Raw genomic sequence first — 57,671 nt, 5'->3', positions numbered from 1 at the left:
GCGGCGACTGCAAGCGGCTGGCACCGATAAAAGCTTGCAACCCATATTTGCTTTTAACTGCTTGTTGTTCGAGTTTAATGTAAAAGGCTTTTAAATATTCGCTTTGCTCAAAATAGAGAGTTCTCAACTCTTCTAAAATCCTTAGATAAAGCTGCACGTCATCTTGAGGCTGTGTAATTTGTTTAGCTACTTCTAAGCTGTTAACTGCCTGCGACTGTTGAGTGAGATTTCGCTGCGCTTTTGCCAAAAGTAACCGATACAAACCATTCTTTTGTTGGGCTACTCCTGGTTGTGCCAAAATAGCCAATGCTGATTGAGCCGATTGGCAAGCTTTTCCCCACTCCAAACTTTGCAGCGCCACCTCAGCCAAAAAGCCGTAATCTTCAGCTACTTGACTCGGAGTGCCGTAATTTTTGTGAATTTCTAAGGCTTTTTTAGCTAAACTTTGCAACTCTTCCCAAGCTTGTAAAAGTCGCAGTACTTCGCAGAGTTCGCTAATAGATTTCGCAGCTAAATCATATCGCTGCACTTGCTCAAAACTCTCCAGAGATCGCTGTAAATACTTTCTAGCTTCTTGCCAATAATTTTGATTTCCTGCCCGGTGCAATTCAGCTTTGCGGTTGTAAGCTTGAGCAATTTTCTGGCAGACAATTCCTTGTCTTTCTAAGTGGCGATTTTGCTGCCAAAATGTCAAACTTTGCTGATAATGTTCGAGTGCTAAATCTATTTGATTTTTCTTAACTTCAACTAAACCCCGAATAAATTGCCAACTAGCTTGCAATTCCTGGTCTAATGCTGCATTTAGCAAATCATTCTCCAGCAACTCCATTTCACAGTCATCTAATTTGAAATTCTCAACATCAGCAAAAGCTTGACTTGCTTGTTGTTGTAACAAATTCATCAAATCATCGGGCGGCATGGTAAACTGAATTGGAGGAGGAGCCCAAGACTTCAAATCATTCGCCGATCGACTGAATTTAGACAGTACGGAATCCGTCACCCATAATATCAAAGGAAAAGCAAAATCTTGCTTGAATTGATCTCGCGCTCTATTAGCCCCAGCTAGCAGGTCATCAATAGCAACCACCGATTCTAGACCCACAATCATTAAAGTTTTCGGTGGTTGCTCTTGGACGGCATTGAGAATGGTTTGATAAAGTGTTTTTGTCGCAGGTTCAAGGGTTAATTCTTGATATTCCACAGTCGATCGCGCGCGCAGTTTTTGCAGCATCAGGTAACGCAAGCTAGCATAATTGCAGCGCACTATAGTTAAAGAAAACTTTCCTTGAAAGCGGGCGATAGTCCGTACCAAAGTAGAGAGCGATCGCTCATTTTCGGCCGCAATATCTTCGGCTAGATTTGAGTTTACCATAATCTCACGAATTTTGCTGCTGCCACAGCTTAAATTTGTCAGTTTCCATCAACAGCGGATTCAAAGCAAACCAATTTCCTTGAGGGTCTGCATATTCAAAAACCCACAGGTTTCGCAGCAAATCTTGGTATTCTTTATCTCCATTAATGCTTTGTTCTTTCACCACCTTAAACAGTAATTCCCACTCATCATTATCAATGCCGCGAATCAGAGTGTCGCGGGAACTGCGAATCACTGATTTCAACACATTTTGCGAAATTGGAGGGTCATCTTGCTGCAAGCAACCAAACAGCATCCCCATCAAGTTTCGCAGATGACCTCCGCTGACTCGGCACAATTCATCTAAAGTTTCAGGACTGTCAAAAACTTCGGTAATTAATGTGATGTGTTCCTCGGTTGACACATCAGGGAAAGCCCGCGACATCACCATCCGCCGCAGCAAATTCATCCCCTCAACACATTCGCTACCGTCTCTATTCTTTACAGGTACCATTGGCAAAACTTTCGGGTCAACTCCCCCCCCCAATCGATTTTTCAAAATTTCACTTTCATTGCCAAAAATCAATCCCAACGGCAGGGTATAAACTAAATGGCAATTTAGTTTCCGTAACTGATCGCCCCGGTCAATAAAGATATATTCTGGCAACAGTCGCCCCGAGGCATTGGATTGAGAAACTATCCGGTCTAAGTTGTCAACAATCACCACCAATCCTTTTTTACCCCGCTGCTTTAGCTGATTAATTGCTACATCAATAATTTCTTGATTAATCAGTTCTAACATTTTATTCGCTTGCGGTTCCATGTACTGTCTCAGTTTAGATCGCAAGTCGGGATTACTTTTGGTTTTGGCAGTAATTTTGGCAATACCTAAAGGCAGAGAAACTTCCAGATTTCCGTCTGTATTGCCCTTATATTTGCTGCCAAAAAGTTCTCCTTCAGCTTCTAAAGTCACAGGGGTTTGTAAAAAAATCCAACTATTTTTTAAGAATTCTTTAAAACCCTGGGGCTGCAAGGAAATTTTGCCCTCTTCCAAGCTTTGGGTGACTCGCCGTGCGATCGCTAACATGATATCTGTCAAATCGAGATCCATTTCATCGAGGTCTTGTGTTGACTCGAAGTAAACTACATGAAACCCCTCATCTGTCAACTCTTTTTCCAATCGCGACAATTCAGTAGACTTGCCACAACCAATATGTCCGGTAAACAATTGGCAAGTCGGTTTATCTCGTGCCAGACGGGTAATTGTCCGTTTGAGTATGTTAATAACTTTTCCGCCGCGCACCTCAGCAAAATCAATGTAGTAGCGCTGATCTTCGGCATTGCCCAATATCAGGGAGTGACTGGGGTTGCAGGCGTCGCAGAATCGATCGAAATCTAGGTTCATAAAATTTTCTAAATTAGTTTTTGTAGTTATTGTAGGGTGGGTCAGGGCTGAATGTTATTACCAGCGACTAAACAATTTTCGGGCTACGCACCCTACGGTTAGTTAGCTGACCACCCATACGTCCAAGACTATTAGTGTGAACCTGGATGCTGTTTCCAATATTGGTAGGCGGCATAGGCTAAGGTGACAGCGCCAGTGACGATGGCTGCTTCATCGACCTCAAACTGCGGGTGATGGAGGGGATAGTTCGGTTTGTCAGTCAGTCCCACTCCTAAGCGAAACATGGTTCCCGGTGCGTGTTCTAGATACATCGAAAAATCTTCCGCGCCGAGGGATGGTTCTGGTAAAATTTGGACGCGCGATCGACCTAAAGCTTCTAAAGCCGCAGTTTCGACTAATTGCGTGAGTTTTGGGTCGTTTTGGACTCCGGGGACTCCGCGCTTGTAGGTGAGTTCGTACTTAGCGCCGTAAGTCGCGCAGACGCTAGAAACAATTTGTTCGATCCAAGCCGGCAGTTTTTCGTGGGTTTCTGGATGCAGCGATCGCACGGTTCCCAGCAATTTTACTCGATCGGCAATCACGTTCGGCGCTCGTCCGCCGTTAATTTGCCCGATCGTCAAAACCAGCGGCCTCAAAGGATTTTGCGTGCGGCTAATGGCTTGCTGCAAAGTGGTAATTATCTGAGAAGCAATCCAAATTGCGTCGATCGCCTCGTGGGGACGCGCACCGTGGCCGGATTCGCCCATCACAATCAATTCTATGTCATCTGCCGCCGCCGTCAGTGCCCCGTGGCGGATACCGACGCAACCGCCGGGAATCGTCGGGAAAACGTGCACTCCGAGGATGCCGTCAACATCTTGCATCGCCCCATCTTTAATCATCCATTGAGCACCTTGGGCAATCTCTTCTGCCGGCTGAAACAAGAAGCGGACGTGACCGGGCAATTTTTCTTCTAGCTGAGACAATATCATGGCTGCGCCCAAACCGACTGTGGTGTGGATGTCGTGGCCGCAGGCGTGCATGACTCCCTCGTTGCGGGAGGCAAATTCTAAGTTTGTGCGTTCTTGAATCGGCAAAGCGTCCATATCGGTGCGAATTGCCAGCCACCGGGACTCGCTGCTGTGGCCTTTGAGTTCGCCGAGGACTCCTGTTTTGCCGATTCCTTCGATGGCGCGGACTCCGCTGGAAGCGAGAACTCCGGCTACGTAGGCGGCGGTTTGATATTCTTGGCCGCTGAGTTCGGGGTGGGAGTGGATGTGGCGGCGAATTTCGATTAAGCGGGGTGCTAGGGTGGCGGCTAATTCTTTGATGCGGGGAAGCATGAATTTAGTTGGGGAGTGCGGTACAAGCTGTAGTCAACTAGGTTAACGCATATGTTTGGGGGTGAACAGGGTTATAAGGGACAAAAGTGCGATCGGGCTTTTGGATAGCAATCCTATTTTGTTTGTGAATAAGATTTCTTTTTTTTACCGCAGAGGGCGCTGAGGGCGCTGAGAAAAGAGATAAAAGAGAGTGAGGCAAAAACCCGGAACAAAAGTCTATATTCTAGGTTCAAATCATGATTTTTTGTTGATAATCTCTGGTTGTGATACCATCAAACAGTAAATTTACAGCAGATTCCACATTTATGAAGGACATCCTAGATCGATCCATACCGTAGGGACACGGCATTGCCGTGTCCCTACTTCATAAACCTGGAATACGCTGTATTAAAATTATTTTCTATGATTAGTTTAGGATTGTGGAATGCGATTATTATAATTACTGTTGCTTGGTTTCTCAAAGCTAATTGGCGATTAGATAGCGACAAAACAGCATGGCAAGATTCTTTATTTTTGAAACATCCTTATATTCAAAAGTTGAGTGGTTTTTTTTCTCAGCCTATCGTTAACATTATTTTGCAAGTAGTTATTGTATTAGTGGTGACGAGATTTCTCAGTTATACCGGTTGGTTGGTTTACAATCTGACTAATCGACCAGATCCGCCTTACTGGGATTTTAAGTGGTTTTATGTAGCGAGTAGATTAGCCCATCAGCATTTGAGTCCCTTTAATGTCGAGGTGTTTAACATCGGTTTCTGTAGCATCACAAAAGTGTGTGGGTTTATTCCATCTTTTGTTTATCCACCTAATATCATTCCTCCGCTGTGGTTTGTGGGCTATTTCCCGATGAAGACTGCATTCACAATCTGGACTTGGCTGCATCTTATTGCCACAGGTTTTGTTTTATGGGGAGCGAATATCTTGTTGGTGTCGCACTCACGAGCTTTTCGGACTATTTGTAGTATATCAGTTGCATTCCTCTACGGTTTTGTCTTCGATCTTCAAGTTGGCAATGTGGCAACTTTTATTGCCGTTCTGCTGTTATGGATGTTTATTTATGCTATAAAAAATCAGGATTTAATTGCAGGAGTTTTCTTAGGAATTGCACTTTTTAAACCAACTTTAGTTATATTGTTTATTCCTTATTTTTTAATCAAAAGACGGTTTCAGCTAGTTTTTATATCTCTAGTCACGGTAACTTTTTTGGCAGTTATAGGTCTAGCTGTAACGGGCAATTCTTTAACAGGATTTATACAGGATGCGACTCGTGGATTTCCACTCTGGCTCAACGACCCATCGAATAATGCTTATATTTCTATGAGTCGCCTTGATTTAAGGGTTATGGGGCCGAGATTTTTCCCCGATAGTCCCTTCGTGGCGAAGCTATTTTCTGACTTGATTGTTCTGGTGCTAGTTGGTTTAGTGAGTTGGTATTTTTACAAAAAACAATCTCGCAATGCTTGGTCAAAAAAGGTTGACTTATCTGAAATGGTGCTAATTTCTACTTTGAGTATTGCTATCAACTATTCTCAGCCCACCAGTTCTGTGATGTTAGCACCGGCGGTGGTTTTTTTGCTGAATGATTTATGTTTTCAGATTAAAAATTGTGCCTTCTCTAGGCAAAGAATGTCGGTTTGGTTATTGGGCGTTGGCTGTGTCATGGTGCAAACCGCTGTGATTCATGGCGGGCTGTTGGTGTTTCTAGGAAAGCGGTGGAACTGGAAGGGGGGGGAATTGCCTTATTTGTTTAAAGTAACTATTTTTTCACTACCGAGTTATGCGATTTTAGGCCTTACGTTAAGTGTTTTAGTCTTAGCAATTACCTCTCTTGGTCAAAAACAGGTTGCTGAATTTGACCCTTTGGATCAGGTTTCTGGTTAGAGGAAAAACAAAACCCCACTCCAACACCCAATAAACGGCCCGACAGGTTGGCAGTTGAGAATGACCCATCAGCGTAGAGATCAAAGGTTAATTGCTGCTGGGTTCATCTTCTGTAGTCTTTTTAGCCAAGTAAGCATCTACAGCTTCAGAGACAATCCGACTTACGAGATTGCTGACTGTCCGGTCTTCTTCCTTGGCCCAATCTTCCAAGACGTTGTAGGCGTTTGGAGGAACGTAGCTGGTGACTCGTTTTAGGTTTTTTGCTGGCAAGTTAGGCAACTGGGAATTTACTTCATACATCGATCGTACTTTCTTTGTACGCCTCTTGCATAGTGACACACGGTGTGATAGCGATCGCGCGCAGTGGTAGTTGCTAGTTTAATCGTCTTTGGATTCATTAAACTTGCCTTCCTTCTGCGCTCTTTCGAGTCCTTCTTCGACCAAAAGTAATGCCATTTGGGAAATCGAACGACGCTCAATGCTCGCCAGTTTTTCTAACTTCTCCTTAATTTCGGGCGGCGGGTAAAAGGCAACTCTGGGAGATTTTGCAGGACTCACATTGTTTGGGGGTAGCGTGTTCACCATGTCATTTTAGCTGACTGCAAATTTTTTAGAGATTTTTTAAGCCAAGGTAGCACACCACAATCTAGTTTATGCTATAGTAATCTAAACACCCAAAAACCAAACCCCCACCGCTCAGACTCGCAATCGTTCGGTGGGGGCTGGAACTCCCATATTTAGGAGAAACTGTATGATATCACAGCCAAAATCAGTTCCCGAACTGCTCCGGGAAGAAATTCCTGACGTACCTCAAGGTAAGCAACCGATTCGTTTGCTGTTGTGTGGCGTTCCCAAAGCGGTAGACAGCATCGTTAATCTGTTGCACGTTTTAGGTTTTGCAGAAGTTGGGGAATGGAGCCCGCCTCTACCATCGCCGATAGCGGGTGAGGTGATTCGGATTTTAACGCGTTACTGGAAAGAGTAATTGTTGAGGGCGATCGCACTTTTTTTGTGAAGTGCGATCGTCCTTTCTGTCTCATTTAGGGCTTACCCATAAATACCAAAGAAACCGGGTTTTTCACGACAGTTAAAGGCCCGGATGCAGTATTTCCGTAAAAAACCCGGTTTCTGCCTCCAGGAGTACGATCGTCAGAATGTTTTAATTGGCGATCGCCAGCGCATCCAAAAACAATATAACAGAGTCAATCCCAACCAGGCCGACACACAGCAAAACCCAGGAAGCGCAACATCAATATTGGGTGAAGACTGCGCGTTAACTTCAATCAATTGATTAACATAGGGTTGAACAAAATTGTCATGAGCATCTTCTAATGCTTCGCGTTGTTTGATTCTGTCTTCTTGGTCGTTCATCCTTAACCAGCCTTCATTTCAAGTGTCTGAAGGTATGGTCGGTTTGGGGTAGGACAGCAAAGCAATCCCCCCGGTCTGAGCGGCCAGAAACTTGATATAATCAGCGTTAGAGCGGTTTGGGGTACGTGGTGAAGATTGCAGCCCCCCCAAAGTTCTTTTGCAATTCCCCTCCCTTGAACCCATGCCGAGCAAAAAGAAAGTCACCTATGGGCCTGCTGTTAAAGAACGTGCCAAGCGCTTATTAGAGGCACTGTTGGCTTATGTCAATTGGGAATTAGAAGACGTTGCTGGAATCTCCCTAAGCCATACATGGCAGGAGGATAAAACTACAAAACAACCGAAATTGGTGATTGAAACCCAACTGAGAACGCTGGAATTTCTCACGGCAAAAGACAAGCATGAAGGGAAATTAACTACAACCGAGATTAGACAAGCACTAAATGAGCATTTAAAGGACTTTTTGGAAATCCTCGAAGATAATCGTTCTAAGACGCAGGGAAAAGAAGACTGGCACTTTACTCTAAAACTGTGGAGTAAGGACAAGGAAAAGAATTTAGAACAATTTGAAATTGAATGGGAACGCCTACGCCCGGAAAAATCTAAGCAACAGGAGGAAACTCTGCGGGAAACGGTTTCTGGAAAAATCCCTAAACCTGAAGACGAACCCATAAATTGGCAAGAAATCTGCCACCAAAACCTCGCCCAACAAAAGCAACTCACCACCAACACCTTTACCAACGCCAACGGGATGACACCGCAACTGGATGAGGTTTATGTTCCCTTAGCCATTGTCGAACGTCAAAAACCCAAATCTCTGCCGGGGAATCAGCCAGAACAAAAGGAAACAGAAAAACTCATTCCCATTGCTGAACAACGCTTTTTTGAGGATGTGTTGCGACAAGGGCAAAGCGAAATTAGTCAAGGGCGAAAAATAGCGATTATTGGCGAACCGGGTTCGGGGAAAACCACGCGGTTGCAGAAGATTGCTGATTGGATTTTAGAGCAAGATTTGGGGTTGCCGATTTGGGTATCTTTGGCAGATTTAACCCAACCGACAATTACTCAATATATCGAGGATATCTGGCTGAAACAAACAGGTCAAAGTCTTACTATTGATGCACTCACCCAACAAAAACACCTGATTTGGCTATTGTTGGATGGGTTGGATGAAATGACATCTAAGGTGGAAATGCGCCATGTTTCCGCACTTTTGGGGGGATGGGTGCAGGCGGCGCGGGTGGTGGTGACTTGTCGGGTGAATGTCTGGGAGGCGGATAAAAATGCTTTTTCGGGGTTTGATGTGTTTCGGAATTTGGAGTTTAACCCCGAACAGGTGACGGACTATATTCGCCGTTGGTTTGCGGGGATGGGGGATGCAGTGACGGGGAAGAGTTTAGAGGCGGCGTTAGCAGAGTCGGAAAATTCCCGTCTCAAGGAGTTGATTCAGAATCCGTTGCGGTTGTGGATGTTGTGTCTAATTTGGCAGACGGGGGGCGGTTTGCCGGAAACGCAGGCGGGGTTATACGCGCAGTTTGTGGATTGGGTGTATCGCTGGAAGGTGGATGAGGAGATTTTAGACCAACGGGAGGCAATTGATAAAGCCTTGGCGCGGTTGGCGTTGGCGGCGATGGAACAGCAGGATGAGGTTTCGCGGTTACGGTTGCCGGAAAGTTGGGTGTTGAAGGTTTTGGGAAGTCGCTCGATTTTTCAGGCGGTGATGAAGTTGGGGTGGTTGAATCGGGTGGAACGGTTGCCAGAGGCGATTTGCGTGTTTTATCATGCGACGTTTCAGGAGTATTTTGCAGCGTTGGCGGTGGATGATTGGGATTATTTTTTACCTCGAAATCATGTTAATTTTCCGGTGGTGGGGAAGGAATATCAGATTTTTGAACCGCAGTGGAAGCAGGTGATTTTGTTGTGGTTGGGGCGTGGGGATGTTGCGAATGAGGAGAAGGAGAGGTTTATTGAGGCATTAGTGAATTTTGATGATGGGTGTGGAGAGTGGAATTTTAAGGAACTAGATAGAGGATTTTATGGATATCGCGCCTATTCTCTCGCCGCCCCAGGAATTGGTGAGTTGAAAACCTGTTCCCTTGCTAATCTGATCGTGCAGCCAAGAGTGAAATCGGGTTTTCCTAGTTTAGATTTTATTTCAGATATCACCTTTCTAGAAGCTTGTAAAACATCATTAACTGCTGAACCGGAATCGGAAAAGATTTTCTATAAATCTGCTGCATGGACTGCTAATAGTTTAAAGGAAAATTTAAAAAATATTATGTTTTTTGAATTTCCTGAAACTGTTAAGTCTGAACATCCCTATCCAGTAATTTTAAATTTTATCATGGACAGATGCGAGGCAGGAACTCCATCTAACTCTATCTTCTACATATCCACTCATGGTCCAAATGAGAGTATGAGTGTTTCCATCTTAGGGAAAATTGCCATGACTAACGAACAAAGAGAAAAGCTATTTTCTGCCCTCCAACCTCACCTCAATGCTGAAACCTACGAAAACAACTTTAACCTCTATCAGAACTGCTACAAAGTCCTCTCGATCGTTGCCCAAAACCTCCCCTATCCCGACTTCTACCGCGCATGGCACGGTTTAACCCAAACCTCCCCCCTCGTCCAAACCCTCAACCTCGCCCAACTCCCCCAACTTCTGCAAACCCAACTCAGCGAAACCAACCTCTACCAAACCCTGCAACTTTTCTGCATCGACGGTAGCAAATTCGATGACCGCGATAACCCCGCCGCCGACATCTACCTGCAACTAATCAAAAAACACCACTGCCCCAAATCCACAGAAGGCACACCCCGCACCCTCACCGAACTCAAAATCTACTGGCAACTCCTAGACGGGGACAAACACCCCATCCTCATCTTCTACGAAGACCCCACGTCCCCCGCCGCCCAAGGTTTGAGCCCTACTTTCCTCAATGCCCTTACCCGCTTCGACGGTACAATCTGTCTCATCGCAGACACGCCTCACCCACCCCTGCAAACCTTCTCGCCCCATGACCCCGATTTACTTCAAACTGTCATAAACTGGCTCAAACGACTTCATCTAGAGTCCTAAGTTTTGACTGTCGGGAGTTACGCATCAAAACCAAAGAAACCGGGTTTTTCACTTTAGTTAAAGGTCGGGATGCAGTATTCTCGCAAAAAACCCGGTTTCTGACTACCCGCAAACCAAAGAAACCGCGTTTTTGGCCGCTTCTACGAGGTGTAACGAAGTATTATCGAAAAAACCCGGTTTCTGACTACCCGCAAACCAACGTTGGCTAGAATAAATTTAATTAATTTACATCAACATGAAAATAAATCGGCTTTATTTCGTGATATAATGAAAACCTTAAATAAATCCCCGAAAAAAAGCAATGTCTGAAATTACTATAGACGAAACCAAACTTAAAGAATTGCTCAAAGCAGCGATTTTTGAGTTGTTAAAAGAACAAAAAGAAGTATTTTCTGAAATTTTAACAGAAGCCCTAGAAGATATAGGGATGGAAAATGCTATCAAAGAAGGCGAAAATACTGAAACAGTCAGCCGCGACCAAATTTTCAAAATCCTGAAGAGACAACCATGAATGTGGAGTTTAAAAAGAGCTTTGAAAAGGATTTACTCAAGATTCTTGATGCAGACTTGTTGCAAAGAATTCAGGAAGCGATAGAAGAAGTTGAGAACGCCGAAAAATTAAATGAAGTCAGCAATGTTAAAAAACTAAAAGGTGATGCAGACTACTATCGCCTGAGAGTGGGCGATTACCGAATCGGTATTAAAGTTAATGATGCCGTAGTCTATTTCGTCAGGATACTCCACCGCAAAGAGATTTACAGATACTTTCCGTAATCATTTCAGCCTTCACCCCATCCTCACCAACTCAAACTCAAATTAATCTTTAATTATTGTCAGGCTGGAAGCGCAAGCAATTGAGCGATCGCACTCTCTGAATAGTTTCAAAATCGCGATCGTTATGAACTAAAATAAGTTGGTGTTCGATCGCAAGTTGGGCAATGCAACAGTCGATACTACTTCTAACCGTTAACCCCTGTCGTTGCAAATCGTAATAAATCCGAGCAGCCGCTACCCAAGTATTAGGCGTAGACTCGATGTAGTCTTGTTCTTGGAGATAAGTTTCTAATAGTGTCCACTCGCGATCGTCTCGGCAACCTTGCAAAAGCTCCATCTGAGTAAATCGGTTCAAAAAAATACTTTCATCATTAATTATTGCTTCCAGGGATTGGCGTACTACACCTGTCCTGTCGCGGAAAACGCTGATCCAGACTGATGTATCAATCAGAAACATTTCGGTTTTCCCGCAAAGCTTTGTAGTCGTAGTCAGTCGAAAATTGAATTTGTCCGCTTAAATCGAGTAAATTCCGCTTTTTCCGGGTGCGAATTAATTCTTGCAAAGCAAAGTCAATCAGTTCTTTTTCTGTCTTGAAATTGGTTAAGCGAAAGGCTTCTTTAACCAATTCTTCGTTAAGTTCAACGGTGGTTGTCATGGTTAATGGTTGATTTCATTCTCTCATTCATTATGGCATAGCCACACCCAACCCTTAACCTAACCCAACTTCCCCAAATCCTGGTTTCCCCAACTCACCGTAACCAACCTCAACCAAACTCTCCAACTCCTCTGCATCACCGACACCAAACTCAAACTACCCAGATTCCCGACTTCTCAAAGAAGTCAGGAATTTACAAATGGTTAAATTGTCAAGGTGTTTTATACAATTATGACTTGGGCGTATAAGTCGATCGCACTTGCAACTCCTTCAACTGCTTCTCATCCACACCAGACGGCGCATTCGTCAGCAAACAAGCAGCCTGCTGCGTCTTCGGAAACGCCATCACATCGCGAATCGATTCCTCACCAGCCAACAGCATCACCAACCGATCCAAACCGTAAGCAATGCCTCCGTGGGGCGGAGTTCCATACTCAAACGCATCCAACAAAAAGCCAAACTTATTGTAAGCTTCCTCAGTCGATAAGCCGATCGCCTCAAACACCTTTTCCTGAACATCCCGCTGATAAATCCGCAGAGAACCGCCGCCGACTTCTGTACCGTTTAACACCAAATCGTAAGCTTGAGCTCTCGCAGTTTTCAAATCATTAATATCGTCGGGATGCGGCGCAGTAAACGGGTGGTGCAATGCTTCCAAACGCTTCTCATCAGCGTTCCATTCAAACATCGGGAAATCTGTCACCCACAGCAGATTCATCTTGTCTTTGTCAATCAATCCCAATTCGTTACCCACGAACAAACGCAATCTATCCAAAGTCTTATTGACAGTTATCGCGTCAGCCGCTGCGAATAACAACAAATGACCTGGTTGCGCGCCCGTGCGATCGAGCAATTGCTGTTTTTGTGCTTCCGTCAAATTATCCTTAATAGCGCCGATCGTATCAATTTCGCCATTATCCCGCACCCGAATGTAAGCCAATCCCTTCGCACCCGCTTCGCTGGCTTCCTTAAACAAATCGCCTTTCGGACCCGGTTTAATCCGCACGTTAGAAATCGCATCATTCCCGCCCGGAATCGGCAAAACTTTCACAATTCCGCCCGCAGCAACCGCCCCGGAAAATACCTTAAATCCCGAATCTTTCATCAAATCGGAAACATCGACTAATTCCATACCGAAGCGAGTATCCGGTTTATCGCTACCGTAGCGATCCATTGCTTCAGCGTAAGTCAAACGCGGGAAAGGACAAGGCAATTTAACGCCTTTGACAGTTTGGAAAATATGGCAGACTAAACCTTCATTTAAGGCAATTACTTCTTCCACAGACATGAAACTCATTTCCATGTCTAATTGCGTAAATTCCGGCTGTCTGTCGGCGCGCAAATCTTCATCGCGGAAACATCGGGCAATTTGATAATATCTGTCAAAACCAGACACCATCAACAATTGTTTGAACAACTGCGGCGACTGCGGCAAAGCATACCATGCACCGGGAGTGACGCGGCTGGGAACTAAGTAATCTCTCGCACCTTCGGGAGTCGCCCGAGTTAAAATCGGCGTTTCAATTTCCATGAAACCTTCGACATCTTCCAGGTGGCGGCGCATAGCTTTCACAACTTGGTGGCGAAGCTGCAAATTGCGACTCATACGATCGCGCCGCAAGTCCAAATAGCGATATTTCAGCCGCAAATCTTCCCGCACGCTTTCATTTTCCGCCGTCGCCACCTGAAACGGTAACTGTTTGCGAACCGCATTCAACAACTCAATTTCGTCAGCATAAATTTCCACCTCACCCGTAGGCAATTTCGGGTTGAGGGACTCTTCGGGGCGGCCGGTGACTCTACCCGTAATTTTAACCACGTATTCGCTGCGTAAAGCCTCAGCCCCGTGATAGGAATCGGGAGTCCGTTCAGGATCGCTGACAATTTGCACAATACCCGATCGATCGCGCACATCCAGAAAAATCACCCCGCCATGATCGCGGCGGCGATCCACCCAGCCGTAAAGGGTGACAGTCTCTCCGATGTGTTCGCTTCGCAGTTCGCCGCAGTAGTAAGTTCTCATGGTTGGGGGTTATGGACTAAAAATAAGGCTTTTTGATTATAGCGCTTAGTGTCAAAACCTTTTATGAACAGGCAAGATGCCTGTGCCACAAGAAAATTCAATCTTTGTGGAACAGGCATCTTGCCTGTTCTTTAAATATCAACAGGCAAGATGCCTGTGCCACAAGAAAATTCAATCTTTGTGGAACAGGCATCTTGCCTGTTCTTTAAAATGGTGTCATATCTGAGTTTAATCCTTCTTGTCAAAAAACGCCGTCAGCGCCGTCCATGCAGACTTAGCCGCATCCGTCAAGCGAGTGCCGATCGACTCAATTTGCTTCACAATAAGGTGCCAATTCTTTTCAGCTTCCGTCTGAATGTGGTCAACAGCTTGTTCGATGCGATCGCGTTCGATCAATTTATTTTGTTCCACCGCTTCTCGCGCTTGTCGCACTGCTTTCAAATAAGCTTCGCGACTGACTTCGCCGGCATCTTGCACCTGCGCTTGCGCCCGCGTTTTAATCGCATCTACCACCAGCCAATTTTTCTCAGTTTCTTTCTTAATCAGGCTGACTGCTTCTGTGAATCTCTCGTGGGCGAGATCCTTATTTTCTTCGATCGCCCCGGAGGCCTTATTCACAGCTTTTAAATAAGCTTCGCGGGTGAGTTCGCCCGCTGCTTGCACTTCGGCGGCCGCGCGTTTTTTAATTGCTTCAAACAGCGCCGCAGTTTCTGCGATCGCCTCATCAGTCGCGTCGGGCATCTCTTTTTTGACGAGCTCCGTCGTTTCGAGAGTTGCCTCTAAAACTGGTTCCTCGGTTACTTTTGGATCTGTCATCTCAATCTTCTCCTGTGGTAGTAAACATTTTCCAAAAATCTCACAGTCCCTGGATGCAGACTTTGTAGGTGTAGCGCCAGAAGGAATTGTGGTCTTTTATACAGACTTTGTACGTGTAGCGCCAGAAGCAATTCTGGCATTTAATAAGAACTAGGCAATTCTTGTTCCAGCTTTATCAACTTTTGTATCCGCGCTTACCTAGTTGGAATGACCTCAGTTCTCTTACATTATATCTACCAAAGTTGCTCTCGTGTGTAGGATACCGCCAAATTGCAGGTACGGTTTAGCGCACTTAAATTTGCGATCGGTCTCTCTACCTAAAAAAACACACCAATAAACTGGGTTTCTCAACACAATAAAACGGGCAAATTTAATACTTTCAATTTTCCAACTGCAAATCTTCGCTTTCGTTCGTATATAACAAGTGGTGACATCTTTGAGCGTGCAGTAAAGATTGAGGAAATTCGTACTGAGATAAAAGGATATCTTCGAGCGCAACTTTCATTTGATTGGCGCAGATATCTGGCGGCACTTTGCCCATTCCCGTACCCATGCCGGGAATAGCGATAGTTCCAATGATATGTTTGACTGGCGTTCCATCTGGGACTGAGCCAAATTTTACGAGAGTCAAAATAGCGCGGGTTGCTAGATAAACATTTACTGTTTCTCTTAAAACTGTGGGAACGCGCATAATTGGTGCAGCTATTAAATAGGGAATTTCAGGATGATCGGTGTCTACAATTTCTGCCATTCCTACTAAGAGTTCGCCGTGATGTCGAGCCTGAATTAGTTTTTGCAAGCGTTCAAGAACCTGCCCTCCAAAATATTCCGAAATTTCTAACTCTAAGCCGTCGTCCATGAAACCAAAACTATTCCCCGGACTAACAATAGCATCGCATTTCACATCAAATATTGAACCGTGATGTATCTTTACATTTTCCATACTGCCGCAAGTGCTTTCCCACGCTCTAACTAAACCATCGTCTAAGGTAGCCAGCACAATTTGCATAAATACTCTCTCTTAATTTTAATTGCGAACAGCTAGAGCGATCGCCAATTTAATCCTACAATACTTTACATAAGTCGGCTGAATCTAAAATTCATCTCAATTTCAACTAGCAAATGTCCAAGAGCTGTATGCTACAAGACCCGAATCTGCGCCACCCGATCGCAATTAGTTTAGGTGCCGTTGCCGGCGCTTTGAGCCGGTATTATATCACCTTGTGGTTTGCCAATCGTTTCGGGACGGCTTTTCCCTACGGAACTTTTTTTATTAACATCACGGGTTGCTTGGCTATGGGATTTTTTATTACCCTCGCTTTTGAACGGGTGGCGACTATTCCGTCGGAAGTGCGGTTAATGGTAGCAACGGGCTTTTTGGGAGCTTATACTACTTTTTCAACTTACGGTTTAGAGACGAATGTCTTGTGGCGCGATCGATCTTACAGCATCGCCGCTTCTTACTGGGCTGGCAGTGCCATACTCGGAGTAATCGCTGTTCAGCTAGGCATCATTTTAGCACGAATTGGCAAATAGATAAAATCGGTTTGTGCAAATAATACCACTTAAAAAAAATAATGCAACTCTAGGCAAACTCCCAACCCATACAGCATCAGTCAGTCGATTTTTGATCGGGGTTGCGGATGGTAACGATGACATCTTTTGAACACAAGTTCCCTTAACCTAATACAGGGAGAACTTTTAACGGGGTTGCTACCCTGTCAGGTTTAAGTGTAATGATGTTTACTGCATGGTGTTTTCCGGCGGAGCGGCTAAAGTCTTCAAGCTGTTTCCCTATCTTGTTTTCAGTTTACTCTTTATCGGTTAATCTCACGTTTAATAAATAATGCTTCTTGCGATCGGATATCGCTGTTCTCAAAAGAACAGTTAACGATTTAAACAGCGTTTGGTGCGTTTATTCTCGTACATAAGTCGATCGGCCTTTGCCACCAATTGTTCTAATGAAAAGTCATTATTGAAATTCCCAGCCTGCACCCCTAGACTTATTGATAGTAGATAGGCTCGATCGTGCTGTCGATTAAAGCTATCAATATTAGCTTGCAGCCGATTATAAAAATTATATGAATTTTCAGAAAAAGTAGGAACAAATAAAGCAAATTCATCTCCTCCCAGTCGAGCCACAATATCTGAATCCCGAAAACTTTGCTTCAATATTTGAGCTGTGTCAACGATTACTCTGTCTCCCATTTCGTGTCCTAAAGTGTCGTTAATATTTTTCAAACCATCTAAGTCAGCAAATAAAATATAGTAGCAGGTTTGCGTGCGTCGAGCAATTTTTAGTTGTTGATCTGCTAGTAAAAAGAAGCCCCGTCGGTTATATAATCCAGTTAATTCATCCGTCAGGGATAGCTGCCTTACTTCTGCCTCTGCCCTCAGGCGTTCCTGGATTTCCTGTTCTAAACGTTGATTTTGTTCGATCAGTTGTTGGTGTTGCTGTTGAATGAGTAATTGATTCTTTACCCTGAGCAGCACTTCCTGCTCTTGAAAAGGTTTAGTTATGTAATCTACACCACCCAATTCAAACGCCCGTACCTTGTCTTCGAGTCGTTCGAGCGCACTGATAAAAACAATCGGAATCTGAGCAGTTGCTTCAGATGCTTTCAACTGTTGGCAAACTTCGTACCCATTCATTTCAGGCATATTAATGTCAAGTAAAATCAGATCCGGAGAGTTGCGACGAACACCTTCGAGAGCCATTCTACCGTTGAGTGATTTGCGAACAATATAGCCCTGCGACTCTAGGATTGTGGCTAACAACCGCAAATTGTCTGGGGTATCGTCCACGATCAGAATATTCGTTTGGGCAGCAAGTTTAAGTAAAGTCGCCATAATCTTCTTTCTAAAATTGGGTGAGAGTTGCAATCGCTTCCAACTGGAAGTTATCGACCAGCGATATCATTGCCTCAATGATATCTTGTTTCTCCTTGGGAATTTGAGCTATGAGTTGATAGAGCTTGCGATCGCTGAGATCGAGTGCTGCTTCATGGACTTGTCCAATCCATTCGAGAGGCATAGTTTTCAAATCTTCTGGAGTCAACGTCTTTGGTAGTAAAACAGATGACTCTCGGAGAACTTTTTTAGCGTAGCAGTAGCGGACACCCAAGTGAAAAGCTATTTTGTCGAAAAGTGTGGCTTCACTAAACGGCTTGGTAATGTAGTCATCGCAACCGGCTTGCAGACAGGCGTTGCGATCGTCTTCAAAAGCTAATGCAGTGAGAGCAATGATGCTGGTCATTTTTGCTTTGTCATTTATCTTATGCTCAGAGTTGTCTGCTGATGACGGCTGACTAATGACTAATGACTGTTGCGCTCGAATCTGTCTCGTCGCTTCATAACCATCCATGACAGGCATTTGAATGTCCATCAAAATCAAATCTGGATGCCATGCTTGCCAGCGGGCGATCGCCTGTGTCCCATTCTCAACCGCACACACCTCAAACCCAACTGACTCCAGCAGTGTCACCAGCAATTGCCGATTTTCTGGAACGTCTTCTGCGACTAGAATTCGGTACATCGGTTGCCCTAATTCCAGCCCGATAACGAGATCGGCTTCAGCTTCTTCTAAATCAAGGGACTCCGGTAGATCCAAAATAACTTCGCAGGTAAAAGTCGATCCTTGATTCAGGTTGCTTCGGACAGTGATATCCCCTCCCGTCAGACGAGCAAACTGACGACTGATAGACAGTCCTAAACCCGTTCCCTTTGCGTGACGACCGCAATCTGTTTGCATGAAAGCTTCAAAAATAGATTCTAAATCTGAGGGCGCAATACCAGATCCGGTATCCTCAACCTCAAAATGCAGGGTAATTGTTTTTTTAAAATCGCATAGATTATAGGGAACAGAAATAGGCAGCGTCAAACTGGTTTGGTTGATGGTGTCTTCGCCTTCGCTTAGCGTTCCAGATGGCCTATCATCTGATGAAAAAGCTCGTCCCCGCAGCGCAATCTTTCCTGTGGTTGTAAATTTGATCGCATTCCCTAGCAGATTAATCAAAATTTGGCGAACTTTGGCTTCATCACCGCAGACATAGCGCGGCACAGTAGCATCCCACTCACTACTCAGATTCAAACCTTTTTCAGAAGCTTTGAGGACGAACATATCGTTAATAGAAAAAAGCAGCCGATGCAAATCAAAACAACTTCGATTCAGTACCAATTGGCCGGCTTCAATTCTGGACATTTCCAAAACGTCATTGATTAATGCTAGCAGGTGTTCTCCACTGCGATTAATGATACCTAAATGCTCTTGAAATTCGGATGGAATATTAGGACTGCGGTTCATAAGCTGGGTAAATCCCAGAATGGCATTCAGCGGCGTTCTGAGTTCGTGGCTCATCTTGGCAAGGAACTGGCTTTTGGCGCGGTTAGCGATCGCAGCCCGCTCTGCGGCTTGTTCTAGGGCAGCTTGTGAAAACTCCAGCACTGCCAGCATGAGGATGTTTCTCATTTCGGCGGCTGCTTCTAACTCCACCACCTGCCAAGGATAAGACATTTCCCGCACTGTCTGCCTCCACAGTTCAAACGACTTCCGGGGACACAAGTGCATTGCTCCAATTTCATCGACTGTGACGGCATCCTGTGGATTACCTGCCCAGTTTACGGTTTGAATTTGTTCGGGTCGGAACCAAAGAATGTGGTATGACTTTTGTTTGACATAGCTCAGCAAGATTGAGATTGCTAAAACACCGCTGGCTTGGTCTTTGAATTGCTTCGCTTGGGGATACAACTGATAGAGAGAAGCTGTTGCAAATACTCGTTCCTGGTTGTGTTGCGCCAACCACTTTACAAACTCCTCTATCTCTGATTCAGATGGTGTTTGACCCACCAGTGTCAGACGACCATCAAGCAGAATTGCAGCCCCCTGAGCATGAACTAAATCTAGCAGTTGAGAGGCATTTCGAGTCAATACCTGTTCGATAAAATTGGACTCTCGCTGGAATGCTTGCTGAAGTTGATCCTGAATAGTTTTTACTTGCTTTCGGTAAACATTCAATTCTCGTTCTTGCTGATGCACCAGTTCAATCGAGGCAAATTGTCCTAAAAATTCACAACTTTTGCGCGTTTCGTAATTCACCAATCGCGGGCTGTAATGGTGACAAGCAATTAATCCCCAGAGACGCCGATCGTCAATTAACGAAATTGTCAGCGACCCGGCGACTCGCATATTCTGCAAATATTCGATGTGGTAGGGAGAGACTCCCCGTAACACACAATCACTCAGATCCAGGGGTGTATTGGTGAGGGGATTGTTAGTAGGAATTAGGCGGACAGGTGTGTAATTGATATCGGGAATTTGGCGCACCCAATTGCGGTAAAACAATTTGCGGGCGGGTACGGGAATATCGATCGCCGGATAATGCAATCCCAGATAACTTTCTAAATGGCTTTCTTTTTCTTCTCCAATCACTACCCCATGATCGTCGGCTTCAAAGCGGTAGATCATGACGCGATCGAATCCGGTCATCGCTTTCACTTCTTTGGCAAGGGTTTGAGCTAAATCGGAAAGGTTGGTTGCGCTGCGAAGTTTGAGAATGGCAGCTTGGAGGCGATGATAGAAGTGTACTGAATGAGTTTTGTTGGTGGTAAGTTGGGGTTCGAGTTCCAGAATTAACCCATCTGCTGTCCGATGCAGCGTGCTTCTAAAGGTCTGAGTTTTCCGACCCCGATCTACCTGGGCAATTCTCCGGTGTGTTTTTAGCTCAAACGGATTATGAATTTCTAGGTTATTTTCGCTCAGATATTCGGCAATTTGTTGCACTTGAGCGCGGGAAAATAACCGTTGTAAGCGCTGACCCAGCAATGCTTCTGCAGCTATGCCAAAAAACAGTTGTACATTTTCACTCACTTGTAAAATCTTGAGGTCAGCTTCTTGCAACTTCAAAACTATTCCATAAGGTTGAATATAACCGGGAGCATACACTGATTCATCGCTGCACTGCTCTAAAGTTGTCAATTCTAAAGGAGTGAGTGAGGGTGGCTTGGTAGCAATTGGTGTTTGCATTTTAAACTAAGTAATTCTAAAATTTAAAAACTTGTCAATTGTAGATTTTAGATTTGGGATTTTGGATTGAAGAATTTTCCTATCCCCCACTCAGGTTGGGGAATTGCCCTGAATTAGCTGAAGAATTTGCTCAAATTGATACTGGTTGGCAAGTTCAGTCAGACGGGTAGCAAGTTGAGCGAGTTCTGGAGACAGTTGAGATACAAGTTCAACGATCGCCCCATCGTCTCCACATACAGCATCCTCCTCCAATTGAGCCAGCCATGCTTCTGGTAATGTTGCCATAAGTGTTGGAGCGAGGGAATCTGAAACGGGAGAGATCGTAGAGGAGAGGTATGTTTCCTGTTTCTCATGCACTGTTCCCTCTTTCTGGTAGACATACTCTAAGCCCAGGTATTCCGCCATCTTGAGAAATAGCGTATTTTCTCGGAAGGGTTTGCTGATGTAGTCGTTGCAGCCAGCAGCGAGGGCGAGGGTGCGATCGCTCTGAGAAGCCTGTGCTGTTAGTGCAATAATGATGCTGGTTTGTCCCTGTTCCATTGCCCGAATTTTTTTAGTGGCTTCGTATCCATCTAGCAAGGGCATTCTGATGTCCATCCAGGTGAGGTCGGGTTGCCATTCAAGCCATAGCTGGATTGCCTCCTGTCCGTTGGTAGCTTCTCGTACCTCCAATCCTAATTGTGTCAGCAATCTGACTATCAACAGGCGATTTTCGGCGCGATCGTCAACTACCAAAATGCGATGGTGGGGTTGACCGGGAGCCAGCCCTATCACGAGGCGATCGTGCTGTTCGGATGTGAGGTTAACTCCACTGGTGGGAGTGATGGGGAGAGTAAAGGTAAATGTAGTTCCCTGTCTTAAGATGCTACTAACAGCAATTTCTCCGCCCATGAGCTCTAAGAGTTTGCGGCTAATGGTCAATCCTAGCCCTGTGCCACTTACCGATTGCTTTCCAGCTTGGGCTTGCACGAACGCATCGAAGATAGTGTCAATTTCTTCGGGTGCAATCCCTACACCCGTGTCACTCACTGCAAACTGGAGAATAGTCCGAGTTGTGAATGCTACTTCTGTAGTGGGAGCCTTGATGCTGACGCGCAAAGTAATGCTTCCCCGCTCGGTAAATTTAATCGAATTACTCAAAAGATTGAGCAAAACTTGGCGCAGTTTTTGAGCGTCGGCAAGAATAAATTGGGGAACTTCGGGAGCAATCTCGAAACAAAGGTCAAGTCTTTTAGAACTGGCTCGTTCTGCTAACATATTTCGCAGGTTATGTAGCAAGGCAATTAAGTCAAATCCACTTTCTTCTATTGTGCAGTGTCCTGATTCAATTTTCGAGAGGTCTAAAATATCATTAATCAAACTCAAGAGATGGTCGCCACTGCGACGAATGGTTTGTAGGTCTTCTTGCTGGTTGGGAGTGAGGGAGGGGTCATGGGTCATTACCTGGGTAAATCCCAGAATTACGTTGAGGGGTGTGCGGAGTTCATGGCTCATATTGGCGAGGAAGATACTTTTCGCCATGTTTGCTGATTCTGCAGCTTCCATTGCTTGTCGCAGTGCTAGTTCTTTTTGTTTGCGATCGCTGATGTCTTTGTGTGTTCCAATCATCCGTAAAGGCTTACCCTGTTCATCACAGGCAACGACTTTCCCGTAGTCAGCGATCCACTTCCATTCCCCTGACTTGCAACGCACGCGATAATCAAAGGCATACTTAATTGAGCTATCTTGCAAGTGACTATTGAGATACTCAAGAACCCAGAATTTATCATCAGGATGAATCATCTGCTCCCAGAGGTTCAAATCCATCACCAACTCACCCGGCTTGTAGCCCCGCATTTCCTGGTAGTGGGAACTCAGGTAAAATTTTCCAGTTTTAATGTTCCAATCCCACAGTCCATCTCCAGAGGCTTCTAGTGCTAGCATTAAGCGTTCCTCACTCATTTGTAAAGCGGTTTCAGCTTGATTTTGTTGCGTCAGATCGATCGCCACACCACCGACTAGCATTTGCCCAGATAAGTCGGGGATGAGAAATTTGTAAACGAGAAAATCACCCAGCGTTCCATCTCGACGGGGCGCAACCTCAACCGTTTCAATTACCTCCTGAGTTTGAATAACCCTTTGGATATTGTCGAGAAATTGTTGGGCGATAGGGGCGGGGTAAAGTTCAAAAATCGATTTTCCAATCAGCTCGTCAGTGGGTAACTCGAAGGTATTAAAATAAGTCTGGCTGGCATAGAGCATTACCCCATTTTCGTCGGTAATCCAGGCAGGAGCAGGACTGTGATTCATGAAGGATTGGAAGCGAGTTTCACTCTCTCGGAGTGCCTGTTCTGCTTGTTGACGTTCCGCTTCGTTGCGTTTGCGATCGCTAATATCCCGGCAGATACAGAAGTTCATCATCTCATCTTGTAATTCCACCCGGTTCCAGCTAATTTCCACGTCATATACAGAACCATCCTTGCGGCGATGTCGCGTCTCAAACAGCGGAATAACCTCCTCTCTCTGGAGCATAACTTGTAGTTCTTCGCTCGTCCATTCAGCATCCCAATCAAACACACTCAGATTCAGGGTTTCTTCTAGGGTGTAGTCCAGCATTTGAGCAAAACTGGGACTAGCTTCGACAACTTTTCCGACCCAATCCATGACAACAACACCGTCCATTGAAGTGTTGAAGAAGGCTTTACTCCGCAGGAGTTCCTGTTCTAGTGCAAATTCGGCTTTTTTGCGATCGCTAATATCTTTCATGAAGCAGTAATGCCCCAAAAATAGATGCTGTTCGTCGTAAGTTGAAATCATCACCACTTGTTTGTAAAAAACCGAACCATCTTTACGAACCCCTTTCGTTTCAACTTCAACTCTGCCCTCTTGCACCATCAGCCAATAAGCTGCAACCAATTTTTCCAACTCATCGGGAGCGACGGTCTTTTCCCAGAACATCCCCATCATTTCTTCTGGCTGATAGCCTGTCATGTCAGCATAAGCTTTATTGACATATAGGTAACGCCCTTGTACATCCAGTTTGGAAATGCCGGACACCGCATTTTTCATCACCTCACTCATTTCTCTAAGCTCTGCTTCTGCGTGTTTGCGATCGGTGATATCTTGTGAAAAACAAAGTAGGTACTGGGACTGATGCTGCTGGTCGTAAATGGGAATCTTCACCGTATGCAGCCAACGTTTTCCCAGACTCTGACTGTCAATGACTTCTTCGAGAATATCCTCAGTCTTACCTTTGTCAAAGGCTTCTCTATCCTTTTGGTCAAAAAAGATAGCCTGTTCTGTTGGAAAAAAATCATAGCCACTTTTGCCGATCGCTTGTTCGGCTGAAATGCCAAATAACCGTTCGCTGGTTTTATTCCAAAACTGAAATACGCCAAATCGTTTAGGCTCTGCGTCCTTAACAAAAATTGCAATCGGTAGATAATCCAGCAGTGCTTGTAAGAAATTACGAGTTTTTTGGATTTCCAGCTCTACTTTTTTGCGCTTGCTAATATCAATAAACGTAACTACAACTTGTGTGATTTGACCATTTTGAGCGAACTCCGGGAAGGCATTAACTAATACCCAAACACAACTATCAATTTCTTTTTTAATTCCTAAAACATAATTTTTGAGGGAACTTCCACTGGATAAAACCTGATTGACCGGATATTCCTCTAGGGGCATAACGCTGCAATCTTCCCGCACAAAATGCCAGGCCGGAGATATCGCAGTTTTTCCCAGCATTTGATCCATTGAAAGCCCTAGTAATTCACAGGCCGTTTCATTACATAATTGGATGCTGGTATCTGTCGCATGAATCACAAAACCCGCATTTAAGTTATCGATCAATTGCCGGTATCTGGCTTCGCTGACCTGTAAAGCAACTTCAGCTTGCTTGCGCTCCGTAATGTCGGTGTGAGAGCCAGCCATCCGAATTACGTTACCTGCATCATCCCAAAGTGCCTGACCGCGATCCAAAATCCATTTGTAGGAACCATCTTTGCAGCGAACGCGATGTTCTGTGATATAAAAAGGAGTTTTCTTGGCAAAATGGTCTTGAACGGCTTGCATCACCCATCCCAAATCATCGGGATGTACCAGATTAGCCCATTTGTCTAGAATGTTTTGGATTTCACCATCTTCATAGCCCAGCATTTCCTTCCAGCGACTAGAAAAGAAGACATCATTGGTTTGAACATTCCAATCCCAAATGCCGTCATTATTCCCGCGTACAGAAAGTTCCCAGCGTTCTTCACTTTGACGTAGTGCTGCTTCTGCTTGTTTGCGATCGGCAATATTCCGGGCAATCTTTGAAGCTCCAATTATATTCCCTGCTTGGTCTTTAATGGGGGAGACACTCATCGAGACATCGATTAATGTTCCATCTTTCCTCAGCCTCTTTGTATCGTAGTGTTCGATGCGTTCTCCTCGCTGGATTTTGGTGAAAATTTCGTTGGCCTCATCTCGATAGTCTGCGGGAATCAGTTTACTCCCTGATTGCCCTACTATTTCGACGGCTGTATAGCCAAAAATTGTTTCGGCTCCTACATTCCAACTTGTAACTACACCCTCTAAATCTTTACTGAGAATGGCATCTTCCGAAGATTCAACGATCGCAGCTAGTCGAGCGATCGCAATTTCTGCCTGTTGTCGCTGGTAAATTTCCCATTGCAACTGGCGATTGGCTTTTTTGAATTTATCGACTTTGCAATAACTAACTTGTGCGAGATACATGACCCACATAAGAAGCACAACTAAAACTAAGCCACCAATTAATACAACTCTAGGCCAATAAAACTTGACATTCTCTACTAAATCTAAAGTTGGATAAACATCTATTCTCCAGTCTACACCATAGGCTTTCACTACAACTGTTTTCTGAGCTGAATATGGAGACAAAGACTCTTGACCGTAGAGCAAACTTGTGCCACCATAGATAGCCACATTGTACCCGGGCGACACTTTTAAAATACTTTCAAATAGAGTTTGAAGCTGAAAAACTCCGACAATCAACCCATCAAAACGTTCACCTACAAACAAAGGAAAACTTGCTATAAATCCTTGACACCCTTGAACAAGTGAAATATTGCGACTTAAGATAGGTTGACGCAAATCACGAGCTACTTGCAAAGTAATTTTGCGACGCAGTTCCCCATTAAAATCTAGGTTTTGCGCTGCCTCATTCCGTGCCTGTGGCGCAACCCATCGCACTTTAAATGATGGATCGACTAATTCGATCGCCTGATAACCGTAGAAATCCTTTACATAAGCCTCAGCATCGGCTTCCCAAAGAGCCTTTGGTGTACCGCCATTGGCTTGCCAGCGATTCGCCATTTGCCGAAGCGTCAACACCCGAATGGATAATCCTTCGGTCAGTTGTGACTGAATCGCATTGGCTTCCTGCTGAATTAACTGCTCGATGTGAATTTGTCCGTTGATGGTTAGCTGTTGCCACGTAAATAAAACAGCAAGAGAGGCCACCACACCAAGCAAAAGAGGTAGCAATCGTTTAAGTGGTGTTTGGCGTAAACTTATAATTACGTTGAGTCGAGGGATCACCATAAATTAAGCGATAGATGAATAGGGCTGTCTTCCATTTCTTGGGCGAGAGTTGGGTAATTTAATGATGCTATAAAAAAAGTTGAGAGCGTGAAAACCAGTTAGCCATAAGACAATATCTAAACTTTATTCCCCCTAAATTGAGCTATGAGATTCCACCGGCCAAGAATGTTGTTCCTTAAGCCCTAGCTGTCTAACTAGATTTAGAGAGGGCGATGAGCCACATCTGTTCAGATTGTAAATAGGTATTGTTTGCCAACATTGGCGACAAAACCAGTAGATTTGATGCTTGCGAACGTGACGGAGCATTTGATTCGAGCAGCAGGGGGAGTGTGTCCAAAAGACATATTTTTTAACTAAGGGGTATTTGATTCTTGTTGCAAAGTGCTGTAAGCTCGGTTGAAGCAACCATAACAATACCCTAGAGAAAAAATAAATATTGGGTAAAGAATATAAGAGGGTTAAGGAAAAGATACAAGTTTAAACATTCCGTAATAAAATTAAGAGCGCAGAGAATTTTTATCCCACAATACGCACCTTGTAATGTCCCATCTGGTTTTTTATAATTCTATACTATTCAGATGCAGCTTTTGATCCCCATTCCTACATAAAATGGTTTTCCTGTTCCCCGATCCCTCTGCCCTGTTCCCCGTTCCTTGATGCGATCTGAGACTCTAAATCCCAGCCCAACACATTGGCAGTTTGAACAGGAACCATAGCTGCAGGGAGGGGATTCACTATCACTGCTGCCAGGTGATATGGACAGTTTTAATTAATTGTTGACTATAGCAAGGTAATAAGTTGTCACACCAATTCTTTCCCAAAACTTCTTTTTGTGTATAACCCGTGACGATGAAGAAGAAAGGATTTACGTAGTTAACATTTCGCGGTCGCTCGAGTAGGACGCCGATCAACTGCACGTTATCCAATAGCGATCGCCAGCTTCGTTATTGATGATAGCCGATCGCACGGGCAAAGCAATTGGGTTATGGGCTCGGCTTTGCGATTTTGGCTGTGCCAGCTTTTTTGGGGCTGATATAGCAATCCTTGCAGGAGTCGTAAATTTTTTACTCCACCCCAACCCTCCCCGAACCCGCTCTGAGTCCGTAAGAAATTCACAAATGATGCGAGGATTGCTATATTTACTGGGATGGCTTGGAATATGACTTTTAGTTTCTATCAGTCGCTTTCCGCGATTCCGCGAGAACTTAAGGAAGCTGCTCAAGTTTATCGGCTCAATCCTTGGCAGCCGTTCTGGACGTTAGAATTGCCTGCTGTTGCGCTCGGGCTGGTGTGGAACAGCGTCATGTCAGTGGGGGGCGGCTGGTTCTTTTTGATTGCGATCGATTTTTTTACTCTGGATGACAAAAAATTTAATTTGCCTGGACTCGGTTCCTATGTAGGCAAGGCAGCCAATGAATGCAATTTTGGGGCGCTCGGCTGGTTTTAGCAGTATTAATTGGTGTGATTACAGCCATATGTTTTTTCATTTAACAGCCTTTGATTGCTCGGCTAATAAAGGCTGTTAAATATCAATCCGTGGAAGCTACGAATGTACCGCAATCAAATGTGTTATATATTTTAAGGCGACCGGCAAAGCTGCGATTTTAGAAGTCGCGTATTTCGCCAATCAGGGGCAGTTTCGATCGCGGTTGGGCAAGAGCTTTTGCACGTGCTAATTTACCAACAAATTCCCGAAAAAAAGCCGTATCGGAAAGTGGATAAAGTGGATATTTGTCAGTGGGTTTGCCCTCATTGTACTGTGGGGAACTTGGGAAAGGGTGCTGCTGCTGCGGTTGTTGAGTTTGTCTGACTGGCAAAAAGTCATAGGAGGTGCATTTTTCACAGCTTTGCGCGTCATTTGCGCCCTATTTTTATCGCTGTTGTCGATAGTGGCGATTGGAGTGGCGATCGGTCGAAATCCGCGTTTAGCTCAGATTTTGCAGCCATTAGTACAAATAGCCACTTCTGTACCTGCAACGGCTTTATTTCCAGTATTGCTACAAGCTTTAATTCAAACGGGAGATGGCTTATAAATTGGTTCTGTAGCGCTGATGATGTTGGCTACAATGTGGTATAGCAATCCTAAATCATTTGTGAATTTCTTACTCCCTCCCCGCGGGTTCGGGGAGGGTTGGGGTGGGGTAAAAATTTTACGACTCCTGCAAGGATTGCTATATTTACTGTTTAATGTTATTGTCGGCGCTAAATCAATACATTCCGAGTTATTTGAAGCCGCGTAAGTTTACAATTTTTCCCTGTTTCAGCGATGAAAAAATTTAAAATAACCCGGAATTTTTCCTTATTTAATCACATAAATTATTGCGGTGGGCGGAGCTTAAAATGCCAGTATTCTCAGCAAATACGTGCAGTCTAAAGGTAAAATAATTACAACAAGCGGTTTGGGTGAGACGATTTTTAAAGCAACGGCATCAGGCAATTTTCCTTGGCTTTTAGCGGCTACTTCTGTGATGTCGCTGTTGGTTGTATTGACTAACCGTTTAGTCGACAGCTTTCCCTTGTGGCAGAATAAAAATATCAATTGTTGGTTTGATTCGGGAAAAATAGGACTGCAATATAGAAGTCGAAGCTGAGCGAAAGCGGCGGTCAATTCTCTGCTCTTGCGACTTAATTAAAGCAGGCGACACTTTTATGCTGCCAAACCCCCGAAACTTAATTTTAGACGGTGCTGGTTGAAGTTAGCCGATCGCACCACCCAAAACACCCCAATCGCCCAAAATACAAGCACCCAAATATATTGACAAGATTGTTTTTTTGCGTATCATATTAAAAACCAGTACAATATCTATTCGGATGCCGAACGAATGAACTCAACGCTAACCAATAAAAACCTAAAACTCGCAGCATTTACAGCCATATTTGCGATATTATTCCCCGCAGCTTTACCTACAGTTGCCTCAGCCCAAACAGCACTGGAAGAAATTCGGCAAACCGGGATTCTAAAAGTCGGTATCAGAAAAGACGCCCCTCCCTTCGGCTACTTAGAAGGTGAAAAATGGCAAGGAGTTTGCATGGAAGGCTTAGAAATTTTCCGAGCTGACTTAGAAAAAAAAATAAATCGCTCCATCCGCTTAGAAAAACTAGAAACAGACCTCAACGAATCAGCCGAAAAAGGGCGCTTCCGCAGCGTAACCAGCAAGCGCGCTCACCTAGAATGCGGGCCTAATACAATCCTAAAAAATCCCCCCAGCGGGATTGCATATTCACTGCCTTTTTTATACAGCGGCACATATCTGTTAGTCAAGCCAGAAAACAGACTGAAAGTCAATCCTTCGGGATTCCTGCAAGACGTGACCATTGGCGTGCTAAGCGGTTCTGTTACCCAACAATTCATTGCAGGCCGATATCAACTAGCCAACCAGCAAATTTATGAATGTATCGCGGGCAGAGAGTCGGGTGTAAAAGATGCGGTATCAGGAACAATCGATGCCTTCGCTAGCGACGGAATGCTGTTAGTAGGAGAAGCGCTGAGACAGGGTTTAACTCAAAGCCAATATTCTGTTATACCGGAGCAGCCTTTAACCTGCATTTCTTACGGCATGATCCTGCCAGCAAGCGACACTGAATGGAAAGAAACAGTCAATAATTTTATTCGCAATCAAAGTTCGACGAACCTGTTGGAAAAAGTGCTGGGGCGCAATTCTCCTTTCCTACCGATGAGTGTCGCCGATCGAGATAAATGTATTTGAACCCAAATCGGGCAACGTGTTCGGCGCGCACCACAAGAATAGGGATAATATGCGTATATTGTCAGGGCAAGTCCGATCGCTGCAACCAGTGGCGTCAATAGGCTCTAAACTGGATTCAGGAAGGCGCGCAGCACAGGTTTAGGAGGGTCATCAGTGACAGAAAAAAATTATCAATCGTCTTCTCTACCCACCTACGCGCGAAAAGAACTGCGGGAATTAGTTCGATCGCAGTTAAAAGCCCTGTTGGAAGAAGGAGACTTTAAAGGAGCAAAAGCGATTTTGCACCCGGTGCAGGAAGCAGACATAGCTGAAGCTATCGAAGGTCTGCCAGAAACCATGCAAGTAATAGCTTTCCGCTTGCTTTCCAAAGACGAAGCAATCGCAGTTTACGAATATCTCGACTCCAGCGTTCAGCAGTCCCTCTGCGAAAAATTTAAACGCCAAGAAGTCATTGACATTGTAGACAAAATGTCCCCGGACGATCGAGCTAAACTGTTTGACGAACTGCCGGCAATATTAGTCCGCCGCCTGTTGGGTGAATTGAGCCCGACGGAACGAGAAGCAACGGCGCAACTCTTGGGTTACGAAGCCAGTACCGCCGGCCGGATCATGACCCCGGAATACATTTCTCTGAAAGAAAGCTTTACCGTCGCTCAAGCTTTAGACAGAATTCGCTCTTTGGCTAAAACTACCGAAACAATTTATTCTCTTTACGTCACTGACGCCGGACGCAGCTTGACCGGTATTTTATCTCTGCGGGATTTAGTCACTTCCCCCCTCGACAAAACTGTCGGGGAAATTATGACCCGCGAAGTAGTTTCTGTTCAAACAGGAACGGATCAAGAAGAAGTCGCTAGGCTGATCCAGCGTTACGATTTTTTAGCCGTGCCCGTTGTAGACCGCGAACAGCGTCTGGTGGGGATCATTACAGTTGACGACGCGATCGACATTTTAGAACAAGAAGCCGCCAAAGATATTTATACCTTGGGCGGCGTCCAGTCCGGCGGGGACAATTATTTTCAGACAGATTTAATCACTGTTGCCCGGAAAAGGGTCGTGTGGCTGTTTGTTCTGCTTTTAACTAATACTGTCACCGGCGCAATTATTAGAGCTCAAGAAGATATTTTGCACCAAGTAGTCGCCCTAGCAGCCTTTATTCCCCTGCTGACGGGCACTGGAGGCAATGTCGGAGCTCAGTCCTCAACTGTTGTAATTCGCGGTTTGAACACTGACGAAATTACAGCAATGGGCCCGTTTCAAGTAATTGTTCGCGAGGGGATGGCGGGAGCGCTGCTAGGAGCTATATTGGGGACTGTAGCGACGGGCTGGGCTTACACTCTGCAAGGGAATTTAGCAGTGGCAACCGCGGTGGGGGTGAGTTTGTTGGCGATCGCAATTTTAGCTTCTATTGCCGGTTCAGCTCTGCCGTTTCTATTTCGTTCTTTGGGCTTAGACCCTGCTTTAATGTCTGCTCCTTTTATTACCACCGCAGTTGATGTCCTCGGGGTCTTGATTTATTTCACTTTAGCTCGACTAATTTTGCAGCTTTAATATATTTAATTACATGGCTGTCAATAAAAAACTTAATTTGTCGATCGCCAATGCTCAATTCTGGGCCTGCGTGCGATCGCACTTTATTTTTACCCGCATCCTTGCACCAGTAAAAAAAAATAATGCAACTATAGGCCCGTGTTCCAAACTCCGAGCTTCATCAGTCATTCCACATCTAAAATCTAAAATCTAAAATCTAAAATGGTATTAGCCTATGTCATCATCCAATTCACCAACCAAAAGCCAAAATCCCAAGTCGAGCAATTTGTTAGAAACTGCTGAATTGGTTTTTCTTGCTGCCTCTGCTGTGGGATTGGCTGCTAGTTTGGTTTGGGGGCAGAGCGTTTATGCCCAAGTGCCTGTAGTGATTTCGCTGGTGTTGAATTTTGTCAACCGGCAGAAGTTGCACGGGCAAGTTAAAGCAAGTACGGCGGCAACGTTCGATCGCGTAAATCAACAAGCAGTTACTACCGATCGCGCGATCGAGCAATTGCAACTTGCTGTAAATGCTTTAGACGAAGCTGTTTCCCAAACATCTCGCGAAAATCTCAATGTTGGGCCTGGAGAAAACGTACACTCTCTAATTTCAGCAATTGAGAACCTGCGCCAGCGACTAATAATTTTAGAAAAAACTATTAAAATGATTCAAAGCGAGATCGAACTCACCAGCCGCCAATTCAAACAGCGACCGGAGTTGCAACAAGTCGAAACTTTGACAACAATAATTTTGGACTTGCAGCAGTTTATCAACGAACTACCGCAGTGGGGCAGTTTGCAGCAGCGGCAGCTAACAGAACTTCAGCAAAAAGTAGACAGTGCTTTGGCTGAGCTCTCAGAAGAAATTGCTGTGATTCCCAACCGGGTGCAGGAGGCTGTAGCTAGTAGCGGCGGGGAAATTAACCAACGGTTTAGTTCGGGTTTTAATGCCGATCAAAAGAATGCTTATCGACCTAAAACCCAGAATGAGAAAATTCGCCATAAATATCCCAGAGCTTATGTCAAGTGGAGTCAGGATGAAGACGAAAATTTGAAGAAAGAATATGCTAGCGGTCAACAAATTGGCGAATTAGTTCAGAGATTTCAGAGACAGCCAGGTGCCATTCGTTCGCGATTACAAAAATTAGGATTAATCGAATAATGGTAAGTGGTAATTGGTAATTTGTAACCACAGAAAACAGACAACAGTCAACAGTCAACTGACAACTGACAAATAATATCAAATCATTTAGCATCCGAATGATTCAGATCTCTATTCTCGACCTCTGCGTGAATCTGCGTCAATCCATTGTCATCTGCGGTTAATAAATTCTCTTTTTTTCACCGCAGATACAGGCAGATTAACGCAGATTAACGCAGATGAATTAGATCGATTCCGCTTCCACCATCCATCCGTGATTGTTGACCTTTCGGCTTCGCTCAGGTCATCGCTGTTGACTGGATTTGACTATTTCGATGCAACCGGAATTGATATAACAAAGCGATCGCCCTTTTTTTTCAAAAGAGCGATCGCTTTGTTTCTGTATTCAGTACCGGCTGCCAACAGCGGGCCACTAACATTACATCTCAAGGCTTTTTAGCCTTGGTCTACCTCATTCTAGAAATCTTGCGGTAACAAAGAACTTAAACGCTCCAACAAAGGATCGGAATCCCGACGAGGAGTAACCTCAGCATCAGAAACTACACGATCGTCAGCCACAGACTCAGACTCCATCGGGTTAGGCTCTACTACTTTTGAAACTTGGGCAAAAGAAACTTGAGCAAAGTTACTGTTAACACTCCCCTGCAACTGATCCAACTTGGCGCTGAGTTGACTCAGGTGATGTTCCAGTCCCTCCAAACGGTTTAATTCCTCAGCAGAAACATTGCGCTCGAACTCAGCAAATTTGACCGCAAGTTCAGCAATACGCTGTTCCAACCCCTGAAAGCTATCTGTAGAGCTAGCAGACTCAGATACAGACAAAAACTGCCACAAAGCTTGCTTGCAGAGATTGCTGAAAGTCTGATACTTCGTGAAAGCCAACTCTTTTTCAATAGCGGCCAGCAAAGTTTGATCCGCAGCATCTTCCGTAAACGCCACCGAGAAATTAGCCTTATTTTTTGCCCACAGTGCCATAGGGTTCAAGCCTTAATGCGTTACTTAATCGTGGCTAGCTGAGCCTCAGCATAAATAAACTGTCCCAAAGCATTAGCTTTCCGAGAAGGCTGAGCCAAGTGAGCCTTAAGATTGGCGTCTTTAAGCAAGGGTTGCAGCACCTCCCAGAAAAACTCGCCGCCGCCGCCAGTCAGAACCACATCCGTCACCCGTTCCGGCAGCCACTGCACCAAACGTTCGGACAGTTCGTTAGCGAAAGCCTCGCGCAAATCCTTAATAATCGGATCTAAATTAGTCGGCTTAGTCGCTCCTCTCGGACGGTAGAAACGCTGGCCTTCCGGTTTGTTCACCGCTTCCAGTAAAGACAGAGATTGAGGGTCTGCTCCCGGAATCTTTGAGGCAACTTGTTCGTAGAACTTGTTCATTGCGAAGGAATCGCTCTTAGAAGCCGCCCGGGCGAACCGGAAACGATCGACCATTAACAAATCAGTAGTTTGGTGTCCGATATCGACAACAGCCACCGACAGTTCCGGCAACTCCGGGGTAAACTCCTTATTGTCTTGAGCCTCGCACCAAATTAAGCTGCCGAATCCTTCCGGCATCACCCAAACGTGGCGGATGTCAATTTCCAAACGCTCGCCGCGGTACACCATAACGTGGGGAGAGCGCAGTTGGCTGATAATCTCTTCCTTTTCCTTCTCAAACTGATCCTGCGAATAAAATGGCAAACCCAGCACTACTGCCAATTCGCCCTTCATCTGGAAATATCCAGCACAGGAAAAAACCTTAACCAAAGCATCCACTACTTTCGACTGGTCTGCGCCGCCGAGATTAGCGCCAAAGTCCGCAGCCAGTTGGCCTATAGCGTACCCTTTGCCCTGGTATTCCAGCCACATATCCAACAGAGGGTCTGTTGCTTTGGACTCAAAGCTGCCGCCCCGCACCTTTTCCACGGGCATAGCAGCCACGTTGGCAGGGATGAAAACCACACTGCTCGGGTTGCGACTCACGCAAGCTTTAGTTGCCGTCCGACCCAAATCAGCACTAATAATCGATTTGTGAGAAGCGACTTTAGTCTGCTGCGTCAGCATAGCCGAATTAGGAACAAGCTGTCTAGTTGTCATTGAAATGTGTTACCTCACTGAGCCTCACCATTATCATGCCTTATCCCTTGACACTGCCGCCTTTAAAGACAGTTGGTTTTGCGGCGATTCTTCTAACTTTACCTAGATCGGTATAGAAATCAGCACCAAATATTATATTCGGGACGATCGCCCTTAATGGATTTTAGATTTTAGATTTTAGATTTTAGATTTTAGAGGCGACAACAGGGGCCGCGGTCCGGGGGCTTGTACCCTGGATGGTTTCGGTTGAGGAGTATTCTCGATCGATCGCGGCAATACGCCCTGTTGCCTGAGAGTGCATTGTTAAGTTAAATTTAGTTAAGATTCTGAGTGTAAACTTTTGTCGCACTCCTCCGACACCGCGATCTTACCCGATCTGTCCCCAATTCAAGGCACCCGCATTTATGAAAATTTCTTGGCGAACTATACTACTTTGGACTTTACCCGCCTTAGTCATCGGCTTTTTCTTGTGGCAGGGGGCCTTTGCCCCATCCCCGGGAGAAATGACAAAGAACACCGCCAGCACTCGCCTGAGCTACGGTCGATTTTTAGATTACTTAAACGCCGATCGAGTCACCAGCGTTGACCTTTACGACGGAGGTCGGACGGCTATTGTCGAAGCAGTCGATCCCGAACTGGACAATCACGTGCAGCGGTGGCGGGTGGACTTGCCCTCAAATGCCCCAGAACTGGTTTCTAGACTCAGAGACTCCAAAATCAGCTTCGACACTCACCCGCTGCGCAACGACGGCGCAGTCTGGGGACTTTTAGGCAATCTAGTATTTCCCCTCTTGTTAGTAGCAGGACTGTTTTTCCTCTTCCGCCGCGGTGGCAACGTTCCCGGCGGCCCGGGCCAAGCCATGAATTTTGGCAAGTCCAAAGCTCGCTTTCAAATGGAAGCTAAAACAGGCGTACTGTTCGACGACGTAGCAGGCGTTGAGGAAGCCAAAGAAGAACTGCAAGAAGTAGTAACATTCCTCAAAAAACCCGAACGCTTTACCGCAGTCGGGGCGAAGATTCCCAAAGGCGTGCTGCTAGTGGGCCCTCCCGGAACCGGCAAAACCCTATTGGCAAAAGCGATCGCAGGCGAAGCCGGCGTGCCTTTCTTCAGCATCTCCGGTTCGGAATTTGTCGAAATGTTCGTCGGTGTTGGCGCTTCCCGCGTCCGCGACTTGTTCAAGAAAGCTAAAGAAAATGCTCCTTGCATCATCTTCATCGATGAAATCGATGCAGTGGGCCGCCAGCGCGGTGCCGGTATCGGCGGCGGTAACGACGAACGGGAACAAACCCTGAACCAGTTGCTGACCGAAATGGACGGTTTTGAGGGCAATACTGGCATTATCATCATTGCTGCCACGAACCGCCCCGACGTGCTCGACTCAGCGCTGCTGCGTCCGGGTCGCTTCGATCGCCAAGTTACCGTAGATACGCCGGATATCAAAGGCCGGTTGGAAATTTTGGAAGTTCACGCGCGCAACAAGAAGCTGTCTGCAGAGATTTCTTTGGACGCCATCGCCCGCCGCACTCCAGGCTTTACGGGCGCAGATTTGGCTAACTTGCTCAACGAAGCTGCTATTTTAACCGCCCGCCGCCGCAAAGAAGCGATTACGATGCTCGAAGTTGACGATGCAGTCGATCGCGTGGTAGCAGGTATGGAAGGCACTCCCTTGGTGGACAGCAAGAGCAAGCGCTTGATTGCTTACCACGAAATCGGCCACGCGATCGTCGGTACAATCATTCAAGCCCACGATCCCGTGCAAAAAGTTACCTTAGTTCCTCGCGGACAGGCCCGCGGCTTGACTTGGTTCATGCCCAGCGAAGACCAAGGTTTGATTTCAAGATCGCAAATTTTAGCCCGGATTAGCGGTGCTTTGGGCGGCCGCGCAGCCGAAGAAGTAGTTTTCGGCGACGCCGAAGTTACCACCGGTGCCGGCAACGACTTGCAGCAAGTAAGCGGTATGGCGCGCCAAATGGTGACTCGCTATGGGATGTCTACCTTGGGCCCGATCGCCTTGGAAGCTCAGCAAAGCGAAATTTTCCTCGGCCGCGACTACACAGCGCGATCGGAATATTCCGAAGAAATAGCCTCTCGGATTGACGGACAAGTTCGAGCAATTGTCGATCATTGCTACGACGACGCCCGCCGAATTATTCGCGAAAATCGCACCGTGATCGATCGCTTGGTCGATTTGTTGATCGAAAAAGAAACCATCGACGGCGAAGAGTTGCGCCTAATCGTCTCTGAATACACTTTTGTTCCTGAAAAAGAACAGTACGTTCCTCAACTTTAAGACTTGTTTAAAAATTAGGGACACGGCCTTGCTGTGTCTTTAAAAAGTAGGGACGCAGCACTATTGCCACCTCCCTACTTTTTATTATTAAACTGTCAATAATATTAAAGCGCCCCTAAACGCCAATTAACGCAGATGAATACTACATTTGCCATACATACTAAGAATTGGTCATTTTTTTTTATAGCAACTTGGATATTTTTTTCACTCAATACTTTGAGCGCCCGCGCCGAAAAATTAAGATGTTTTGTAGATATTTGCATCGACCCCAGCAGCGTTGAATCAAGCAAATCCGATATTCCCGGTGCTCCTTCTTATCCCGTCCGAATTATTCTAGGAACTCAGCAGTTTAGTAACGAGAAATTGTTGGCGCAAATGGAAGTTAACTGCCAGCAGCGAGAGTTGAGAACCGTCCGAGTTAGCGAAGATGGCGAAAATTGGTCGAATTTCGCTCCGAGATGGACTTTAGTCGATCGCAACTCATCTTTGTCTCGGCTGGTTGACTATACTTGTAAATTGGCGATCGCAGAACAAGAGAATAAATAAGTAGACCAATAAAAAAAACAGATCACCTATATCTTCAACCCCTGTCCCTTGCGGGTGCAAGTCTGACAAGCAGCGCTTGAAACCTCCGAGTGTTAATATTACACTCAATCTAAAATCTAAAATCTAAAATCTAAAATCGGATGACAAACCCCACCGAATACCGACAAAGACGCGAACAACTAATGGCAAAAATCGGCAGCGGAACGGCGATATTTCGCAGCGCGCCCGCAGCCGTCATGCACAACGATGTAGAATACGCATACCGACAAGATAGCGATTTTTTCTACTTAACCGGTTTCAACGAAGCTGCGGCGGTAGCAGTGCTCGCGCCGCACCACGAAGAACACAAATTTGTGTTGTTTGTGCAGCCAAAAGATTTGGAAAAAGAAACTTGGCACGGTTATCGTGCCGGAGTAGAAGGCGCTAAGGAATTGTACGGCGCGGATGAAGCTTTCCCCATCGCCGAACTTGCAGAAAAATTGCCGAAATATTTAGAAAAAGCCGATCGAATATACTATCACTTCGGGCGCGATCGTACTTTCGACCAAACAGTCCTCAATCACTGGCAGCGCTTGATGGCAACCTACCCCAAACGCGGCACGGGCCCCACAGCAGTCGAAGATTCTAACATCATTTTACACCCGATGCGGCTGGTGAAAAGCGAAACAGAATTAGCATTAATGCGAAAAGCCGCTAAGATCTCAGTTGCAGCGCACAACCGCGCCCAAGAATTCGCCAAACCGGGCAGGTACGAATATGAAATTCAAGCTGAAATAGAACATACTTTTGGCTTAAATGGCTGCACTCCCGCTTACCCTTCAATTGTTGCATCTGGTTACAATTCCTGCGTTCTCCACTACATCGAAAACAACCGGCAAATGCAGGAAAACGATTTGTTGCTAATAGATGCCGGTTGTGCTTGCGGCTACTACAACGCCGATATTACTCGCACCTTTCCTGTCAGCGGCAAATTTACAGCCGAACAACAGATAATTTATGACTTAGTTTTGCAAGCACAATTGCAGGCAGTTAGTCAAGTATATCCGGGAAATCCTTACAGCAAAATTCACGAAACAGCAGTGCGCGTTTTGGTGGAAGGTTTGATGGATTTAAAACTTTTGGTGGGGGACATTGAAGAGATAATTAAAGAAGAGAAATACAAGCCATTTTATATGCACCGCACCGGTCATTGGCTGGGACTGGACGTGCACGATGTCGGCGTTTATCAGTACGGCGAAAATCCGCAAGTTTTGCAGGCAGGACAAGTGCTGACGGTGGAACCGGGGATTTATATTTCTCCTTATATTAAACCAGTTGAAGGACAGCCGGAGGTTCCTGAAAAATGGCGCGGTATTGGCGTGAGAATTGAAGATGATGTTTTGGTGACAGTTGATTGTCATGAAGTCTTGACAGCGGGAGTTCCTAAATGAAGGTAGAAGGCTTTCGGCCCAAGTCTAGAAAGATTGACTAATTAAGTTGGCTGTGTAGGCTTGAGCTTTGTTAGTATTGGCTTGAAACAGCTCAAGTCCGCAACAGCCAAACCTAGAGCCATTATGTGTATTGATCCTACCAAGATCGATCGACCTCTCGAAACCTGCGAAGCATTAGTAGCAGAGCAAAAAGCAAAAATTCGCCAACTAGAACAGCATTTGCAGCAGCAGAGAGAATTGTGTCAGAAATTAGAAGCACAACTCAAAGCAGTCGAAAATGCTGGCTTTTCTGCTTCTGAAACTGAATTTGAAATCGCTGAGGACGATCGCATTCGGTTAATCGCATCTCTAGAAAAAAGCCAGGAAATGTACCGAACTCTCATCAAACATTATCCGAATGGCTCGGTGTTTTTGTTCGATCGCGATTTGCGCTATACTCTGGTTGACGGTCAAGGTTTAGCACTAGCTGGTTTGTCCAAAGAACAGTTGGAAGGCAAAACATTGTGGGAAATATCGCCACCTGAAGATTTGCCACTTTTTGAGACTACATATCGCGCGGCTTTGGCAGGAAAAGAGAATACTTTTGAATATAAATACGGCGGTCGCGTTTATTCAACAACAGTTGCCCCCGTCAAAAACGACCGGGAAGAAATTTTTGCAGGCATGGTCGTTACTCAAGATATTACCGAAAAAAAACAGGCAGAAATAGCGCTGGAAGAAATCACAAATCAGCTAGAAATTAAATATCAAAAGCGCACTGAAGACTTGAAAAAAGCCAACAATCAATTGCGGGAAGAAATTCTCTATCGCTGGCGCGCCGAAGAAGCTCTGCGGGAAAGCCAGGAACAGCTAGAATTGTTTTTCTCTCAATCTTTACATGGCTTTTTCTTTATGATGCTGGACGAACCCGTGCACTGGGACGATACAGTTGACAAAGAAAAAGTCTTGGATTACGTATTTGCTAACGGACGAGTAACGAAGGCAAACGATGCTTTGATAGCTCAATACGGAGGTACTAGGAAAGAGTTTATTGGCAGGACGCTTTACTCTTTTTTATCGCACAACTTGACGGGCGGTAGAGAGATAATCAGGGATTTTTTTGAGGCAGGCAGAATTCACGTTGAAAATGACAATCGCCAGTGTGACGGGACTCAAATTTTGGTGGAATGCGACTATATTTGCATTTACGATTTCCACAGCAGAATCGTCGGGTATTTTGGCGTGCAGCGCGATATTAGCGAGCGCAAAAAAACAGAAGCAGCACTTAAAGAAAGCGAAGAAAGGTTCCGACAGCTAGCAGAAAATATTGAAAACGTGTTTTGGATGCTAAACGTTCAACCCCAGGAAATTATTTATATCAGTCCGGGTTACGAAAAAATTTGGGGCCGAAGCTGTGCTGATTTGTATGCTTACGGGCGCTTTTTTGCAGAGTCCATCCATCCAGAAGATCGCGAGCGCGTTCTTGCTACCTTCACTCAACAAATTGAGTCGGAAGACGAGATAGAATATCGGATTGTCAGGCCGGACGGCGAAATTCGCTGGATTCGCGATCGGGCTTTTCCGATTAGAAATCAAGCGGGTCAAGTTTACCGCATCGTTGGCATTGCAGAAGATATAAGTGAAGGCAAACAGGCAGAAAAAACCCTCCGTGAAAGTGAAGAACGCTTCCGCCAACTAGCAGAAAATATCCAAGATTCTTTCTGGCTAATGTCTGCTGAATTCACCGATTTATTGTATCTGAGTCCAGCTTACCAAAACATCTGGGGGCGCAGCCACGAAGAATTATATGCCGAGCCCTTAAAAATGATGGAGTGGGTGCATCCAGAAGATAAACATTTGTTGGAAGAGGCAATGGGGCGAGTGTTGCAGGGCGAGTCCACCAGTACCGAATATCGGATTTTTCGACCAGACGGCACGATGCGCTGGGTGTGCGATCGAGCTTTTTCCATTTACGACGAATCGGGCAACATTTACCGCATCGCGGGTATTGGCGAAGATATCAGCGATCGCAAATTTACCGAGGCCCGCATTCAAGCAGCACTCCGCGAAAAAGAAGTATTGCTCAAAGAAATTCACCACCGAGTCAAAAATAATATGCAGGTAATTTCCAGCTTGCTGCAACTTCAAGCTCAATACATTGAAGACGAAGCTACGCTAGCTTTATTTGAAGAAAGCCAGACCCGCATCCATTCAATGGCTTTGATTCACGAGCAACTGTATCAATCCGAACATCTCGATCGGATCGACCTTCCCCCCTACGTCGAAAACTTGGTTGCTAATTTGTATCAATCTTTTGGTGGCGGCAACACTTCCATCCAATTCAATCTCAACGTTGACCCCATTTGTTTAAACATAGAAACAGCAATTCCTTGCGGATTAATTATTAACGAACTGGTTTCTAATTCGTTGAAATATGCCTTTAGCCCAAGTTCTGAAGGGGAAATTAATATTAATTTATATGAAATAGAGACTCAGCAATTTAACTTAACTATTCAAGATAACGGTCGGGGATTTCCGACCAATTTTGACGCGGACAATACTGAAACATTAGGATTGCGATTAGTGAGAATGTTGGCTTACCAATTAGACGGCACTATTGCGATTGACAGTCTGTGTGGAACCTGCTACACTCTGATTTTCCAAGAATTAAATTATCGGCAGCGCATTTAAGAAAAATGAACCCTATAAAAATTTTGGTTGTAGAAGACGAAGTTATTGTAGCCCAAGACATAGCAGGCCGATTAAAAAAACTCGGATATGCAGTAACAGCTACAGTTTCTTCTGGAGAAGAAGCAATTCAAAAAGCTATTGAAAATCCGCCCGATTTAGTGTTGATGGACATCGTGCTTAAAGGTGACATGGACGGGGTAACAGCGGCAGAAAAAATCCGAACCCATAGGAATGTGCCGACAGTATTTTTAACAGCTTATGCCGACGATAAAACGCTGCAAAGAGCGAAACTTACAGATCCATTCGGTTATATTATTAAACCATTTCAACAACATGATTTGCGGGTGGCGATCGAGATTGCCCTGCACAGACACGAAATCGAAACCAAGATGCGAGAAGCTCTCAAAACTTCGGAAGCAGTCAGAGAGTCGATGGAAGAAAAATCGCACCGCCAAAACCAGTATATTTCAATGGCCGCTCACGAATTGCGCAACCCTCTCAACGCGATTTTAATCTCTGCGGAACTGCTAAAGCTCGATCGAACTCGCAGCAGTGACGAATCCCAAGTTAGAACCCTGCGGCTGGTGCACTCAGCTACCCAAAAGATGAACCAGCTAATCGACGATATGCTGTTCATGGGCAGAGCAGAAGCAGGTCAACTCAAATGCAATCCATTACCGATAAATTTAGTCGAATTTTGTCAAGACTTGCTCGATCAATTGCAGTTAGGAAATGAAGCCAAACACAAACTAACATTAATCCCCTCAGATGTTACCAGCGCGATGTTAGATAAACAATTGCTGCACGGCATTCTCTCCAACTTAATCGTCAATGCCATCAAATATTCCCCCAACGGCGGGCAAGTCACCTTGGAATTGGAATGCCGTCAAGCAGGCGAAGGAGACAAAGAAGCTATTTTCTGCTTGTCTCCTGAATGGTTGTTGCCCAATTCCCAATTTACAAATATTAACTCTCCCTTACTAATGATGCGTATCCGAGACGAAGGTATCGGTATCCCCGAAACCGAAGTAGGGAAAATATTTGAAATGTTTTACCGCTGCAAGAATACTGGAAAGATTAAAGGTAACGGTTTGGGATTAACAATTGTTAAAAAAGCTGTAGAATTGCAAGGAGGCGCGATCGCCTGCGAAAGCAAAATCGGCATGGGCACAACATTTAAAGTCGCGCTTCCTTATGTAGCACTTTCCTGTTCGACTCAACTGCCAACAACTTAAATGCCACTACAAACACTAATCAAAGTTTGGCAAAATCCACTCAACCGCCGCCGCTAAATTTTCTGCAATAAAATCAGGTTTAGTATGGTGCTGATACGCCCCACTCAACACGCTTTCTCCGTAACCAGTCTGCACCAAAATACCAGTACATCCGGCATTGTGAGCCATATCAACATCAGTGGCTTTATCCCCCACCATAAAACTATTTCGCAAATCTAAATCCTGTTCCCAAGCCGCCGCTACCAACATCCCCGTATTCGGTTTTCGCCACGTTGTATACCGCGTAAATTCTGGGTTGGTTCCGCCTTCTGCTGCGCTTAAATAAGGACAGTAATAAAGAGCATCTAACTTGGCTCCTGCTTCATTTTTTAATAGCTGACATAGGCGTTTGTGCAAAGCTTCTACGTGGCTAACCGGATAATAACCCCTCGCTGGACCGGATTGATTGGAAACCAAACAGCAAAATATTTGTTTGTCATTTAAACGGCGTACAGCTTTGGCGACTCCGGGGATTAAATGCAAATCTTCTACTTTGTGGATGTAGCCCGCTTCGATATTGAGAACGCCATCTCTGTCAAGAAATACTGCTCGTTTCATTGTTGTATTGTTGCTTGAAAATTGGGTTTAGGGTGAGGATGCGGCAGTGCTCGTTTGTATCTATCGTTTATAGTCGAGTCTAGATCCCCCTAAATCCCCCTTAAGAAGGGGGACTTTGAGTGTTCCAGTCCTGCTCTTTTTCCGCTTGGGACTTTGACTCCTCTTGTCCCCCCTTATTAAGGGGGGTTAGGGGGGATCGGGAAGACTGGACAAGGAAGACTATAGGCTGGCACAGCCAAAATCTAGGTACGCTCGTCATTCTAAAAGAGATTGTTTTCCCAGCCATTCGCGGAAACTATTATGATACAAACTATAGCAAAGTTCTCCTCCAATTTCTTGTTTATTTAAGAACTCGATCCAATTGTCTAACACTTTTTCAACATCGTATTCATCCTCATCAATTCTATTGGATATCGCACTTACAGATAAACTTGCTGTTGATTGTACCAAAACATTCAGCACAGACAACTCGATCGCCGATAAAGCATCACCTCTCATCCGCAGCCAGTGGTTTTGATAATACGCTGCTAAACCGGGAGGAAGTTCAGAGACAAGTGAGGATTCCCCCAGATTAGCATCGGGGCGTGAATTCTCGTTAATGGCAGGTAACATCTGACTCAGATACATGAAATTGTCTTCGCTGACAGTTGCGAGTTGTTGGGCGAATTCGGGTTGAGTTAAATCCGGTGCGGTTGATAGGTATTGCTGAATGTAGTTCAGGGCATCTTCGCGATTTTGGGCGGGATAATCTCTTAAATCGAGAGTTTGAGAGGGCGTTTCAATTAACAAACCGGATTTCTCTCTCAAAAACGGGCGGCGGGCGAGGATAAAATAAGTACGATCGCCCAAATATCTCGGCAGATAAAACAGATTTGTGCTGGGAGGCTGACTCGTGCGGGCGATCGCGTCTACAGAATCAATGACTATTATCAACTTTTGGCGATCGTTTAATTTATCGCTAATTTGCTGAAGCAACAAAGACAGAAACCAACTCCCATCATCGGATTCGAGATTTTGAAGTTGAGATCTTAGCTTGACAATTTCCGATGTTTCCCCATTGGCGGCAAGGTATTTGTCAATCAGTTGATTGCAGACAGAAGCGAGAAAATCTTCAGCTCGATTTTTGCCCTCAACGGCAGCGTTGTAATAGATACTGCGAGGATGGGCGGTGACATATTGGGCGAGGATGGAACTTTTGCCGCAGCCGGGAGTGCCGACTATTGTGAAATAACCGCGGCTGTGGGAGTCCAGAAAGTCGGAAATAGCAGAAAAAACAAACTTGCGCCCGACAAAATTCTCGGTTTTTTCTCGCAGGAGTTGCTGAAATTCTTTTGGGTAAGCAGCGGTAGAGATGGGAGTTGAGAGAGGTGAGGAATTCATGTTAGTGCCTCCACCCCTTCTAGCCGCAGGAAATATACGCGGCCGGATGCGTCGCCTGCAACAATTGTGACTCCATCGGGTGCAATAGCGCAACAGGCGATCGGGCTTTCAGCCGTGAAATTAGCAATGACATTTCCACTCCACAAATCCCAGACTTTGATGGTCTTGTCCGATGAACCAGAAATCGCCCGCTTGCCATCAGCACTGACAGCGACTGCTTTTACCGAGTTTCTGTGACCATATAGAAAAAACAGTTCCTTTCGAGTTGTTAAATCCCAGACTTTGATGGTCTTGTCATCTGAACCAGAAATCGCCCATTTGCCATCCTCCGTGACAGCAACTGCATTTACCGAGTCGCTGTGACCTTTGAGAGTAAACTCTTCCTTTCCATTTGTTAAATCCCAGACTTTGAGGGTGTTGTCATCTGAACCAGAAATCGCCCGCTTGCCATCCTCCGTGACGGCCACTGAATTTACCGAGTCGCTGTGACCTTTGAGAGTAAACTCTTCCTTTCCAGTTGTTAAATCCCAGACTTTAATGGTCTTGTCGAAAGAACCAGAAACTGCCCTATTCCCATCACCAGTGACGGCTACTTCATTTACCCAATTACTGTGACCTTCGAGAGTAAACAGTTCCTTTCGAGTAGTTAAATCCCAGACTTTAAGGGTCTTGTCCCACGCACCATAAATCGCCCGCTTGCCATCAGCAGTGAAGACAACTGCTTTTACCGAGTCCCTATGACCTTTGAGAGTAAACTCTTCCTTTCCTGTTGTTAAATCCCAGATTTTGATGGAGTTGTCTGATGAACCAGAAATTGCCTGCTTGCTATCAGCGGCGACGGCAACTGCATTGACCAAGTAGCTGTGACCTTTAAGAGTAAACTCTTCCTTTCGAGTAGTTAAATCCCAGACTTTGATGGTGTTGTCCGATGAACCAGAAATCCCCCACTTCCCATCGGAGGTGACAGCAAATGCTTTTACCGAGTCGCTGTGACCTTTTAAAGTAAACTCTTCCTTTCGAGTAGTTAAATCCCAGACTTTAATGGTCTTGTCGAGAGAACCAGAAATCGCCCGCTTGCCATCAGCAGTGACGGCAACTGCATTTACCCAGTCGCTGTGACCTTTTAAAGTAAACTCTTCCTTTCGAGTTGTTAAATCCCAGACTTTGATGGTCTTGTCGAGAGAACTAGAAATCGCCCTCTTGCCATCAGCAGTGACGGCAACTGCATTTACCCAGTCGCTGTGACCTTCGAGAGTAAACAGTTCATTTCCAGTTGTTAAATCCCAGACTTTAATGGTCTTGTCCCACGAACCAGATAGGGCCAGCTTGCCATCAGGAGTAACGGCAACTGTATTTACCCAGTTACTGTGACCTGCGAGAGTAAACAGTTCGTTTTTAGTTGCTAAATCCCAGACTTTAATGGTCTTGTCCCACGAACCAGATAGGGCCAGCTTGCCATCAGGAGTAACGGCTACTGCTTTTACCGAGTCGCTGTGACCTTTGAGAGTAAACTCTTCCTTTCCATTTGTTAAATCCCAGACTTTAATGGTGTTGTCCGATGAACCAGAAATCGCCCGCTTCCCATCCTCCGTGACGGCTACTGCATTTACCGAGTCGCTGTGACCTTTGAGAGTAAATTGTTCCTTTCCAGTTCTTAAATCCCAGACTTTGATGGTCTTGTCGAAAGAACTAGAAATTGCCTGCTTCCCATCAGCAGTTACGGCTACTGCATTTACTGAGTTGCTGTGACCTGTGAGGGTGCGTAGCAATCCCCTGCGAGGGGGAGTTAAACAGGGTGTCAAAGGACGCAACCAAGGTGCTGTTTTCCAATGCTTTGCTACCTCTGGCATTGCCTGAATCTCTGGTATTTCAAAGTACAGTAAGCGCCCTAACAATTGCCCTGCCAGTTGTGTCTTATCTCGCTCCAAAATATCGGCTGACATCCACATTACCGCTTGAATCAAATCCAGGGCTTTCGCTTTTTCTGGGTTGTAATCTGAGTAAGTTACTGCTTCTGAATCTTCAACTAAATTAAAATCATCAATAAGTGCCTGCACTCCAAACTCAGGATGCTGAATCTTTGCCATCAGAAAGTTAAAATCTGTCAGTTTTTGATAATACTTTTCTAAATTACCTGAGTTGAGATAATTTGGCAGTAAGCTGCCCAGATAAGCACGTTGATAGAAAAGTGGTTTGGCCGCTAACTTGTCAGCAAATTCTCCCATCTCACGCCATCCCTTTTTCTAAATACTCAGTAATCCCTTCGAGTCGCAGGAAATATACGCGGCCGGATTCGTCGCCTGCCACAATTGTGACTCCATCGGGTGCAATAGCGCAACAGGCGATCGGACTTTCACCCGTAAAACTGGCAATGAGATTTCCAGTGGTTAAATCCCAGACTTTGAGGTTTTTTTCCCAAGAACCAGAAATCGCCCGTTTACCATCAGGAGTGACAGCTACTGCTTTTACCAAATCGCTGTGACCAGTGAGAGTAAACTCTTCCTTTCGAGTTGTTAAATCCCAAACTTTGATAGTGTTGTCATGTGAACAAGAAATTGCCCGCTTCCCATCAGTAGTGACGGCTACTGCATTTACAAAGTTGCTGTGACCAGTGAGAGTAAACTCTTCCTTTTTAGTGATTAAATCCCAGACTTTGATGGTGTAGTCCGATGAACCAGAAATTGCCTGCTTGCCATCAGCAGTGACAGCGACTGCATTTACCGAGTCGCTGTGACCATTAAGAGTAAACAGTTCCTTTCCAGTTGTTAAATCCCAGACTTTGAGGGTTTTGTCCCACGAACCGGAAACTGCCCTTTTGCCATCAGCAGTGACTGCTACTCCATTGACTGAGTAGCTGTGACCTTTGAGAGTAAACTGTTCCTTTCCAGTTGTTAAATCCCAGACTTTTAGGGTGTTGTCTTTTGAACCAGAAATCGCCCGCTTCCCATCAGCAGTGACGGCTACCGCATTTACAAAGTAGTTATGGCTTTCATAAGTAAACAGTTTCTTTCCAGTTGTTAAATCCCAGACTTTTAGGGTGTTGTCTTTTGAACCAGAAATCGCCCGCTTCCCATCAGCAGTAATAGCGGCTGCATTGACCGAGTAGTTATGGTCATGAGAAGTAAGCTCTTCCTTTTCAGTTGTTAAATCCCAGACTTTGAGCGTGCTGTCCGAGCAACCAGAAATCGCCCGCTTCCCATCAGCAGTGACGGCTACCGAATTTACCGAGTAGTTATGGCCATGAGAAGTAAACTCTTCCTTTCCAGTTGTTAAATCCCAAACTTTGAGAGTGTTGTCTTTTGAACCAGAAATCGCCCGTTTTCCATCAACAGTGACGGCTACCGAATTTACCGAGTAACTGTGACTATTGAGAGTAAACTCTTCCTTTCCAGTTGTTAAATCCCAGACCTTGAGCGTCCTGTCTCTTGAACCAGAAATCGCTCGCTTGCCATCAGCAGTAACGGCTACCGCATTGACCAAATAGCTGTGACCTTTGAGAGTAAATTCTTCCTTTCCATTTGTTAAATCCCAAACTTTGAGAGTGTTGTCCGATGAACCAGAAATCACCCGCTTCCCATCAGTAGTGACAGCGACGGCCCATACCGAATTACTGTGACCTTTGAGAGTAAACTCTTCCTTCCGAGTTGTTAAATCCCAAACTTTGACCGTTTTATCCTCTGAACTAGAAATTGCTCGTTTGCCATCAAGAGTGACAGCGACGGCCCATACCGAGTTACTGTGACCTTTGAGAGTAAACTCTTCCTTTCCAGTTACTAAATTCCAGACTTTGAGGGTGTTGTCCGATGAACCAGAAATTACTCGTTTACCATCAGCAGTGACAGCAACTGCATTTACCGAGTTACTGTGACCTTTGAGAGTAAACTCTTCCTTTCCAGTTGTTAAATCCCAAATTTTTATGGTATTGTCCCAAGAACCAGAAATCACCCGCTTGCCATCAGCAGTGACAGCAACTGCATTTACATTTACTGAGTAGCCATGACCTTTAAGTGTAAAAAGTTCCTTTCCAGTTGTTAAATTCCAGACTTTTATGGTCTTATCTACTGAACCAGAAATCACCTGTTTGGCATCAGTAGTGACGGCAACTGCATTTACAAAATTTGTGTGACCTTCAAGTGTACGCAGTAATCCTCCTCGGGGGGGAATGAGACAAGGGATTAAAGGACGCAACCAAGGTACTGCTTTCCACTTTTTTGCTACCTGCAGCATTGCCTGAATCTCTGGCATTTCAAAGTACAGTAAGCGGCCTAACAATTGTTCTGCTAGCTTAGCCTTATTTAGTTCTAAAATATCCGCTGACATCCACAACACCGATTGAATCAAGTTCAGAGATTTCGCTCTTTCTGGGTTGTAATCTGGGTTAATTACTGCTTCTAAATCGTCAATCAAATTAAAATCATCAATAAGTGCTTGTACCCCAAACTCAGGATGCTGAATCTTTGCCGTCAGGAAGTTAAAATCTGTCAGTTTTTGGTAATACTTTTCTAAATTACCTGACTTGAGATAATTTGGCAGTAAGCTGCCCAGATAAGCACGTTGATAGAAAAGGGGTTTGGCCGCTAACTTGTCAGCAAATTCTCCCATGTCACACTATCCCCTCTTCTAAATACTCAGCAATCCGTTGATTTACTTCCCGAAAATTTCTCCGCTTTGAATCCATCTCCCGTTTATCTTTCAGAAAGTCAAGGAAACTAGCATGATAGATGGTATAGCAGATTTCTCCTTCTACATTCTGCTTTTTCAAATACTCAACCCACTTCTTTTCTAAAATTTTTTTCACATCGCATTCATCCACCTTGGCAATTCCAGCAATCATCTCGCAGGGAATCGGCGTGCCAATCTCTAGCAAAATATACAAGACAATCTCCATCAATTGCCCAGGCTTAGCGTCAATCTCCATTCGCACCCAATGGTTTTGATAATATTCTTGCAGCCCATCGGGCAATTGCGTTAAACTCAAGTCCTTGTAATCACCCTTAGCAATAGCAGGCAAAACATAGCGCAAATACATAAAATTGTCTTGGCTTTTGTTGGCCACTTGATCCACAAAAATTGTTTCGCTAATACTGCGGGTTTTAATCCAGTTTCTCAGTTTATCTTTATACTCCGGATCGGTATCGATCGCATACCGAATATACTCCTTGATATCATCCTGATTGAAATCAACATACTCCTTGTCTCTTAAATCTAACTCTTTTACCGGAACATCTACTAACAACTGCTTTTTATCCGAACTATATGGTCGCCGCGTCAGCAGAAAATATACGTTATTGGGCAGATTTTTCGGTAAATGTAAAAGATTTACTCCCGGTTCTTGTTCGACTTCATCCAGTGCATCTATCGCAATTACCAAACGATCGCCCGCCGTGAGTTTTCCCGCCACCTGTGCCAGTAAAGTTGGTAAATCGGCGTCTTCTGATTTTGGCAATTGATAGCGGTCAATTAATTGCCGTCGAATGCTCTTCAAAAACAATTCGGGTCTGTTGCGGCGTTCGACGAGAATATTGAAATAGCAGGGAGATTGATTTTCCCAGACGTATTTGGCAACGATCGAGCTTTTGCCCATTCCCGCATCCCCGACGATCGTAAAATAACCGTGAGGATTTTCGGTGATAAATTGCTCAAAAGTCTCAAAAACAAATTGGCGTCCGCAAAACCTCCGAATTTTTTCTTCTATTAACGATCTAAATTCTTCAGGGTAGGGGGCAAATACAGGGTCTAGTTTTGGATAATACTTCTGTTTTAATTTTATAAACAATATATCCAATTTACCGGCACCTTTTTGGTCAACAAGTTGAGGGAAACTATTTCCAAATTTCTTATAAATCTCTCCCAACCGCTGTTTTACAGTAGCTTCTGATATGCTTAATTCTACTGAAAGCTGTGCCTGATTTCGTGGTTCTCTTTCAGGAGATAAAAGTGCTGCTAATAATGTTTCTGTGTGTTCCATCGATAATCCATGTTTCACAGATTCGCCTCTAAGGAATTTTTGCCAATCCATCTAGGTTAACCCCTAATTTAACTTTATTACAACTTACGCGTCATGCACTTAAATCATCCTGAGCCTTGCCAAGGATCTCTTAGACGGCTGGGATGCTTCCCATGCCTGAGCCTTGCGAAGGATAGGGACTCTGCATGACAGTAGTTTAATTATACCTTGAGTATACTTTGATTATACCGACCTCTAATAGACCTAACTTTATACCTCTGGTCAACTTCACTCAATTAAAGTGATGCGATGATTTGATCGGAACACAGACAAGCAGTTATTGATAAACAAGAGAGGTCAGTCAAATGAATTTTAAATTATTCGGCAACTCGCACGGTGACGAAGATAATTTAGATGAAATTTCGTCAGATGGGATAGGTATTAAACTGATTGGCAAAATTGCCGACGAGCTAAGTTATACTCGCACATCTGAGGGGCGAAACTGTCTGTTAATTGTCAAATATTTTCAGCCAACTTTAGTACCATCCCAACCTAGCACTCAAGCTGGTTTTTTTAAGCGTGCGATCGACGTTTTACACAGTTTCAACTGGCTTCAAGAGCAACGAAATCCCCAATCCGAGCCAAGTTATAACCAGCCATTTCATAAAATTAAAATTCAACTAAACAGCGAGATCCAGGCCGTTAGTCAAGTTGTATGGTGGGTCGAGCAGTTACAGCCTCTACCTATTCCCGAAAGAGTTTTGCAGCTTTGTAAACTTGCTGCGATCGAGGGGTTTACCCATGCTGTTCGCCATGCTCACCAAAATCTGTCAGTGGGAACTCCGAAAATCGAGCTGGCGATCGCAGTTTTTAACGAACGCCTAGAGATCGAAATATGGGATTGGGGCAAGCCTTTTGACCTCAAGACCAAGCTGAAAAAAGAATTGCCAGAAAAAACTCTGTTTAGTTGGAACGACCTGGGCTTTACTCTTCACTAAAGCTGTTCTGAATTTGCCAACTTTCCATTGACAATAGCAAGAAACTTTTTTGTGATGATTACTGATATTACCCCCAAGATTCTCGTTGTGGATGATGACCCATCCATCCGCACTCTAGTTCATCGTTTTTTAACTCAGAAATATCAAGTAGATTCGGCAGCAGATGGCGAGACGGCTTTAGCATTGTTTGAGAAATTCAAGCCACTGCTAGTAGTTCTCGATTGGAATTTACCGGATACTACAGGCTATCACCTCTGCCAGGAAATGCAGCGCCGTACTAATGTTTTTGTGGTAATGCTAAGCAGCCGCACCGACGAAGCCGATCGACTTAAAGTCCTGTCCGCCGGTGCTGATGACTATATCTGCAAACCTTTTGGTCTGGCGGAGTTGGCAATTCGTATAGAAGTTGTGTTGAGACGCATGAGGCCTGTCACTCCATCGCGCATCGTATTCGATCGATTCGCGATCGATTCAGCACTTCGGGAAGCAACACTCAACGATCGCATTATCAACTTAACAGCCTTGGAATTTAATATCTTGTATTTTTTGGCTAGTCATTCCGGTCAATCTTGGAGTCGCCAACAGCTAATCGAAAAAATCTGGGGGTGGAACTGCGACGACACAGGAGAAAAGCAACTTGTTACCGTACATATCGGTCAGATTCGCAAGAAAATGATTAAAGTTGATGCTACTGCGTCGCAGTTTATTAAAACTATTCGGGGTTACGGTTACAGGTTTGAGCCGCCCGATCGCAGTGCCATGACAATTTACTAAACTCATCGGCATTAATCAGGTTATAAAAGTATAATTTAGAGCTTTACGGCTCGCTCAAAATAGGTAAAAACCGATTGTGAAAGTTGAGGGTGCCGAATCTGGGTTAGACCAATTTAATATGAAGCTGCATAGACAGTCGTGGACGCAAAAACCCGGTTTCTGCACGTAATTTGGTCATATTCGTTCGATCGCGACAACGAGAAACCGGGTTTTTTGGGGAACCGTACGTTCAGGACTCTATGTATTGGTGTAATTAATTATGTCTAAGGAATGAGAATTAAATAACTTAAAATTTTGATGTTCTTGTGGGATGGGCGTCCCGCCCGTCCAGAAAGGGCGGGCTACGAGATCCCACCCCACTTTCAAGAGTGTAAATTATTTAATTCGCGATCCTAATTACCTAAAAACTGGTATGTTTAAGAGAGATTCGCACTTCCATCCTTGCGTACTTTTACCCCTTAGTAAGGGCTGGCTGTTGGTCTGACGATGATTTCGCTGACATCAACATCCTCAGGTTGTTCGATCGCAAATAAAATCGATCGCGCGATCGCAGCAGCAGGAATAGCTATTCTGCGGAATTCTTGCATTCCCTTTTTTGCGGTTTCATCACTGATGCTGTCGGCTAACTCAGACTCGGTTACTCCCGGCGAAATCACCGTCACCCTAATGTCACCCCCAACTTCTTGTCTCAATCCTTCTGAGATTGCTCTCACAGCGAATTTAGTAGCACAATAAACAGCAGCAGTAGGAGAAACCGCGTGTCCGCCGATCGAGGAAAGATTGATAATCTGACCTGCTTTTTGTGATTTCATGACAGGAAGTACCGCCGCAATGCCGTACAAAACACCTTTGATGTTGACATCAATCATTTGATCCCATTCCTCAACTTTCAATTGGTCGAGTGCTGATAGCGGCATGACGCCAGCATTGTTAATCAACACATCTACCCGATCGAACTTACTTTGGGCAAATTGCACGATCGACTTTAACTGACTGCGTTGCGTCACATCCAGAGCCTGGTATTCGGCTGTTCCACCGTCCGCGCGGATGTCCTTGGCGATCGCTTCTAGGCGATCGGTGCGACGCGCGCCCAAAACAACTCGCGCGCCGTTTTTGGCAAGCAACTTAGCGGTGGCTTCACCGATACCGCTACTAGATCCAGTAATGATAACAACTTTGTTTTCTATGTTTAACATCGTCATTCTCCTTTCTATTTGTTCTCAGATATCAATCCTTTGTAGAGGATGGATATCGATTGATTCGTCTCACCAGAGGGTGTCTTATATACTGAATAAATTGACTGAACGCGCTGCAAAACGTCACTCAAAGTGAACTAATCACTCGCTGTCAAATTATTTAGTTTTCCTACTTTTGTCAGGGGACTGGAAATTTGACCTCGTTTTCTTGAAATACCTCTTTGAGAGTTCCCGCCGCAATCAAGGCGCGGGGAGAGCCGGATGTCACTGTGGTGATATAAATAACTTCCATCAGTTCTTCCGGCACAGCACCATAATTCAAGGCATATTGAGCATGAACTTTGAATAGCGGCATCGTACCTTGTGCGGCAAACCCCGCCAGAGCAACCAACTGACAGGTTTTATTATCCAGCAGCTCACGACCCCAGATATCACCTAGAGAGTATTTTAGCGTCATGTGGGCAAGTTCTGGAAAATCCTTTTGAAGCTGAACAAAATGCGGCGGCAAACCTTTTCCACCTGACAAACTATTCAGGACTTTTTCGCCCCGCTATTGGCGGGTCGTTGTTTCAGAAGGTTGTAGAACTGTTTCTGGCGATCGGCTAGGTGAGACTATAAAGATTGCTCCCGCTACGGTTAGAGTGAAAAATTGTCTGTTCATGATTTTTTCCTTTCTGATGGCTTTCCTTGCAAAGTCATTTTGAGGCTGACCTCAACATCATCAATTTGTCCGATAGTAAATAGAGTCCCTCGCACAATCCCCGAAACAGGAATCGCTATTTTTCGGAATTCTTGTATTCCCTTTTTTGCGGTTTCATTGCTGATGCTTTCTGCTAACTCAGACTCCGTTACTGAAGAGGAAAGCGACTCGCCCCAATTGCGTGCAAGTCGCTGTGACAGACGCCGCAGAACGGAATTTTTACGGCGATGTCATCAGGCCGCAATTCCCTCCGCTCGAATGCCCAGCGAACGAGTAGTTCGCCTCTGACTAAAGCGGCAAGTCCGTAACAGGGACGCATCGATCGGTTCTGTTCAATAGAGGTATTTCCTAGCATTTGCTTTTCTCTTCCTATGCTTAGCTTAGTAAGGGCTTGCTGTGGGTCTGACGATGATTTTGCTGATACCAACCTTGTCAGGTTGTGCGATCGCAAATAGAATCGATCGCGCGATCGCAGATCCGATGGCAGGGGTATTAATAATGGCATTCAGCAAATTTTTGGAAGGAGTTTGTTTCTTGCAAACTGCTCAAACGTGGTTGGTGTGGCTGCTTCGGGTGTTCGTACCGTTGCGTAAATTCCGTTAGGATTTCCCAGGGCAAGGAATAGGTCGCCTAACTCTTTTTGGACAGTAAGAGTTGCTCCCATCAATCCCAGGCGCTGTTGGATCGATTCAATTGTCACTTGGACATACTCGATCGGTCGATCGAGCAATTTTGAAAGGACAGCCGTTGTTTCCAAGAGCGTTAAATTTTCTGGCCCCATCAAATTACGAGTCCACTGACCTGCCCAAGTATCGTCGAGTAGATATTTTGCCGCCTCATCGCCGATATCGTCAGCACTAATCCAAGGCATATCGTGGTCGCTAGCGTAGGGGAAGTATACGGATTGGTCTCGCTGAATCGAATCGACTGTATCCAGGAAATTCTCCATAAAATAGCCAGGACGCAGATGCAGCACATTTGAAGAAGTTTGATTGAAAATTGATTCGACGTTCCCACTGAATGAGACTGTACCCAAGTTCGATCCGGCACCCGCACCAATGCTAGAAATGTTGACGACTCGCTTGATGTTGTTTTCACCGACTGCTTTAGCCCCAGCCATTGCTGTCTGGATATACCAGTCGCACAAGCTTGGTGTATCAAGTTTTGGCGGAGTCAACCAAAACAAAGCATCTGCATTTTGTGTTGCTTCGATCAACCCGATCGTATCATCGCTGCCGATCGGCTTCACTGTCGCACCTTGAGCAACTAAATCTGCTAACTTCTCTGGATGTCGTGTCAGAAGAATGGTTTCGGCTCCAGCCTGTATAACTTTCTCAGCAGTACGTCGTCCAATATTGCCTGATGCGGCTGCAATTACAATTCTCATATCTTTTATCCTCTCTGGATTAATGTTCGATCGAGAAATTCAATTAAACACGGGCAAAGCATTACTCTGCATTGAAAAATTGGCGCAAATTTTGTGTACTACCCCATGCCTCAAGAGCGGGGATAGGATTCCAGTATTCGCGGTAGTGAACGATCGTGCCATCTTTGGTTTCCAATCGCATTACATACTCTTGCTGATATTGGCGACCTGTGGCGACAATCAAGGCTTCCCCATGCACCTCAGCAAGTAAAAGATTGGGATTTGACGTTTGATATTCGCGAACATTCGTGAATATCAAATTTTGCATCTGTGCTGGCACATCTTTCATGTAATTGTAGATGGCAAATTTACCTTCTAATCTTTCTGGTGAACCGAGAGCAGAAGCATACGGAAATTCAACGACTGCATCTTCAGAAAACAGATCTACCCAAGCTGGGATATCCTTTCCGATCAGTGCGAGATGGTCAGATAAAAACTGTGCAGGCGTTTTGTTGTTTAACATCGTTATTTTCCCTTGACTGGTTTCGATGTGTTCATGATATGAGTGAAAGTCAGGGTTTTAAATACACAGACCTCGCACTTTATTGCCTAATCCTCCAAAATGAGATGTTATGAATGGATAAAGACGACCTATAATCAGCGAAAGAAAATAATTAAATTATTCCCAAAACTAGGATGGCGATTGAAATGCTCAACCACGGCGCGATCGACAATCAGTGTAAAGAATTGGCGGCATTACTAACTCGGCACACCGACGGCAAAGGGAACGGTTTTCATAAAACAGCAGTAGATGGGCTGGAATTTCAGCGAGAATCTTCTGTTTCCATTGCACTACACGGTATAACTGAACCTATCCTCGCCATCCTCGTTCAGGGCAAAAAGGAAGCATTGCTGGGTGAGGAAATCTATCGTTATGGGGCGGCTCAATATCTTGTTGTTTCGGTGGATTTGCCTCTGAGCGGATTTATTGTTGAGGCAACTCCAGACAAGCCTTATTTAGGATTCAAGCTAAATTTAGACCCTCGCCAACTCTGCGATACGATCGCTGCCCAAACCAGCTCAAGCGTGAGTAAGAAAGAGAACTCTGTCAGAGGTTTGTTCGTCAGCACCGCCGATGCACCGTTGCTCGATTGCGCCCTACGATTGACAAAACTTTTAGATACACCGCAGCATATTCCTATGCTGGCTCCAATAATTATCCGGGAAATTTATTATCGCCTGTTAATCGGCGAACAAGGCGAAGCTGTCCGCCAAATTGCGACATCGGGTAGCAATATGCAGCGCATCTCTGAGGTTCTCAAACTGATTAAGACTGATTTTGCACAACCGATGCGGATTGAGAACCTGGCAGGGCAGGCTAATATGTCTCCCTCATCTTTCCATCACCATTTCAAGGAAGTGACATCAATGAGTCCGCTGCAATATCAAAAGCAATTAAGACTATTGGAAGCGCGTCGCCTGATGCTGGCCGAAAACTCCGATGCTGCCAATGCGGCTTATCAGGTGGGTTATGAAAGTCCCTCACAGTTCAGCCGCGAATATTCCCGGATGTTCGGTGCGCCGCCGATTAGGGATATTGAACGTTTACGCATGGCCTGAGTGTAAACTCGTAATGCCTTGAGATGCAATCAGTTGATAGCTTTTGGCAAGGTCAGGATTTTTGAACTTCGAACCAACGGCAGGGCGTTTACCATGAGGCAAATACAAGACTTTTTTTGTTGTTGTTAAGCTGCTACGCAGCTAAACCGGATAAAATAGCATTGCCTTTATTTTTGATTTTTCGATCCCATTTAATAACCATT

At 45.0% G+C, this 57,671-nt stretch carries 46 protein-coding genes (1 of these 46 running past the window's edge); 19 read left to right on the top strand and 27 right to left on the bottom strand.

Going from position 1 to position 57,671, the window contains the following annotated elements:
• The 3 genes from QUB30_RS11985 to QUB30_RS11975 form a co-directional block, all read right to left on the bottom strand.
• On the bottom strand, positions 1–1,372 hold part of the coding region annotated (locus tag QUB30_RS11985) for an nSTAND1 domain-containing NTPase (RefSeq protein WP_445300486.1) (this coding region is incomplete at its 3' end). The annotated region extends 1,791 nt beyond the left edge of the window; 1,372 of 3,163 annotated nt are visible.
• A 4-nt stretch (positions 1,373–1,376) separates the two neighbouring features.
• On the bottom strand, positions 1,377–2,756 hold the full coding sequence (locus tag QUB30_RS11980) for an ATP-binding protein (RefSeq protein WP_333333420.1): 1,380 nt from the start codon (positions 2,754–2,756) through the stop codon (positions 1,377–1,379).
• Positions 2,757–2,887: 131 nt separating this feature from the next.
• Positions 2,888–4,078: a M20 family metallopeptidase gene (locus QUB30_RS11975; protein ID WP_333333418.1), complete on the bottom strand. Its 1,191-nt coding sequence runs from the start codon at positions 4,076–4,078 to the stop codon at positions 2,888–2,890.
• Positions 4,079–4,480: 402 nt separating this feature from the next.
• On the opposite strand from QUB30_RS11975, the gene QUB30_RS11970 reads away from it, so the two are divergent.
• Entirely contained in the window at positions 4,481–5,959 is a 1,479-nt protein-coding gene (locus QUB30_RS11970) for a glycosyltransferase family 87 protein (RefSeq protein ID WP_333333416.1), read from the top strand.
• Between the two features lie 87 nt (positions 5,960–6,046).
• On the opposite strand, the gene QUB30_RS11965 is transcribed toward QUB30_RS11970, so the two are convergent.
• Positions 6,047–6,259, bottom strand: coding sequence for a ribbon-helix-helix domain-containing protein (locus QUB30_RS11965; RefSeq protein WP_333333414.1), 213 nt, complete (start codon positions 6,257–6,259; stop codon positions 6,047–6,049).
• 78 nt (positions 6,260–6,337) lie between these two features.
• The gene (locus tag QUB30_RS11960; protein WP_083888202.1) at positions 6,338–6,544 is read right to left on the bottom strand and encodes a ribbon-helix-helix domain-containing protein; all 207 of its coding nucleotides are present in this window, start codon (positions 6,542–6,544) and stop codon (positions 6,338–6,340) included.
• 166 nt (positions 6,545–6,710) lie between these two features.
• Between QUB30_RS11960 and QUB30_RS11955 the strand changes: the two genes are divergently transcribed.
• The gene (locus QUB30_RS11955; protein ID WP_190663608.1) at positions 6,711–6,944 is read left to right on the top strand and encodes a hypothetical protein; all 234 of its coding nucleotides are present in this window, start codon (positions 6,711–6,713) and stop codon (positions 6,942–6,944) included.
• A 164-nt stretch (positions 6,945–7,108) separates the two neighbouring features.
• Here QUB30_RS11955 and QUB30_RS11950 read toward each other — a convergent pair whose 3' ends face one another.
• Positions 7,109–7,330 carry a hypothetical protein gene (locus QUB30_RS11950; protein WP_333333411.1) on the bottom strand — a complete coding sequence of 74 codons (222 nt, stop codon included), beginning with the start codon at positions 7,328–7,330 and terminating at the stop codon, positions 7,109–7,111.
• 181 nt (positions 7,331–7,511) lie between these two features.
• Between QUB30_RS11950 and QUB30_RS11945 the strand changes: the two genes are divergently transcribed.
• The 3 genes from QUB30_RS11945 to QUB30_RS11935 all read left to right on the top strand — a co-directional run bounded on the left by QUB30_RS11945 (position 7,512) and on the right by QUB30_RS11935 (position 11,183).
• Positions 7,512–10,409: an NACHT C-terminal alpha/beta 1 domain-containing protein gene (locus QUB30_RS11945; RefSeq protein ID WP_333333409.1), complete on the top strand. Its 2,898-nt coding sequence runs from the start codon at positions 7,512–7,514 to the stop codon at positions 10,407–10,409.
• Between the two features lie 301 nt (positions 10,410–10,710).
• Positions 10,711–10,920 carry a hypothetical protein gene (locus tag QUB30_RS11940; protein ID WP_333333407.1) on the top strand — a complete coding sequence of 70 codons (210 nt, stop codon included), beginning with the start codon at positions 10,711–10,713 and terminating at the stop codon, positions 10,918–10,920.
• Positions 10,917–11,183, top strand: coding sequence for a type II toxin-antitoxin system RelE/ParE family toxin (locus tag QUB30_RS11935; protein WP_333333405.1), 267 nt, complete (start codon positions 10,917–10,919; stop codon positions 11,181–11,183). Before QUB30_RS11940 ends, QUB30_RS11935 begins: the two co-directional genes overlap by 4 nt.
• Positions 11,184–11,232: 49 nt before the next feature.
• On the opposite strand, the gene vapC is transcribed toward QUB30_RS11935, so the two are convergent.
• The 5 genes from vapC to QUB30_RS11910 all read right to left on the bottom strand — a co-directional run bounded on the left by vapC (position 11,233) and on the right by QUB30_RS11910 (position 15,687).
• A complete protein-coding gene (gene vapC, locus QUB30_RS11930) occupies positions 11,233–11,640 on the bottom strand; it encodes a type II toxin-antitoxin system VapC family toxin (RefSeq protein WP_333333402.1) in 408 nt (135 codons plus the stop codon).
• Entirely contained in the window at positions 11,627–11,839 is a 213-nt protein-coding gene (locus QUB30_RS11925) for a type II toxin-antitoxin system VapB family antitoxin (protein ID WP_006633402.1), read from the bottom strand. Before QUB30_RS11925 ends, vapC begins: the two co-directional genes overlap by 14 nt.
• Positions 11,840–12,068: 229 nt before the next feature.
• Positions 12,069–13,862, bottom strand: a complete 1,794-nt coding sequence (gene aspS, locus QUB30_RS11920; RefSeq protein ID WP_333333400.1) for an aspartate--tRNA ligase — start codon at positions 13,860–13,862, stop codon at positions 12,069–12,071.
• A gap of 228 nt (positions 13,863–14,090) precedes the next feature.
• Entirely contained in the window at positions 14,091–14,678 is a 588-nt protein-coding gene (locus QUB30_RS11915; RefSeq protein ID WP_333333398.1) for a hypothetical protein, read from the bottom strand.
• A 379-nt stretch (positions 14,679–15,057) separates the two neighbouring features.
• Positions 15,058–15,687 (bottom strand): macro domain-containing protein, encoded by a 630-nt coding sequence (locus tag QUB30_RS11910; RefSeq protein ID WP_333333396.1) that lies wholly within the window; start codon positions 15,685–15,687, stop codon positions 15,058–15,060.
• 128 nt (positions 15,688–15,815) lie between these two features.
• Between QUB30_RS11910 and crcB the strand changes: the two genes are divergently transcribed.
• Positions 15,816–16,214: a fluoride efflux transporter CrcB gene (crcB, locus tag QUB30_RS11905; RefSeq protein ID WP_333333394.1), complete on the top strand. Its 399-nt coding sequence runs from the start codon at positions 15,816–15,818 to the stop codon at positions 16,212–16,214.
• A 351-nt stretch (positions 16,215–16,565) separates the two neighbouring features.
• Here the strand turns inward: crcB and QUB30_RS11900 are convergent, their stop codons facing one another.
• The 4 genes from QUB30_RS11900 to QUB30_RS33830 all read right to left on the bottom strand — a co-directional run bounded on the left by QUB30_RS11900 (position 16,566) and on the right by QUB30_RS33830 (position 27,170).
• Complete coding sequence (locus tag QUB30_RS11900) at positions 16,566–17,528, bottom strand: diguanylate cyclase (RefSeq protein ID WP_333333392.1); 963 nt, start codon at positions 17,526–17,528, stop codon at positions 16,566–16,568.
• 10 nt (positions 17,529–17,538) lie between these two features.
• A complete protein-coding gene (locus QUB30_RS11895) occupies positions 17,539–20,700 on the bottom strand; it encodes a response regulator (RefSeq protein ID WP_333333390.1) in 3,162 nt (1,053 codons plus the stop codon).
• 90 nt (positions 20,701–20,790) lie between these two features.
• Positions 20,791–26,244: a PAS domain S-box protein gene (locus QUB30_RS11890; RefSeq protein ID WP_333333388.1), complete on the bottom strand. Its 5,454-nt coding sequence runs from the start codon at positions 26,242–26,244 to the stop codon at positions 20,791–20,793.
• Positions 26,245–26,981: 737 nt separating this feature from the next.
• Positions 26,982–27,170, bottom strand: a complete 189-nt coding sequence (locus QUB30_RS33830; protein WP_445300485.1) for a PAS domain-containing protein — start codon at positions 27,168–27,170, stop codon at positions 26,982–26,984.
• 233 nt (positions 27,171–27,403) lie between these two features.
• Here QUB30_RS33830 and QUB30_RS11885 point away from each other — a divergent pair, with 233 nt between their 5' ends.
• The 5 genes from QUB30_RS11885 (at position 27,404) to QUB30_RS11865 (ending at position 32,640) form a co-directional block, all read left to right on the top strand.
• On the top strand, positions 27,404–27,691 hold the full coding sequence (locus QUB30_RS11885; protein ID WP_445300484.1) for an ABC transporter permease subunit: 288 nt from the start codon (positions 27,404–27,406) through the stop codon (positions 27,689–27,691).
• Between the two features lie 355 nt (positions 27,692–28,046).
• A complete protein-coding gene (locus tag QUB30_RS11880; RefSeq protein WP_333333386.1) occupies positions 28,047–28,277 on the top strand; it encodes a hypothetical protein in 231 nt (76 codons plus the stop codon).
• A gap of 789 nt (positions 28,278–29,066) precedes the next feature.
• On the top strand, positions 29,067–29,951 hold the full coding sequence (locus QUB30_RS11875; RefSeq protein ID WP_333333384.1) for an amino acid ABC transporter substrate-binding protein: 885 nt from the start codon (positions 29,067–29,069) through the stop codon (positions 29,949–29,951).
• A 153-nt stretch (positions 29,952–30,104) separates the two neighbouring features.
• Entirely contained in the window at positions 30,105–31,502 is a 1,398-nt protein-coding gene (mgtE, locus tag QUB30_RS11870; protein WP_333333382.1) for a magnesium transporter, read from the top strand.
• Positions 31,503–31,716: 214 nt separating this feature from the next.
• The gene (locus QUB30_RS11865) at positions 31,717–32,640 is read left to right on the top strand and encodes a hypothetical protein (RefSeq protein ID WP_333333380.1); all 924 of its coding nucleotides are present in this window, start codon (positions 31,717–31,719) and stop codon (positions 32,638–32,640) included.
• A 456-nt stretch (positions 32,641–33,096) separates the two neighbouring features.
• Here QUB30_RS11865 and QUB30_RS11860 read toward each other — a convergent pair whose 3' ends face one another.
• Both QUB30_RS11860 and QUB30_RS11855 read right to left on the bottom strand, forming a co-directional pair.
• Entirely contained in the window at positions 33,097–33,615 is a 519-nt protein-coding gene (locus tag QUB30_RS11860; RefSeq protein ID WP_333333378.1) for a hypothetical protein, read from the bottom strand.
• 20 nt (positions 33,616–33,635) lie between these two features.
• The gene (locus tag QUB30_RS11855) at positions 33,636–34,718 is read right to left on the bottom strand and encodes a ParM/StbA family protein (RefSeq protein WP_333236522.1); all 1,083 of its coding nucleotides are present in this window, start codon (positions 34,716–34,718) and stop codon (positions 33,636–33,638) included.
• 404 nt (positions 34,719–35,122) lie between these two features.
• On the opposite strand from QUB30_RS11855, the gene ftsH2 reads away from it, so the two are divergent.
• From ftsH2 to QUB30_RS11830, 5 genes are all read left to right on the top strand, one after another.
• Positions 35,123–37,009 (top strand): ATP-dependent zinc metalloprotease FtsH2, encoded by a 1,887-nt coding sequence (ftsH2, locus tag QUB30_RS11850; protein WP_333333376.1) that lies wholly within the window; start codon positions 35,123–35,125, stop codon positions 37,007–37,009.
• Between the two features lie 135 nt (positions 37,010–37,144).
• The gene (locus QUB30_RS11845) at positions 37,145–37,555 is read left to right on the top strand and encodes a hypothetical protein (RefSeq protein ID WP_333333374.1); all 411 of its coding nucleotides are present in this window, start codon (positions 37,145–37,147) and stop codon (positions 37,553–37,555) included.
• A 140-nt stretch (positions 37,556–37,695) separates the two neighbouring features.
• Complete coding sequence (locus QUB30_RS11840; protein ID WP_333333372.1) at positions 37,696–38,985, top strand: aminopeptidase P N-terminal domain-containing protein; 1,290 nt, start codon at positions 37,696–37,698, stop codon at positions 38,983–38,985.
• A gap of 123 nt (positions 38,986–39,108) precedes the next feature.
• Positions 39,109–41,655 (top strand): PAS domain S-box protein, encoded by a 2,547-nt coding sequence (locus QUB30_RS11835; protein ID WP_333333370.1) that lies wholly within the window; start codon positions 39,109–39,111, stop codon positions 41,653–41,655.
• A gap of 5 nt (positions 41,656–41,660) precedes the next feature.
• A complete protein-coding gene (locus QUB30_RS11830; protein WP_333333368.1) occupies positions 41,661–42,890 on the top strand; it encodes an ATP-binding protein in 1,230 nt (409 codons plus the stop codon).
• Between the two features lie 15 nt (positions 42,891–42,905).
• Here the strand turns inward: QUB30_RS11830 and QUB30_RS11825 are convergent, their stop codons facing one another.
• The 5 genes from QUB30_RS11825 to QUB30_RS11805 all read right to left on the bottom strand — a co-directional run bounded on the left by QUB30_RS11825 (position 42,906) and on the right by QUB30_RS11805 (position 50,835).
• The gene (locus QUB30_RS11825; RefSeq protein WP_333333366.1) at positions 42,906–43,487 is read right to left on the bottom strand and encodes an HAD family hydrolase; all 582 of its coding nucleotides are present in this window, start codon (positions 43,485–43,487) and stop codon (positions 42,906–42,908) included.
• 255 nt (positions 43,488–43,742) lie between these two features.
• Positions 43,743–44,867, bottom strand: a complete 1,125-nt coding sequence (locus QUB30_RS11820; RefSeq protein WP_333333364.1) for an ATP-binding protein — start codon at positions 44,865–44,867, stop codon at positions 43,743–43,745.
• Complete coding sequence (locus tag QUB30_RS11815; RefSeq protein WP_333333362.1) at positions 44,864–47,092, bottom strand: WD40 repeat domain-containing protein; 2,229 nt, start codon at positions 47,090–47,092, stop codon at positions 44,864–44,866. The genes QUB30_RS11820 and QUB30_RS11815 overlap by 4 nt, the downstream gene beginning before the upstream one ends.
• A 1-nt stretch (position 47,093) precedes the next feature.
• Positions 47,094–49,469 (bottom strand): WD40 repeat domain-containing protein, encoded by a 2,376-nt coding sequence (locus tag QUB30_RS11810; RefSeq protein WP_333333360.1) that lies wholly within the window; start codon positions 49,467–49,469, stop codon positions 47,094–47,096.
• Position 49,470: 1 nt separating this feature from the next.
• Positions 49,471–50,835: an NACHT domain-containing protein gene (locus tag QUB30_RS11805; protein ID WP_333333358.1), complete on the bottom strand. Its 1,365-nt coding sequence runs from the start codon at positions 50,833–50,835 to the stop codon at positions 49,471–49,473.
• Positions 50,836–51,179: 344 nt separating this feature from the next.
• Here QUB30_RS11805 and QUB30_RS11800 point away from each other — a divergent pair, with 344 nt between their 5' ends.
• Together QUB30_RS11800 and QUB30_RS11795 are read left to right on the top strand one after the other, a co-directional pair.
• Positions 51,180–51,812, top strand: a complete 633-nt coding sequence (locus QUB30_RS11800) for an ATP-binding protein (protein ID WP_333333356.1) — start codon at positions 51,180–51,182, stop codon at positions 51,810–51,812.
• A 54-nt stretch (positions 51,813–51,866) separates the two neighbouring features.
• Positions 51,867–52,586 carry a response regulator transcription factor gene (locus QUB30_RS11795; RefSeq protein WP_333333559.1) on the top strand — a complete coding sequence of 240 codons (720 nt, stop codon included), beginning with the start codon at positions 51,867–51,869 and terminating at the stop codon, positions 52,584–52,586.
• Between the two features lie 458 nt (positions 52,587–53,044).
• Here QUB30_RS11795 and QUB30_RS11790 read toward each other — a convergent pair whose 3' ends face one another.
• The 5 genes from QUB30_RS11790 to QUB30_RS11770 all read right to left on the bottom strand — a co-directional run bounded on the left by QUB30_RS11790 (position 53,045) and on the right by QUB30_RS11770 (position 56,371).
• On the bottom strand, positions 53,045–53,782 hold the full coding sequence (locus QUB30_RS11790; RefSeq protein WP_333333354.1) for an SDR family oxidoreductase: 738 nt from the start codon (positions 53,780–53,782) through the stop codon (positions 53,045–53,047).
• Positions 53,783–53,960: 178 nt separating this feature from the next.
• Positions 53,961–54,308 carry a carboxymuconolactone decarboxylase family protein gene (locus QUB30_RS11785; RefSeq protein WP_333333352.1) on the bottom strand — a complete coding sequence of 116 codons (348 nt, stop codon included), beginning with the start codon at positions 54,306–54,308 and terminating at the stop codon, positions 53,961–53,963.
• 322 nt (positions 54,309–54,630) lie between these two features.
• A complete protein-coding gene (locus QUB30_RS11780; protein WP_333333350.1) occupies positions 54,631–54,987 on the bottom strand; it encodes a hypothetical protein in 357 nt (118 codons plus the stop codon).
• On the bottom strand, positions 54,988–55,869 hold the full coding sequence (locus QUB30_RS11775) for an NmrA family NAD(P)-binding protein (protein WP_333333348.1): 882 nt from the start codon (positions 55,867–55,869) through the stop codon (positions 54,988–54,990).
• 61 nt (positions 55,870–55,930) lie between these two features.
• Positions 55,931–56,371 (bottom strand): nuclear transport factor 2 family protein, encoded by a 441-nt coding sequence (locus tag QUB30_RS11770; protein WP_333333346.1) that lies wholly within the window; start codon positions 56,369–56,371, stop codon positions 55,931–55,933.
• A 173-nt stretch (positions 56,372–56,544) separates the two neighbouring features.
• On the opposite strand from QUB30_RS11770, the gene QUB30_RS11765 reads away from it, so the two are divergent.
• A complete protein-coding gene (locus tag QUB30_RS11765; protein ID WP_333333344.1) occupies positions 56,545–57,468 on the top strand; it encodes an AraC family transcriptional regulator in 924 nt (307 codons plus the stop codon).
• The last annotated feature ends 203 nt before the right edge of the window (positions 57,469–57,671 follow it).

Source organism: Microcoleus sp. BROC3 (assembly GCF_036702515.1).
Lineage (GTDB): Bacteria > Cyanobacteriota > Cyanobacteriia > Cyanobacteriales > Microcoleaceae > Microcoleus.
This window is presented reverse-complemented; position numbering and strand designations above follow the sequence as displayed.

What these genes read in the sequence shown, in the direction of transcription:
- QUB30_RS11980 (WP_333333420.1), bottom strand. Translation starts at nt 2,756, where the DNA reads ATGAACCTAGATTTCGATCGATTCTGCGACGCCTGCAACCCCAGTCAC.
- QUB30_RS11975 (WP_333333418.1), bottom strand. Translation starts at nt 4,078, where the DNA reads ATGCTTCCCCGCATCAAAGAATTAGCCGCCACCCTAGCACCCCGCTTA.
- QUB30_RS11970 (WP_333333416.1), top strand. Translation starts at nt 4,481, where the DNA reads ATGATTAGTTTAGGATTGTGGAATGCGATTATTATAATTACTGTTGCT.
- QUB30_RS11965 (WP_333333414.1), bottom strand. Translation starts at nt 6,259, where the DNA reads ATGTATGAAGTAAATTCCCAGTTGCCTAACTTGCCAGCAAAAAACCTA.
- QUB30_RS11960 (WP_083888202.1), bottom strand. Translation starts at nt 6,544, where the DNA reads ATGGTGAACACGCTACCCCCAAACAATGTGAGTCCTGCAAAATCTCCC.
- QUB30_RS11955 (WP_190663608.1), top strand. Translation starts at nt 6,711, where the DNA reads ATGATATCACAGCCAAAATCAGTTCCCGAACTGCTCCGGGAAGAAATT.
- QUB30_RS11950 (WP_333333411.1), bottom strand. Translation starts at nt 7,330, where the DNA reads ATGAACGACCAAGAAGACAGAATCAAACAACGCGAAGCATTAGAAGAT.
- QUB30_RS11945 (WP_333333409.1), top strand. Translation starts at nt 7,512, where the DNA reads ATGCCGAGCAAAAAGAAAGTCACCTATGGGCCTGCTGTTAAAGAACGT.
- QUB30_RS11940 (WP_333333407.1), top strand. Translation starts at nt 10,711, where the DNA reads ATGTCTGAAATTACTATAGACGAAACCAAACTTAAAGAATTGCTCAAA.
- QUB30_RS11935 (WP_333333405.1), top strand. Translation starts at nt 10,917, where the DNA reads ATGAATGTGGAGTTTAAAAAGAGCTTTGAAAAGGATTTACTCAAGATT.
- vapC (WP_333333402.1), bottom strand. Translation starts at nt 11,640, where the DNA reads ATGTTTCTGATTGATACATCAGTCTGGATCAGCGTTTTCCGCGACAGG.
- QUB30_RS11925 (WP_006633402.1), bottom strand. Translation starts at nt 11,839, where the DNA reads ATGACAACCACCGTTGAACTTAACGAAGAATTGGTTAAAGAAGCCTTT.
- aspS (WP_333333400.1), bottom strand. Translation starts at nt 13,862, where the DNA reads ATGAGAACTTACTACTGCGGCGAACTGCGAAGCGAACACATCGGAGAG.
- QUB30_RS11915 (WP_333333398.1), bottom strand. Translation starts at nt 14,678, where the DNA reads ATGACAGATCCAAAAGTAACCGAGGAACCAGTTTTAGAGGCAACTCTC.
- QUB30_RS11910 (WP_333333396.1), bottom strand. Translation starts at nt 15,687, where the DNA reads ATGCAAATTGTGCTGGCTACCTTAGACGATGGTTTAGTTAGAGCGTGG.
- crcB (WP_333333394.1), top strand. Translation starts at nt 15,816, where the DNA reads ATGCTACAAGACCCGAATCTGCGCCACCCGATCGCAATTAGTTTAGGT.
- QUB30_RS11900 (WP_333333392.1), bottom strand. Translation starts at nt 17,528, where the DNA reads ATGGCGACTTTACTTAAACTTGCTGCCCAAACGAATATTCTGATCGTG.
- QUB30_RS11895 (WP_333333390.1), bottom strand. Translation starts at nt 20,700, where the DNA reads ATGCAAACACCAATTGCTACCAAGCCACCCTCACTCACTCCTTTAGAA.
- QUB30_RS11890 (WP_333333388.1), bottom strand. Translation starts at nt 26,244, where the DNA reads ATGGTGATCCCTCGACTCAACGTAATTATAAGTTTACGCCAAACACCA.
- QUB30_RS11885 (WP_445300484.1), top strand. Translation starts at nt 27,404, where the DNA reads ATGACTTTTAGTTTCTATCAGTCGCTTTCCGCGATTCCGCGAGAACTT.
- QUB30_RS11875 (WP_333333384.1), top strand. Translation starts at nt 29,067, where the DNA reads ATGAACTCAACGCTAACCAATAAAAACCTAAAACTCGCAGCATTTACA.
- QUB30_RS11865 (WP_333333380.1), top strand. Translation starts at nt 31,717, where the DNA reads ATGTCATCATCCAATTCACCAACCAAAAGCCAAAATCCCAAGTCGAGC.
- QUB30_RS11860 (WP_333333378.1), bottom strand. Translation starts at nt 33,615, where the DNA reads ATGGCACTGTGGGCAAAAAATAAGGCTAATTTCTCGGTGGCGTTTACG.
- QUB30_RS11855 (WP_333236522.1), bottom strand. Translation starts at nt 34,718, where the DNA reads ATGACAACTAGACAGCTTGTTCCTAATTCGGCTATGCTGACGCAGCAG.
- ftsH2 (WP_333333376.1), top strand. Translation starts at nt 35,123, where the DNA reads ATGAAAATTTCTTGGCGAACTATACTACTTTGGACTTTACCCGCCTTA.
- QUB30_RS11845 (WP_333333374.1), top strand. Translation starts at nt 37,145, where the DNA reads ATGAATACTACATTTGCCATACATACTAAGAATTGGTCATTTTTTTTT.
- QUB30_RS11840 (WP_333333372.1), top strand. Translation starts at nt 37,696, where the DNA reads ATGACAAACCCCACCGAATACCGACAAAGACGCGAACAACTAATGGCA.
- QUB30_RS11835 (WP_333333370.1), top strand. Translation starts at nt 39,109, where the DNA reads ATGTGTATTGATCCTACCAAGATCGATCGACCTCTCGAAACCTGCGAA.
- QUB30_RS11830 (WP_333333368.1), top strand. Translation starts at nt 41,661, where the DNA reads ATGAACCCTATAAAAATTTTGGTTGTAGAAGACGAAGTTATTGTAGCC.
- QUB30_RS11825 (WP_333333366.1), bottom strand. Translation starts at nt 43,487, where the DNA reads ATGAAACGAGCAGTATTTCTTGACAGAGATGGCGTTCTCAATATCGAA.
- QUB30_RS11820 (WP_333333364.1), bottom strand. Translation starts at nt 44,867, where the DNA reads ATGAATTCCTCACCTCTCTCAACTCCCATCTCTACCGCTGCTTACCCA.
- QUB30_RS11815 (WP_333333362.1), bottom strand. Translation starts at nt 47,092, where the DNA reads ATGGGAGAATTTGCTGACAAGTTAGCGGCCAAACCACTTTTCTATCAA.
- QUB30_RS11810 (WP_333333360.1), bottom strand. Translation starts at nt 49,469, where the DNA reads ATGGGAGAATTTGCTGACAAGTTAGCGGCCAAACCCCTTTTCTATCAA.
- QUB30_RS11805 (WP_333333358.1), bottom strand. Translation starts at nt 50,835, where the DNA reads ATGGAACACACAGAAACATTATTAGCAGCACTTTTATCTCCTGAAAGA.
- QUB30_RS11800 (WP_333333356.1), top strand. Translation starts at nt 51,180, where the DNA reads ATGAATTTTAAATTATTCGGCAACTCGCACGGTGACGAAGATAATTTA.
- QUB30_RS11795 (WP_333333559.1), top strand. Translation starts at nt 51,867, where the DNA reads ATGATTACTGATATTACCCCCAAGATTCTCGTTGTGGATGATGACCCA.
- QUB30_RS11790 (WP_333333354.1), bottom strand. Translation starts at nt 53,782, where the DNA reads ATGTTAAACATAGAAAACAAAGTTGTTATCATTACTGGATCTAGTAGC.
- QUB30_RS11780 (WP_333333350.1), bottom strand. Translation starts at nt 54,987, where the DNA reads ATGCCATTATTAATACCCCTGCCATCGGATCTGCGATCGCGCGATCGA.
- QUB30_RS11775 (WP_333333348.1), bottom strand. Translation starts at nt 55,869, where the DNA reads ATGAGAATTGTAATTGCAGCCGCATCAGGCAATATTGGACGACGTACT.
- QUB30_RS11770 (WP_333333346.1), bottom strand. Translation starts at nt 56,371, where the DNA reads ATGTTAAACAACAAAACGCCTGCACAGTTTTTATCTGACCATCTCGCA.
- QUB30_RS11765 (WP_333333344.1), top strand. Translation starts at nt 56,545, where the DNA reads ATGGCGATTGAAATGCTCAACCACGGCGCGATCGACAATCAGTGTAAA.